Annotated in this window: 58 protein-coding genes and 2 tRNA genes; 29 read left to right on the top strand and 31 right to left on the bottom strand. The window is 54.5% G+C overall.

What is annotated here, in order from left to right:
* Window positions 1-196: 196 nt before the first annotated feature.
* Window positions 197-1114 (bottom strand): AraC family transcriptional regulator, encoded by a 918-nt coding sequence (locus tag T363_RS0106565; RefSeq protein ID WP_031474401.1) that lies wholly within the window; start codon window positions 1112-1114, stop codon window positions 197-199.
* Between the two features lie 706 nt (window positions 1115-1820).
* Here T363_RS0106565 and iolE point away from each other — a divergent pair.
* Both iolE and T363_RS0106545 read left to right on the top strand, forming a co-directional pair.
* The gene (gene iolE, locus T363_RS0106550; RefSeq protein ID WP_031474397.1) at window positions 1821-2720 is read left to right on the top strand and encodes a myo-inosose-2 dehydratase; all 900 of its coding nucleotides are present in this window, start codon (window positions 1821-1823) and stop codon (window positions 2718-2720) included.
* 46 nt (window positions 2721-2766) lie between these two features.
* Window positions 2767-3783: a Gfo/Idh/MocA family oxidoreductase gene (locus T363_RS0106545; RefSeq protein ID WP_031474396.1), complete on the top strand. Its 1017-nt coding sequence runs from the start codon at window positions 2767-2769 to the stop codon at window positions 3781-3783.
* Between the two features lie 152 nt (window positions 3784-3935).
* Here the strand turns inward: T363_RS0106545 and T363_RS0106540 are convergent, their stop codons facing one another.
* The 17 genes from T363_RS0106540 to T363_RS0106460 form a co-directional block, all read right to left on the bottom strand.
* On the bottom strand, window positions 3936-4544 hold the full coding sequence (locus tag T363_RS0106540; protein ID WP_031474394.1) for an alpha/beta hydrolase: 609 nt from the start codon (window positions 4542-4544) through the stop codon (window positions 3936-3938).
* A gap of 245 nt (window positions 4545-4789) precedes the next feature.
* The gene (locus T363_RS0106535; protein WP_031474392.1) at window positions 4790-6724 is read right to left on the bottom strand and encodes a bifunctional 4-hydroxy-3-methylbut-2-enyl diphosphate reductase/30S ribosomal protein S1; all 1935 of its coding nucleotides are present in this window, start codon (window positions 6722-6724) and stop codon (window positions 4790-4792) included.
* Window positions 6721-7305 carry a lysophospholipid acyltransferase family protein gene (locus T363_RS0106530; protein ID WP_051643142.1) on the bottom strand — a complete coding sequence of 195 codons (585 nt, stop codon included), beginning with the start codon at window positions 7303-7305 and terminating at the stop codon, window positions 6721-6723. Before T363_RS0106530 ends, T363_RS0106535 begins: the two co-directional genes overlap by 4 nt.
* A gap of 4 nt (window positions 7306-7309) precedes the next feature.
* The gene (cmk, locus tag T363_RS0106525; protein ID WP_031474388.1) at window positions 7310-7984 is read right to left on the bottom strand and encodes a (d)CMP kinase; all 675 of its coding nucleotides are present in this window, start codon (window positions 7982-7984) and stop codon (window positions 7310-7312) included.
* Window positions 7966-9213, bottom strand: a complete 1248-nt coding sequence (locus T363_RS0106520) for a BaiN/RdsA family NAD(P)/FAD-dependent oxidoreductase (protein ID WP_031474386.1) — start codon at window positions 9211-9213, stop codon at window positions 7966-7968. The genes cmk and T363_RS0106520 overlap by 19 nt, the downstream gene beginning before the upstream one ends.
* Window positions 9210-10079, bottom strand: coding sequence for a MurR/RpiR family transcriptional regulator (locus T363_RS0106515; RefSeq protein ID WP_031474384.1), 870 nt, complete (start codon window positions 10077-10079; stop codon window positions 9210-9212). The genes T363_RS0106520 and T363_RS0106515 overlap by 4 nt, the downstream gene beginning before the upstream one ends.
* A 72-nt stretch (window positions 10080-10151) precedes the next feature.
* Complete coding sequence (locus T363_RS0106510; protein ID WP_031474382.1) at window positions 10152-10877, bottom strand: pseudouridine synthase; 726 nt, start codon at window positions 10875-10877, stop codon at window positions 10152-10154.
* On the bottom strand, window positions 10874-12001 hold the full coding sequence (locus tag T363_RS0106505) for a D-alanyl-D-alanine carboxypeptidase family protein (protein WP_031474380.1): 1128 nt from the start codon (window positions 11999-12001) through the stop codon (window positions 10874-10876). Before T363_RS0106505 ends, T363_RS0106510 begins: the two co-directional genes overlap by 4 nt.
* Before the next feature lie 72 nt (window positions 12002-12073).
* Window positions 12074-12505, bottom strand: a complete 432-nt coding sequence (gene ytfJ, locus T363_RS0106500) for a GerW family sporulation protein (protein WP_031474378.1) — start codon at window positions 12503-12505, stop codon at window positions 12074-12076.
* Window positions 12498-13139: a DUF2953 domain-containing protein gene (locus T363_RS0106495; protein ID WP_031474376.1), complete on the bottom strand. Its 642-nt coding sequence runs from the start codon at window positions 13137-13139 to the stop codon at window positions 12498-12500. Before T363_RS0106495 ends, ytfJ begins: the two co-directional genes overlap by 8 nt.
* A gap of 7 nt (window positions 13140-13146) precedes the next feature.
* Window positions 13147-13716 carry an SMC-Scp complex subunit ScpB gene (gene scpB, locus T363_RS0106490; RefSeq protein ID WP_031474374.1) on the bottom strand — a complete coding sequence of 190 codons (570 nt, stop codon included), beginning with the start codon at window positions 13714-13716 and terminating at the stop codon, window positions 13147-13149.
* Between the two features lie 6 nt (window positions 13717-13722).
* Window positions 13723-14433, bottom strand: coding sequence for a segregation and condensation protein A (locus tag T363_RS0106485; protein WP_034971876.1), 711 nt, complete (start codon window positions 14431-14433; stop codon window positions 13723-13725).
* A gap of 9 nt (window positions 14434-14442) precedes the next feature.
* Window positions 14443-15099: a site-2 protease family protein gene (locus tag T363_RS0106480; protein ID WP_051643141.1), complete on the bottom strand. Its 657-nt coding sequence runs from the start codon at window positions 15097-15099 to the stop codon at window positions 14443-14445.
* A gap of 241 nt (window positions 15100-15340) precedes the next feature.
* Window positions 15341-16048 (bottom strand): response regulator, encoded by a 708-nt coding sequence (locus tag T363_RS0106475; protein WP_031474368.1) that lies wholly within the window; start codon window positions 16046-16048, stop codon window positions 15341-15343.
* Window positions 16045-17127 carry a sensor histidine kinase gene (locus T363_RS0106470; RefSeq protein WP_242840241.1) on the bottom strand — a complete coding sequence of 361 codons (1083 nt, stop codon included), beginning with the start codon at window positions 17125-17127 and terminating at the stop codon, window positions 16045-16047. Before T363_RS0106470 ends, T363_RS0106475 begins: the two co-directional genes overlap by 4 nt.
* Before the next feature lie 336 nt (window positions 17128-17463).
* Entirely contained in the window at window positions 17464-17886 is a 423-nt protein-coding gene (locus T363_RS0106465) for an HIT family protein (protein ID WP_031474364.1), read from the bottom strand.
* 67 nt (window positions 17887-17953) lie between these two features.
* Complete coding sequence (locus T363_RS0106460) at window positions 17954-19024, bottom strand: FkbM family methyltransferase (protein ID WP_031474362.1); 1071 nt, start codon at window positions 19022-19024, stop codon at window positions 17954-17956.
* A gap of 147 nt (window positions 19025-19171) precedes the next feature.
* Between T363_RS0106460 and T363_RS0106455 the strand changes: the two genes are divergently transcribed.
* Window positions 19172-19771 (top strand): hypothetical protein, encoded by a 600-nt coding sequence (locus T363_RS0106455; RefSeq protein ID WP_031474360.1) that lies wholly within the window; start codon window positions 19172-19174, stop codon window positions 19769-19771.
* Window positions 19771-20634: a hypothetical protein gene (locus tag T363_RS0106450; protein ID WP_051643140.1), complete on the top strand. Its 864-nt coding sequence runs from the start codon at window positions 19771-19773 to the stop codon at window positions 20632-20634. The genes T363_RS0106455 and T363_RS0106450 overlap by 1 nt, the downstream gene beginning before the upstream one ends.
* A gap of 267 nt (window positions 20635-20901) precedes the next feature.
* Here T363_RS0106450 and T363_RS0106445 read toward each other — a convergent pair whose 3' ends face one another.
* The 3 genes from T363_RS0106445 to T363_RS0106435 are packed head-to-tail and all read right to left on the bottom strand — an operon-like array spanning window position 20902 to window position 23364.
* Window positions 20902-21879, bottom strand: coding sequence for a carbohydrate kinase family protein (locus tag T363_RS0106445; protein WP_031474356.1), 978 nt, complete (start codon window positions 21877-21879; stop codon window positions 20902-20904).
* A gap of 20 nt (window positions 21880-21899) precedes the next feature.
* On the bottom strand, window positions 21900-22424 hold the full coding sequence (locus T363_RS0106440) for a M48 family metallopeptidase (RefSeq protein WP_031474354.1): 525 nt from the start codon (window positions 22422-22424) through the stop codon (window positions 21900-21902).
* Complete coding sequence (locus T363_RS0106435) at window positions 22417-23364, bottom strand: DMT family transporter (RefSeq protein ID WP_078096938.1); 948 nt, start codon at window positions 23362-23364, stop codon at window positions 22417-22419. The genes T363_RS0106440 and T363_RS0106435 overlap by 8 nt, the downstream gene beginning before the upstream one ends.
* A gap of 86 nt (window positions 23365-23450) precedes the next feature.
* Between T363_RS0106435 and selD the strand changes: the two genes are divergently transcribed.
* Entirely contained in the window at window positions 23451-24491 is a 1041-nt protein-coding gene (selD, locus tag T363_RS0106430) for a selenide, water dikinase SelD (RefSeq protein WP_031474350.1), read from the top strand.
* Here the strand turns inward: selD and T363_RS0106425 are convergent.
* Window positions 24478-25629: an aminotransferase class V-fold PLP-dependent enzyme gene (locus T363_RS0106425; RefSeq protein ID WP_031474348.1), complete on the bottom strand. Its 1152-nt coding sequence runs from the start codon at window positions 25627-25629 to the stop codon at window positions 24478-24480. The genes selD and T363_RS0106425 overlap by 14 nt on opposite strands.
* 113 nt (window positions 25630-25742) lie before the next feature.
* Between T363_RS0106425 and yedE the strand changes: the two genes are divergently transcribed.
* From yedE to yqeC, 4 genes are read left to right on the top strand one after another with little or no spacing between them, the layout of a single operon-like run.
* Window positions 25743-26834 carry a YedE family putative selenium transporter gene (gene yedE / locus T363_RS0106420; RefSeq protein WP_031474346.1) on the top strand — a complete coding sequence of 364 codons (1092 nt, stop codon included), beginning with the start codon at window positions 25743-25745 and terminating at the stop codon, window positions 26832-26834.
* Window positions 26831-27043, top strand: a complete 213-nt coding sequence (locus tag T363_RS0106415; protein ID WP_031474345.1) for a sulfurtransferase TusA family protein — start codon at window positions 26831-26833, stop codon at window positions 27041-27043. The genes yedE and T363_RS0106415 overlap by 4 nt, the downstream gene beginning before the upstream one ends.
* The gene (locus T363_RS0106410) at window positions 27040-27267 is read left to right on the top strand and encodes a putative Se/S carrier protein (protein WP_031474344.1); all 228 of its coding nucleotides are present in this window, start codon (window positions 27040-27042) and stop codon (window positions 27265-27267) included. Before T363_RS0106415 ends, T363_RS0106410 begins: the two co-directional genes overlap by 4 nt.
* Window positions 27268-27285: 18 nt before the next feature.
* Window positions 27286-27996 (top strand): selenium cofactor biosynthesis protein YqeC, encoded by a 711-nt coding sequence (gene yqeC / locus T363_RS15080; RefSeq protein ID WP_051643139.1) that lies wholly within the window; start codon window positions 27286-27288, stop codon window positions 27994-27996.
* 347 nt (window positions 27997-28343) lie between these two features.
* Here yqeC and yqeB read toward each other — a convergent pair whose 3' ends face one another.
* Window positions 28344-29192 (bottom strand): selenium-dependent molybdenum cofactor biosynthesis protein YqeB, encoded by an 849-nt coding sequence (yqeB, locus tag T363_RS0106395; protein ID WP_034971873.1) that lies wholly within the window; start codon window positions 29190-29192, stop codon window positions 28344-28346.
* 11 nt (window positions 29193-29203) lie between these two features.
* Window positions 29204-29554 (bottom strand): winged helix-turn-helix domain-containing protein, encoded by a 351-nt coding sequence (locus T363_RS0106390; protein WP_051643138.1) that lies wholly within the window; start codon window positions 29552-29554, stop codon window positions 29204-29206.
* Between the two features lie 256 nt (window positions 29555-29810).
* Between T363_RS0106390 and T363_RS0106380 the strand changes: the two genes are divergently transcribed.
* The 14 genes from T363_RS0106380 (at window position 29811) to T363_RS0106315 (ending at window position 39272) form a co-directional block, all read left to right on the top strand.
* Window positions 29811-30836, top strand: coding sequence for a molybdopterin-binding protein (locus tag T363_RS0106380; RefSeq protein ID WP_031474334.1), 1026 nt, complete (start codon window positions 29811-29813; stop codon window positions 30834-30836).
* 17 nt (window positions 30837-30853) lie between these two features.
* On the top strand, window positions 30854-31105 hold the full coding sequence (locus T363_RS0106375) for a hypothetical protein (protein WP_031474332.1): 252 nt from the start codon (window positions 30854-30856) through the stop codon (window positions 31103-31105).
* Entirely contained in the window at window positions 31098-32075 is a 978-nt protein-coding gene (gene moaA, locus T363_RS0106370) for a GTP 3',8-cyclase MoaA (protein WP_031474330.1), read from the top strand. Before T363_RS0106375 ends, moaA begins: the two co-directional genes overlap by 8 nt.
* 2 nt (window positions 32076-32077) lie before the next feature.
* On the top strand, window positions 32078-33010 hold the full coding sequence (locus T363_RS0106365) for an MOSC domain-containing protein (protein ID WP_031474328.1): 933 nt from the start codon (window positions 32078-32080) through the stop codon (window positions 33008-33010).
* Between the two features lie 12 nt (window positions 33011-33022).
* The gene (gene modA, locus T363_RS0106360) at window positions 33023-33817 is read left to right on the top strand and encodes a molybdate ABC transporter substrate-binding protein (RefSeq protein WP_031474326.1); all 795 of its coding nucleotides are present in this window, start codon (window positions 33023-33025) and stop codon (window positions 33815-33817) included.
* 24 nt (window positions 33818-33841) lie between these two features.
* Complete coding sequence (modB, locus tag T363_RS0106355) at window positions 33842-34510, top strand: molybdate ABC transporter permease subunit (protein ID WP_031474324.1); 669 nt, start codon at window positions 33842-33844, stop codon at window positions 34508-34510.
* Window positions 34507-35571, top strand: a complete 1065-nt coding sequence (locus T363_RS0106350; RefSeq protein WP_031474322.1) for a sulfate/molybdate ABC transporter ATP-binding protein — start codon at window positions 34507-34509, stop codon at window positions 35569-35571. The genes modB and T363_RS0106350 overlap by 4 nt, the downstream gene beginning before the upstream one ends.
* Window positions 35568-36557, top strand: coding sequence for an XdhC family protein (locus T363_RS0106345; RefSeq protein WP_051643137.1), 990 nt, complete (start codon window positions 35568-35570; stop codon window positions 36555-36557). Before T363_RS0106350 ends, T363_RS0106345 begins: the two co-directional genes overlap by 4 nt.
* A gap of 91 nt (window positions 36558-36648) precedes the next feature.
* Window positions 36649-36733 (top strand) — tRNA-Leu (locus T363_RS0106340).
* Window positions 36734-36761: 28 nt separating this feature from the next.
* Window positions 36762-36847 (top strand) — tRNA-Leu (locus T363_RS0106335).
* Between the two features lie 526 nt (window positions 36848-37373).
* Window positions 37374-38003: a hypothetical protein gene (locus tag T363_RS0106330; RefSeq protein ID WP_154658757.1), complete on the top strand. Its 630-nt coding sequence runs from the start codon at window positions 37374-37376 to the stop codon at window positions 38001-38003.
* 21 nt (window positions 38004-38024) lie between these two features.
* A complete protein-coding gene (locus T363_RS0106325; protein WP_051643136.1) occupies window positions 38025-38840 on the top strand; it encodes a hypothetical protein in 816 nt (271 codons plus the stop codon).
* The gene (locus tag T363_RS0106320; protein ID WP_031474314.1) at window positions 38813-39001 is read left to right on the top strand and encodes a hypothetical protein; all 189 of its coding nucleotides are present in this window, start codon (window positions 38813-38815) and stop codon (window positions 38999-39001) included. Before T363_RS0106325 ends, T363_RS0106320 begins: the two co-directional genes overlap by 28 nt.
* Before the next feature lie 13 nt (window positions 39002-39014).
* Window positions 39015-39272 carry a helix-turn-helix domain-containing protein gene (locus T363_RS0106315; RefSeq protein WP_031474312.1) on the top strand — a complete coding sequence of 86 codons (258 nt, stop codon included), beginning with the start codon at window positions 39015-39017 and terminating at the stop codon, window positions 39270-39272.
* Window positions 39273-39450: 178 nt separating this feature from the next.
* Here T363_RS0106315 and T363_RS0106310 read toward each other — a convergent pair whose 3' ends face one another.
* From T363_RS0106310 to T363_RS0106290, 5 genes are all read right to left on the bottom strand, one after another.
* Window positions 39451-40119: a hypothetical protein gene (locus tag T363_RS0106310; RefSeq protein ID WP_031474310.1), complete on the bottom strand. Its 669-nt coding sequence runs from the start codon at window positions 40117-40119 to the stop codon at window positions 39451-39453.
* Window positions 40116-40676 carry an RNA polymerase sigma factor gene (locus T363_RS0106305; RefSeq protein ID WP_031474308.1) on the bottom strand — a complete coding sequence of 187 codons (561 nt, stop codon included), beginning with the start codon at window positions 40674-40676 and terminating at the stop codon, window positions 40116-40118. Before T363_RS0106305 ends, T363_RS0106310 begins: the two co-directional genes overlap by 4 nt.
* A gap of 232 nt (window positions 40677-40908) precedes the next feature.
* Window positions 40909-41118: a helix-turn-helix transcriptional regulator gene (locus T363_RS15520; protein ID WP_031474306.1), complete on the bottom strand. Its 210-nt coding sequence runs from the start codon at window positions 41116-41118 to the stop codon at window positions 40909-40911.
* Complete coding sequence (locus T363_RS0106295) at window positions 41115-41447, bottom strand: DUF6442 family protein (protein WP_031474304.1); 333 nt, start codon at window positions 41445-41447, stop codon at window positions 41115-41117. Before T363_RS0106295 ends, T363_RS15520 begins: the two co-directional genes overlap by 4 nt.
* Before the next feature lie 329 nt (window positions 41448-41776).
* Window positions 41777-42532: a hypothetical protein gene (locus tag T363_RS0106290; protein ID WP_031474302.1), complete on the bottom strand. Its 756-nt coding sequence runs from the start codon at window positions 42530-42532 to the stop codon at window positions 41777-41779.
* Window positions 42533-42785: 253 nt separating this feature from the next.
* Here T363_RS0106290 and T363_RS0106285 point away from each other — a divergent pair, with 253 nt between their 5' ends.
* The 5 genes from T363_RS0106285 to T363_RS16710 all read left to right on the top strand — a co-directional run bounded on the left by T363_RS0106285 (window position 42786) and on the right by T363_RS16710 (window position 44868).
* Window positions 42786-43250, top strand: a complete 465-nt coding sequence (locus tag T363_RS0106285) for a DUF3879 family protein (RefSeq protein WP_031474300.1) — start codon at window positions 42786-42788, stop codon at window positions 43248-43250.
* Window positions 43251-43286: 36 nt separating this feature from the next.
* Window positions 43287-43757, top strand: coding sequence for a DUF3879 family protein (locus tag T363_RS0106280; protein WP_031474298.1), 471 nt, complete (start codon window positions 43287-43289; stop codon window positions 43755-43757).
* 28 nt (window positions 43758-43785) lie between these two features.
* Window positions 43786-44283, top strand: coding sequence for a hypothetical protein (locus T363_RS0106275; protein ID WP_031474296.1), 498 nt, complete (start codon window positions 43786-43788; stop codon window positions 44281-44283).
* 170 nt (window positions 44284-44453) lie between these two features.
* A complete protein-coding gene (locus T363_RS0106270) occupies window positions 44454-44654 on the top strand; it encodes a hypothetical protein (protein ID WP_031474294.1) in 201 nt (66 codons plus the stop codon).
* A gap of 91 nt (window positions 44655-44745) precedes the next feature.
* On the top strand, window positions 44746-44868 hold the full coding sequence (locus T363_RS16710; RefSeq protein WP_278246996.1) for a hypothetical protein: 123 nt from the start codon (window positions 44746-44748) through the stop codon (window positions 44866-44868).
* Window positions 44869-45104: 236 nt separating this feature from the next.
* On the opposite strand, the gene T363_RS0106260 is transcribed toward T363_RS16710, so the two are convergent.
* The gene (locus tag T363_RS0106260; RefSeq protein ID WP_031474292.1) at window positions 45105-45758 is read right to left on the bottom strand and encodes a hypothetical protein; all 654 of its coding nucleotides are present in this window, start codon (window positions 45756-45758) and stop codon (window positions 45105-45107) included.
* 445 nt (window positions 45759-46203) lie between these two features.
* Window positions 46204-46644: an SLOG family protein gene (locus T363_RS0106255; RefSeq protein ID WP_031474290.1), complete on the bottom strand. Its 441-nt coding sequence runs from the start codon at window positions 46642-46644 to the stop codon at window positions 46204-46206.
* A gap of 146 nt (window positions 46645-46790) precedes the next feature.
* On the opposite strand from T363_RS0106255, the gene T363_RS0106250 reads away from it, so the two are divergent.
* Window positions 46791-47123, top strand: a complete 333-nt coding sequence (locus T363_RS0106250; RefSeq protein ID WP_031474288.1) for a helix-turn-helix domain-containing protein — start codon at window positions 46791-46793, stop codon at window positions 47121-47123.
* The last annotated feature ends 116 nt before the right edge of the window (window positions 47124-47239 follow it).

Genomic DNA, 47239 nt, shown 5'->3' with positions numbered 1-47239 from the left:
TTATTTTGCCCATAAAAAATCCTCCTAAAGTAGATTTTGGTTTTTTCCATGGTCTACTTTAGGAGGATCATATCACAATGCCTGACTTTTTATATATTTACACCGCAGTTGTGCTTCGATACGAGCTGCCGCGTGGATCGCCTATCCTTACCGCTTAAACGTTTTTCTCTCTCCATCCGCGCAGAATACACCTCTGTTATTTCTTTCGGCGGCTGCTTTTTTCGTTTTTCTGGGCAACAATATAGTTCTGTCGAAATTTATTAGGCGGCAGTCCGACATTTTTTGTGAACTGCAAATTAAAGTAGCTCTGGGTATCATAACCAACCATTTCCGCAATGCGGGTGATCGAAAGATCCGTGGTGATCAGCAGTGTCTGTGCCTCCCCGATCCGCCGCCGCAGCAGATACTGCACCGGCGAATAGCCGCTCATCTGCTTAAACACATGTGACAGATAATACGGGCTGATGTGCAGCGCCTCTCCCATCGTCTGCAAAGTAATCGGCTCCATGTAGTGCCGGTCTATATAATCCTTGATCCGCCGTCCCAAAACCGGCGGATCCTCCACCGGTTTTTCATCCGCAGCCCGCGCCCCATCGGTAACAGCCAATACCTTGACCAGCAGTGCATGCATCAGGCTGTGGCAAAAGGCTTCCGCACGCGGCTCGTCCCCCGCCAAATTACGGAACATCATTTCAAACAGGATGCGCAGATCTCCAAAGCTCTGCCCAGAGGGAAACACATAACCCGCATCGTCCGGCAACAGCGCATTCTCCCGCAGCCCCGGCATATGCAGTCCGCCGATTGCAACACAATAGCTGCCGACTTCAATATCCGGCCCCGATATCTCATCATGCACCACCCCGGCATTATAGATCAGCAAATCCCCCGGACGGATGAAATACTTTTTATCATGGATCAGATATTCACTCGAACCGCTGCAAATCAAAATGATCTCCACGAAATCCTCATGTGCGTGCATCACCCGTGGATGTGCACTTGCATCCGGCCGAATATCACTGACATACAGCAGCTTGGGATTGTTTTCTCCTGTAAAGATGGATTGAAAATCCTTTTTTACAAAACACTGTACATTCAAAGGATTCTGCTGTGCCATTTTCGCTCTCCTTTTCTGTATCCCGATACCGTTTTTTCCGTGCAGCGGCCACGCTGCCGCCACTGCAGCTCCGCAGATTCCACGCCGGCCAGTCTCACACTGTATGAACGAAGCTGCCATACCTGCACCGGATCTTCCACGTGCACCATACTCTATCTTACCTCAAGAACACGTTCACACGCTTTTCACCATATAATCATTGCAGATACAGCGAAAATCACACAGAAAACGTTATATGATGTGCAATAGGTTTCTTTCTTCTCAGATATCGCCATATTTATCATACCATATCCGCATATCAAAAACTACTAACTTCTTGCTTTTCTGCGGCAACCGCAAAGCGCTTGACTTGATAAAAAGAAAGCGAGTGTATGAAAATAAAAGCAAGTTATATATCAGCTTGTTAGGCGCAGGCACATCTGCAATCTGCATGATGACCATTTGGCACGCGCTGTGCCGGAAACAGTGTAACAGCAGGATTTTCAAAAAAACCAATCAAAAGACCTCCGGCCACAATAAGCGATCCGCGCTGCATCCCCTAAATTCATGCATAAAATTCGGTATTTATCTGCGGTTTCGGCTTCTTATTGCCGCTCCCAGTTTTTTTGCAGCAATCTCAAGAAGTTGAAAGAAAATCCGCCCGTAAACTGCTAAACTGTAAGCACAGAAAACGAAACGGCTACCATCAGAAAGGAAGGAACCCGTCATGTTAGATCCGAACAAGGTCAAAATCGGTATTGCGCCGATCGCATGGACTGAAGACGATATGCCTGAAATGGGTGCGGAGAATAGCTTTCTCCAGACCATCAGCGAGATCGCACTGACCGGCTACACCGGCACAGAGATCGGCTGCCAGTACCCCCGCGACCCCGCCATTCTCAACCGGGAGTTTGCACGCCGCGGCATCTCTGCCGTTACCGCGTGGATCAGCACCTACTTAAACGAACAACCCCTATGGTGGAACGAGCGCGCTTTTGTCGATCACATGAACTTCCTAAAAGCAATCGGCGCGGAAGTCATCAACGTATCCGACCAGTCCTTCTCCATCCAGCACCAATGGAACACACCGCTCTCCCGCAAAAAGGTGCTGAATGATGACGAATGGGACGTGCTCACTGAGGGACTGGATCACCTCGGCAAAATTGCATACGACAGCGGCATGAAGATCGTTTACCACCACCATATGACCACCACCGTGCAGACCACTGCCGAAATCGACCGTATGCTGGCAATGACCGACCCAAAATTTGTCAGCATGATCTACGATACCGGCCACCTCACCTTCTCCGGAGAGGATCCGATCGAGATCCTCAAAAAGCACCACGACCGCATCGGGCATGTGCATCTGAAAAACGTCCGCAAACCCGCTATGGACAAGTGCTATGCAGAAAACAAGAGCTTCCTGCGCTCCATCCCGGAAGGCGTTTTCACTGTACCGGGCGATCCGGAGGGCTGCGTAGACTTCCCGACCGTGTTCAAACTGCTTGACGAGTATCAGTACGAAGGCTGGCTGATCGTGGAAGCCGAACAAGACCCCGCCAAGGCCAATCCGCTGGAATATGCCCGCATGGCACGCGCATACGTCAAGGAACACACCGGCATCTGACCGGAACCCACCGCCTGAAAATATTTTGATAAAGGAGAGCATCCCTATGAAAAAGCTGAAAATCGGTATCATCGGCGTCGGCCGTCTGGGCTATGAGCATGCCTGCAATATTGCCAACCGCGTGCCCGGTTCTGAACTGGTTGCCATCGCGGACGCAAACTTCGACCGCGCCAAGCAGGTTGCTGCCGAGCTGGGCGTGACCGCCGTTTACAGCGATCCCAAAGCGCTGTGTGAGGATCCCAACGTGGAAGCTGTTGCGATCATCACCAACACCGCATCCCATGTTGAAATGATCCGCCTTGCTATGGATGCCGGCAAGCATGTATTCTGCGAAAAGCCGCTGGCAGATACCGTAGAAAAGTGCAAAGAAGCCGAAGCCATTATTGCGGCACATCCCGATCTGACCTTTATGCTGGGCTTTATGCGCCGCTACGATCATTCCTATCAGGTCGCCAAAAAGAAGATGGACAACGGCGATATCGGCGATGTGATCCTCGTTCGCTGCTACTCGCAGGACCCGATTTCGATCATTGAAGGCACGCTGGAATACGCGCCCCGTTCGGGCGGTCAGTTCATTGACATGTCCATCCATGACTTTGACCTGATCCGCTGGCTGACCGGCTCCGAGCCGAAGAAGCTGTGGGCGATCGGCGGCTGCTATGAATTCAAGCAGTACAAGGATTGGGACGACGGCGACAACGTCAGCGGCCTGATGCAGATGGAAAACGACGCCATGGCATTCTTCTTCGCCGGCCGCGCTGCGGCGCACGGCTCGCACGTGGAGACCGAGATCGTCGGCACCCGTGGCACCCTGCGCATCGCATCCGTACCGACCGATTCGCTGGTAGAGGTCATGAGCGAGCACGGTGTCTGCCGTGAATGCTATCAGGACTTCATCACCCGCTGGCATGACGCTTACATCACTGAAATCGAAGAGTTCTGCGATTGCGTAGCGACCGGACGGAAGGCCACACCGGGCGTGATCGACGGCACCCAATCTACCAAGATTGCCTTCCGCTGCAAGGAATCTTTCCTCAAAAACGAACTTTTACCGTTGGAATAAACCTCCGCTACTCTCTCTATTGATATCACTTTTCACATGCCGGAAAAACCGCAGGGGGACAGAGCATTCCGCTCTGTCCCCCGCAGTTTTTTATGTCCGAATGCTTTCATAATGATCTCTGTGACAAAAAGGATGACGCTTTCTCGCATTGATCACACGATCTTTGCAGCGTTTTTCAGCCAATCATCCAAAAAACACATCTGTTCCTCCGCGTGGAACCAATGCTCGCCGCCCGGCATGACCGTCAGCGGAGCGGTATGTTTTTCGGCAAAAGCGGAAATCGTTTCCCAAGAAGTCAAGTGATCCTTTTCCCCATACAAGATGCAGGTCGGCACATCCCACCCAATCGGATGCGACCGTACATAGCACAAGTAATCCCACGAGAGTGTTTCGCCAAAATCGGTCGTGATTTCCCGCTGTTCTTGCAGCTTTTCTTCACTCACGTCAGCCCAACACATCATATCACCGATCAGCCGTTCCATATCCACCACCGGTGAAATCAAAAACGCCCTGTCTATGCGCTTTTGATCCAGTGCGGACAACGCGAAAAATGCCCCGATGCTGTTGGCGATCAGCCAAACGGCATCGTAGAATTGCCGGTATGTATCCACAAAACGTGGGAACTCTTCCGCTGCTTCCCACGGGTTTTGCGCCTGATACGCAAAGCCGATCACATCCGCATCCGGAAAAAGCGGCTGATACCGCGCGGCCTCAGCCGCGCTGCCACCCCTGCCATGTATATAAATCACCAGTTTTTTCATACTTCCAATCCCTCCGGCCGCTGCGCCTGTGTCATGTCGAAGCGATGGCTTTTATGCAGTCAGCGTTCCTCAACGAGCAGCAGCATACCGAATAAAATCAGCCCAATGCCTTGCAGTTGTTTTTTCATCGTGCATCCTTCTTTCTATCCTCTATCTCTATATTCGATGCCTTATTATACCATAGCAGCTGGCATTTTACCACAAAAAAGAAGCACCCAGCTGGGTGCTTCTTCGTTATACGGGAATTATTCGTCGTCGTACTCGTCGTCGCCGAGGAGCAGCGCACGGATCGACAGGGAAACCTTCTTCTTTTCATCGTTGATATCGATGATCTTAGCCTCCACCTGCTGGCCAACCTTGAGTACATCCTCGGGCTTGGCGATGCGGTGATCCGCGATCTGAGAAATATGGATCAGGCCGTCCACGCCCGGAACGATCTCAGCGAACGCGCCGAACGGCATGAACTTGAGGATCTTGACCTCAGCCACAGAGCCGATGTCGTACTTGGACTTGAACACGTTCCACGGATTGTCCTCCTCGCGCTTGTAGCCGAGGGATATCTTCTTGTTTTCCTTGTCCAGACCGATCACAAACACCTTGACCTTGTCGCCAACAGCAACAACCTCGGACGGGTGCTTGATGCGGCCCCAGCTCAGCTCAGAGATGTGAACCATGCCGTCCACGCCGCCGATGTCAACAAACGCGCCGTAGGAGGTCAGCGACTTGACCGTGCCCTCGTACTCGTTGCCGATCTCGATGGTGCCCCAGATCTGCTCTGCAGCAGCCTTGCGGGCCTCCTGCTGGATCTGGCGGATAGAGCCGACTACGCGCTTGCGCTGACGGTTGATCTCGGTGATATAGAAGGACTGCTTGGTCTTGACCAGCTGGTTCATCGGCTGATCCTTCGGCACGCCGGTCTGGCTGGCCGGGATGAAAACGCGCACGCCGAACGCAGTTGCAACCACGCCGCCGCGGTTCTCTTCCACGATCGTGCCTTCCACAACCGTATGCTCCTCGTAGGCCTTCTCGATGGTCTCCCAGCCCTTGAGCTGATCGACGCGCTTCTTGGACAGGGTAACCGTGCCCTCGCCGTCGTTTACGCGAACAACAACCGCTTCGATCTCATCGCCCGGGTGAACGTTCGCCGCTACGTCGTAGTTCGGGTCATCGGAAAGCTCGCTCAGCGGAATATACGCAGTGTGCTTTACGCCAAGGTCGACCTGAACATCGGTCGAGGATACTGCGACTACGGTGCCGGTGACTTTCTCTCCTGTATTCAAAGTTTTGAAAGACTCTTCGAGCATTGCCGCAAAGTCTTCGCCATTTTCAATTTTAATTTCTTCGCTCATCATGTTACTGACCTCCTTAATTATCCATGCCGGTGTCGATGCCCCTGCTGTGATCCCGACGCGCCCATCCCGGCAGAGCTCCTGCGTAGTAAGCTCTGTGGCGTCCTCGATATAAAGCACATTGCTGCACAGCGACCGGCTGATTTCATACAGCCGCTTGGTGTTGGAGCTTTTTTTGTCGCCGATCACGATCATTTGATCCGACGCACCGGCAAGCAGACGAGCCTCCGACTGACGCTCATCCGTCGCTTTACATATTGTATCAAAAATTTTGAGGTTTGTACACCTTTTTTTTATCAGACCAACGGAAATATTCCAAATCGCCCGGTTGATCGTTGTTTGTGCGACGACTGAAATCGGACGATCCGGGTCTGTCAGCTGTGCAGCAAAGGCGCGTGCCTGCTCCTCGCCATCCAGCACGACCGATGCACCGCACCACCCTTCGATCCCGACCACCTCAGGATGGCCTGCACTGCCGAGAATAACCACCAGCCGGCCTGCCCGGCTTTCCTCGTCCACGATGCGGTGTATCTTCTGCACAAAGGGGCAGGTCGCATCGAACACACGGCAGGATTTGCGCTCGAGTTCTTCGTAAACCGTGCGCGGCACGCCGTGGGCGCGGATCAGCACCGCTGCCCCCTCCGGGATCTCCTCCAGTGTGTACGCGGTGCGCACACCACAGCGCTCCAGCCGTCGGATCTCATGCATATTGTGGATGATCTCACCGAAAGCGTAGATCGTCCCCTGCTTTCCGGCCTGCTGTTCCGCCAAATCGACCGCACGGCGCACGCCAAAGCAGAACCCGGCAGTATCCGCTACTGTAACGCTCATACCTGCTCCTTCAGGGCATAAATACGGTGTAGGATGTCATCCGCGATCACCGCATAATCCTTTTCCGCCGGATCAGGCCGGAACGGCTCACCGATTACGATCGTTGCCTTGCAGCGGAAGCCCTTGTTCTCCGTGATGTACATCGGCAGGATGGGCGCACGGGTCTTGACTGCCAGCATCGCTGCCCCCTTCTTGGTCTCCCCTTCGGCTGCGCCGCGCGTGCCCTGCGGGAAAATGATCAGCTTCTGCCCTGCCCTTACGCTGCCCAGTGCGGTTTTGATCGCTGTGATATCCGCACCTTCGCGGTCGATCGGGAACGCGCCAAGCGCCGCGATCAGCCAGGCAAAAGCTTTTTTATGGAACAGCTCTTTTTTCGCCATCAGGCGCAGCGGTGTGCGGTGGGTCAGCGCGACCGCCGCAAACGGCGGATCGGAAAGCTGCACATGATTCGGGCAGACCACACAGCCGCCTTCCGGGATGTTTTCCCGTCCGATGACCTTGTAACCAAAATAAATGTGAAACGCCAACGCCACAAACGGCACGGCGATCCACTGAAACCAGCGGTGATATTTGAACTTCATTTGTTTACTCCTCTGTTTTTTCCTGTATGATGCGCAGCACGGCCTGAATGCTTTCCTCCAGCGTCAGTGCGCTTGTATCCAGCAGCACCGCGTCCTCCGCCTGCCGCAGCGGAGCGATGGCGCGGGTCATATCCTGCCGATCCCGCTCGGCAATATCAGCCGCTACCTGCTCCCGCGTCACAGCCTGTCCTTTTTCACACAGCTCCAGATAGCGCCGCTCTGCACGTGCCTCCACCGAGGCGGTCAAAAAAATCTTGACCTGTGCCTGCGGCAGGATCACCGTACCGATATCGCGGCCATCCATCAGGATATTGCCGTTTTCCGCCATGCCGCGCTGCACATCAAGCAAAAACTGCCGCACAGCCGGCACAGCCGACACCTTGGACGCATACCGCGCGATCTCCGGAGTACGGATCGCTTCCGATACATCCTCGCCGTTCAGCACAACATGCTGCGTACCGTTCTGATATGTAATGGCAAGGCGGATCTCCGGCAAAACCGCAATGATCCCCGCCGTATCCTCCTCCGCAATACCCCGGCGGCAAACTGCCAGCCCGATTGCCCGGTACATGGCGCCGGTATCCACATATACATAGCCCAGCCGTGCTGCTGCCGCACGCGCCACCGTGGATTTTCCCGCGCCCGAAGGCCCATCTATCGCTACTGCAATATAGCCCATCGTTCTTCCTCCCGCTGCGCTGCCGACAAGCCGGCCAAACGGCCGGTCGACCACGCGATCTGTAAATTAAAGCCGCCCGTGTAAGCATCCACGTCCAGCACTTCACCCGCAAAATACAGGCCCGCACATTTTTTCGACTCCATCGTTTTGGGGCTGACCTCACGCACATTGACCCCGCCAGTGGTTACGATCGCCTCTGCAATCGGACGCTTGCCCGAAACAACCACCAAAAAGTGCTTGAGCGTGTGCAGCAGCGCCGCCCGCTGCGCCTTGGTGATCCCATTGACCTTGGCATGCGGGTCGATCTCGGAATACCGCACCACCACGGGGATAAGCTTACGCGGCAGCAGATCGCCCAGCGCATTGATAAAATCGCTGTTTTTGTGCTTGTCAAAATCCGACAGCAGCCGCTTATCCAGCGTTTTTTCATCCAATGCAGGCTTGAGGTCGATCTCCAGATGGTACGCCCGGCTTCCGAAATGCCGCATGTGCGCAGATGCGGACAGAATCAGCGGCCCGGACACGCCGAAATGCGTAAACAGCATTTCACCAAAATCCGACCACAGCTTTTTATTGTCCTCAAACACGGTGACCTGCACATTGCGCAGGCTCAGCCCCATCAGCTCTTCACAGCCGCCGGGCGTGACCAGCGGCACAAGCGAGGGGTTGGGCGGTACGACCGTATGCCCCACCGTTTTGGCAAAGCGGTAGCCATCCCCGGTGGAGCCGGTTTGCGGATAGGAGGCGCCGCCCGTTGCTACAATAACGCGATCTGCAGAGAAAACTGTTCCGCCTGCCTGCACGCCGCAAACGTGACCATCCCGTATCACCAGCTCCTGCACCGTCTCCCGTTTTATGATAACGCCGCTGCGTTTGATCCATGTAAAAAGTGCGTCAATGATATCCGCAGCATGATCCGACACCGGAAATACACGGTTGCCGCGCTCGGTTTTAAGGGGTACACCGTGGCTCTCAAAAAACGCCATCACATCGGCCGGTGCAAAGCAGCCCAGCGCAGAATACAAAAAACGCGGATTGACCGGCACGTTCTGAAGCACCGTCGGTGTATCGCAATGATTGCACACATTGCACCGGCCCTTGCCTGTGATAAACAGCTTGCGCCCTACCTTTTCGTTTGTTTCAAACAGAGTCACATGCGCGCCGTTTTCCGCCGCTGTTCCCGCTGCCATCAGCCCGGCCGCGCCGCCGCCGATCACAATGATGTTCAATTCGTGTCGTCCTCCAGCTTTTCGTATACGTCGTATTCCTCCCAGATGCGCTCGAGCTTGTTAAACGTCTGCTCGATCTCATCCCGGCGGCTCATCCCTACCGCAGCGATCAGTGCGTTGACCACCGACAGGGGCGCCACCAGCGAATCCACAAAACTTGCCATATCACTGCGGGCCAGCAGCAGGTGATCCGCCACCCGCGCCAGCGGCGACAGCCGAGAATCGGTCAGCGCGATCACGCGGGCGCCCCGGTCACGGGCATACTGCATCGCGCTGAGCGTGCGTTTGGAATAACGCGGAAAGCTCACGCCGAATACCACATCCCCCGGCCCGATCCGCAGCATCTGTTCAAAAATCTCGCTGACACTGTTGGTATGTACCAGCCGTACATTTTCAAACAGCAGGTTAAAATAAAACCCAAGAAAATTCGACAGCGCACTCGAGGAACGCACTCCCAGAATGTAAATGCGCTTTGCGCCGATCAGTGCGTCCACCGCACCCTGAAACGCATCCCGATCCAGCTCATCCAGCGTTTGGCGGATCATATCCATATCCGCATGCAGCACGGTCTGCAGCACATCGCGCCCGCCCATGCGGTCGCTTGATACCTCCATGCGCTGCACCGATGTCAGCTTATTGCGGATCATCTCCTGCAAGGCGCGCTGCAAATGCGGATAACCGTCATATCCCAGCTCGGTTGCAAACCGCACCACGGTGGATTCACTGACGCCCACCGTCGTTCCCAGTCGGCTGGCCGTCATAAACGCGGCTTTGTCGTAATGCTCCAATATGTAACGCGCGATCTGCTTCTGTCCCTTGGAAAACCCGGGCAGCTCGCTTTGGATTTTATTGATCAGGTCGTTCATGGCCAGTCTCTCCCCGCAATATTATCCCTTTTATTGTACGCGGTGCAGCAAAAAAATGCAAGATGTTTTGCATCAATCCTGCAAATTTGCAGCAATCTCCTGCAAATATGCTACCTCATCCCCGGTCAGTTCGCGCCATGCGCCGGCACGCAGTCCAGGATCGAGCGGCAGCGTGCCGATCGCCACCCGCTTAAGGCGGCGCACCTCCAAACCGCACTGCTCACACATTTTGCGGATCTGTCGATTGCGTCCCTCATGGATGGTCAGACGCAGCTTGGCGCTCTGCTCATCCTGCTGTAAAATGAAAACTTCCGCCGGACGAATTGCATAACCGTCAATCGTCATCGGTTCACCGAGCTGCGGGATGCGGTTCAGCCGACCACGCACACGCACCTCATAATGCTTCGCTACTTCATGCCGCGGATGGGTCAGCGCGTGCACCAGCTCACCATCGTTGGTCAGCAGCAGCAGTCCCTCGGAATTATAGTCCAGCCGTCCAACCGGCACAACACGTGCGCCGCAGCCCCGCACCAGATCGGCAACCGTTTTACGTCCGCGCTCATCCTTCATCGTCGTCACATAGCCGCGCGGCTTGTACAGCATCAGATATCTTTTCTCTTCCGAGCTGCCGGCCGGCTTGCCGTCTACCAGAATTTTATCACGCTGTGCGTCCGCCTGATCGCCGAGCGAAATCCTGCGTCCGTTCACCGTTACACGCCCGTCCGCGATCCACCGCTCCGCCTCCCGGCGGGAGCACAGACCCGCCTGCGCGAGCAGCTTTTGTACTCTTTCCTTCACTGTTCTCCTCCTGCATCCTGTTTTTCAATCGTCTGCGCCTGTTCGCCGCCAAATAAACGGTCGAGCAGGCGCTCTCCGATGCTTTTCTCCTCCGGCGGCAGCAGTGCCGCGCCGCCGTAAACCAGCGTGTCCTGCCCCAACACCCGCTCACCTAACCGGTATTCGATCCGTCCGGCATTGGCCGTGCGCACGACCGGCGCATAACATATTTTTTCGCCGTAACGGACAGTCTTTAACTTATCGCGTTCCCCGGGACGCAAATAGGCAGTTACCGTATGCTGTGCCGTCAGCGGCACCTGCTCCACATCCCCGCCGAACACACGTTGGGTAACCACAGTCTCTCCCGCCCCGTGCAGTGTTACCGGCTCGTATTGTGCAAATCCCGCATCCAGCAGCGCAATATGATCGTTCCAATCATCCGGATCATTCAGGGTCACTGCGATCAAGGTTCTGCCGCTGCGCTCCGCCGCCGATACCAGACACCGCCCCGCCGCGCGGGTAAATCCGGTCTTTACGCCGATCGCACCGTCATACATCCGCAGCAGACGGTTATGATTGGTCAGGACATGGCCGCCCGCCGTGCAGCTTTGTGTCGCCACGATCTGCCGGAACACCGGGTCTCGCAATGCTGCTGCCGTGATCATCGCCAGTTCATGCGCCGTGGTATAATGTGATGCATCCGGCAAACCGTTGGGATTGACAAAATGCGTATCTTTCAGGCCGAGAGCTGCCGCCTTCGCGTTCATCTTTTCCACAAACGCATCATAACCGCCGCATTCCTCCGCGATCGCCACCGCCGCGTCATTGCCCGAGGCCAGCATCAGCCCATACAGCGTATCCCGCAGGGTGATTCGCTCCCCCTCCTGTAAATACATGGAAGAGCCCTCCACCGCGGCATATTCTTTTTTGACCGTGTACATCCGCTCCAGCCCACCGGTCTCCAGCGCGACAAGCGCCGTCATGATCTTGGTGGTAGAAGCCATCGGCAGCCGTGTATCCGCATTGTGCTCAAACAGCACATCCCCGGTATCCGCATCGATCACCACTGCGCTTTGCGCACTCAGCGCATCCGACACCGGGATGCACAGCATCATCAGCAGCAAGCAGCACACTGTTTTTTTCACTTCGGCACCTCTTCCCCGCATAACAAAACCTACTCATTCCTGCATGAGTAGGTTTTGCGGAGAAAAGCGCCCTTATACGTCCGACTCCGGTTCCGCCGCCGTCTTCGGCTCTGCCTTTCCCTTGTAGCCTTCCATAAAACTGGAAACCCTGTTGATCGCACCCGGAATCATTTCGACCAGACGGTCCACCGTGGTGGAGGCCTGCGCATTCACACCGAGGATATTGGCGCTGCCGTCCCGGCTGATGATCAAAAAGCACACGGGCGAAACCGTTACCCCTGCGCCACCGCCGCCGCCAAACGCCAGCGGCGCCTGCCCGGATGCGTGTTTGGGCGCAAAATCGCTGCCGCCCGAACCAAATCCAAACGTCACCTTGGAAACCGGGATCACGGTGGTTCCGTCCGCCGTGGTGATCGGCGTGCCGATGATGGTATTGACATCCACCATCTCCTTGATCTTGGTCATGGTTTGTGTCATCAATTCACTGATAGGATGTTCACTCATGTTCTATCGCCTCTTCTTTCCTGATCAATCGTTTATACAAACGGTACAGCTCCCTGCCATGCCGCAGCAGCACCCAAAGCAGCCGCAGCGGGCGCAGCGAACAGGATACCGTAAATGCCCAATGGGTCTGTTCTTCCTCGAAATCCGCATCCACATCCACATGGTAGTCCCGCATTTCAAAAGTATTCTCCAAAAACGGTACCAGCATACCGGTCAGCGCGGATGCTCCGCCAAGCAGCATGCCGGTACGGGCCGCATCCGCCGTCGCAATGCGCACCCGCACCCGCAGACGGCTGATCCGCAGTTCGTCTGCCAATTCGCTCAGCATGGTCAACGCCAAATCGGCAATTTCACCAATATCCAATGCTTCCCGGTTTAGCACATAATGGTATTTTCGCTTTTTTTCGTTTTTTTTCGGCTGTTCCTCTGCTGCGCTCTGCTGCGGCTCTTTTGGCTCCGGTGCAGGCGGTGGCCAGACCGGAATGCGCAGTGAACCGTAACGCGCCTCCACACTGACCTCGCCGTCTATCCCGACAGCGTCCACGCCGGTGCGGATGCTGAGCAGACATACAGCCACCAGCAGCAGCAGCGCCAGCCCCAGCAGGATCGCAATGATCCACAGGATCATGGACATATGCGCTTCACTCCGTTCCCGTCTGTTCGGCGGTTTTGCCGCTCATATCCAGCTCCATCTGCTCATTTTCCTCCAATGCAGGCAGCGCGGGCAGTTCGTGCAGACTGCTGATGGAAAAGACACGCAAAAACGCCTCGGTCGTCCGGTACAGAATGGGACGGCCGGGCACATCCATGCGTCCCGCCTCTTCAATCAGCCCTTTTTCCACCAGTCCTGCCACCGTGCCGCCCGAGTCCACACCGCGCAGTTGGTCAATAAAGGCGCGTGTCACCGGCTGGCGATATGCCACAATGGTCAACACCTCCAGCGCTGCCGGAGAAAGCGAAGGCGGCCGGCGCGACTCGGTCGCCCGCCGTACTGCGGCGGCATACAACGGCCGCGAAGCAAGCTGCAGCTTATCTTCCAGCCGCAGCAGCATGATGCCGCGCTTCTCAAAATCATACAGGCTTTGCAAGGCTTCCGCCGCATGAAACACCTCCTCCGGCGAGGTTTCCAATGCAGCAGCCAGCCGCTCTGCCGGCACCGCGTCCCCCGCGGCAAACAGCACGGCCTCCAAACCTGCTTCCAGTTCGGTCATGCAGCGTTACTCTCCTTTATCCCCTGTCAGGGTCAGTTCCATATCCTCGCCCTCGCCTTCCAGATAGATCCGCCGTGTTTTGGACAGCTCCAGCACCGCCAAAAAGGTCGCTACGATCTCCGAACGGCTGGAAGCATCCTCAAACAAACGGCGAAACGGCAGGCGTACCTGATGCAAAAACCGGCGCAGGATCGCAGTGATCCTGCCCTCGACCGGCACCGGCTCATGCCCGACGATCCCGGTAAAGGCGCTCGCCGGGGGCGGTACCCGCCGTTTGGTCTTGCGCAGCATATTTTCCGCTGCACGAACCAGATCCCGTACCGTGTGATGATACTCCTGCGGTGTATCCTGCTGTGGCTCGGGCTGTTTTACAAAGATATCCCGCCCCAGTTCGCCGCGTTCTTGAAAATACGGTGCTGCCAGCTTGAGCCGCTGGTATTCGAGCAGCATCTCGACCAGGCCGGCGCGCGGATCCTCGTCTTCCTCCTCCTCACGGCGGGGCAGCAGCATTTTGGACTTGATATAGACAAGCTGCGCCGCCATAGCCACAAAATCCCCCGCCACATCCAGATCCATCGCCTGCTCTGCGTGCAGCACTTCCATATATTGATCAAGGATCTCCGAAATCGGGATATCATAAATGCTGACCTTGTTTTTGGCGATCAGATGCAGCAGCAGATCCAAAGGGCCTTCGAAATGTTCCAAATGAAAATCCATACCGCTGCCTTACAAAAACAGACCGATAAAGCGTGCCGCCCAGCGGAAGATCACCACGCCCACACGGGACATCAGAATATCCAACCAGCCGCGCCACAGCGCCAGAATAAATACCAGCAGGATGACCGGCTGATACTTTTGAATCTTCAGCGACCAGGAAAACGGCAGATAAGCATCCAATACGCGCGATCCATCCAACGGATGGATCGGGATCAGATTGAATACCCCCAAGCCGACCGACATGCTTGCTACGGTTAGCAGGAACTGCCCCAGCACCTGCATAAATACACTGCCGTCAACCATTCCCACCAGAAAATACAGACAATAAGCAAAGAAAGCCGTGACAAAATTTGCCGCCGGTCCTGCCAGTGCAGTGATCGCCATACCTGAACGACGGTTTTTGAAATTCGAAATGTTGACCGGTACCGGCCTTGCCCAACCGAAGCCGAACAACAGCAGGCACAAAAAACCCACCGGATCGATATGTGCCAACGGCGACAAGGTCATGCGTCCAGAATCCCGGGCCGTGCGGTCGCCCAGCAGATAGGCTGCGCCGCCGTGCGCCGCTTCATGCACGGACAGGCACAGAACGATCGCCGGCAGTGACAGCGCCAGCATAATCAGCGCCGAGCGCAGATCCCCGCTCAGCAAGGTTCGTAACAGCAAGGTTTCATTCCTCCATCACTTGTACGGCCGGATGCGTATCGTTTACCCGTTTTTGCACACAAATGCCGTACCACTTTGTATTTCTGAAATTATACCACGATTGCTGCAAAATGTCACCTTTTTCTTTCCTCTGCGGTTCAACAGAAAGCCGAACCGGCATCATACCGATCCGGTCCGGCTGCTGATCTTTGGTTGTGCCGCCCCCTTCTCCCCGCCATACGGCAGGCTGATAGGCCGGCGGTCACTCGTTTTCCGCTAACCGATAGCCTACTCCCACTTCGGTAAACAGATACTCGGGTTCTGCCGGATTTTTTTCGATCTTCCGGCGTATATTGGCCATATTTACCCGCAGAATTTGATTATCTCCTCCTGCGCGCGGCCCCCACAGCTCCTTGATAATATAATCATAAGTCAGCACCTTGCCCGCAAACTTGCCGAGCAGTGCCACAATGCGGAACTCGCTGAGCGTCAGATGTACATTTTCCCCGCGCACGATCACCTGATGTTTGTTGTAATCAATCGTCAGTTCCCCAACCGTATACGTACCCTGTCGGGCGATCTCACTGCTGGGTGATGTGGTGCGCGTATGCCGGATCGCGGTACGCACCCGAGCCAGCAATTCCGCCGTACCGAACGGCTTGGTCAAATAATCATCCGCACCGAGATCCAGCGCCTCCACCTTATCGTGCTCATGCGTGCGGGCCGATACCACCACGACCGGCAGGCTGGACCAGGTGCGCAGGCTGTTCAGCACCTCCAGCCCGTCCATATCCGGCAAACCCAGATCCAGAATCACCAGATCCGGGCAGTGAGAAGAAAGCATGGTCATCGCCTCTGCTCCGGTGCGTGCGCGGATCGTTTCATATCCGTTAGATGTAAGGATCGCGGAGATAAAATGCGCAATGCTCTTCTCATCCTCCACAATCAGCACTTTTTCCCGTATCGTCATACTTCCTGCCACTCCTTTTCGGAAAGCGGCAGCCTGAAACTGAACTCCGCTCCCTCTGATCGATTTTTCGCATCCATCGTGCCGCCGTGCACCCGTACAATCGCCATGCAGACAGACAGGCCAAGTCCCATATTACGCTTTCCGTCTCCCGAAGCAGTTTCACTGCGCTTCAGCGTGCCGTCGAACAGTTTTGGCAGTTCCCCTGCTGGAATGCCCGCGCCGTTATCCTGCACTACAAAACGAGCATATGCACCGTCCCGCTCTACCGATAGACGAATCTCCGTTGTGGTTTCACCATGTATTACAGCATTTTCCAACAGATTGCTCAATACCTGCTCGATTAGGATCGCGTCCATAGGTACGATCAGCACCTCATCCGGTACAACCACTGTAAGATGTACATCCGGAATCCGCTTACGGAACTTACGCGCCACTTCACCGATAATTTCCTCCGCTGCCTCGGACTGCTTGGATATCTGTGCCTGCGCATCCCCAATGCGTGTGATGGACAGCAGATTCTCCACCACACGGATAAGCCACTGTGCCTCGTCCCGCGCATCCTGAATCAGTTCGCACTTATCAGCTTCAGACAGTTCAGGATTTTCCAGCACGGCCGAAGTCGCACCGACAATCGATGTCAGCGGCGTACGAATATCATGCGAAACTGACCGCAGAAGATTCGCCCGCATTTTCTCTTTTTCTCCTTCTGTCCGCAGCCGTTCCTGCTTTTTAATCTTGGTTGTCATTGTGCAGGTGACCAGCGAAACGCCCAGCATCGTCAAAAACGTAAGCGGATAACCTGACAGCGTAAAATTGAACTCCCAATATGGATAGGTGAAAATGTAATTGATACCGATTACGCTCAATACCGCTGCGATCGTTCCAAACAGATAACCGTTGGTAAAACGTGAAATCAGGAGCACCGCCAGCACAAACACCGGCGAGGCAAAACCGTCCGTGCTATCCGCCATGCGCAGCAGGATGCAAAGCTCTACAGCACAAGCAAAGATACCTAAAAAAATCAGAAAGTCCCGAAACGTAAAGGTAAACAGATTCTCTTTGGCTTTTTTCTTCTGCAAGCAAGCTCCCTCCCCTGCCATCGGCAATATTACACGATATAGTATAGCATAAAAACCGTTAAAATACCGTTAAAGACCGTTTAACAGTTTCTGAACGCTCCGGGCATTCATCTTGTCAGCCTTTTTACAAAAAGCACCTGTTGCTTAACAGCGGGCAAATTGCTGCCTCAATCTGCCGCGTTTACCGAATATCAGTACCTTCAGTCGCTCTGCCTGTTGTTTTTCTGCATAGCCGGAGCTGATCTCTCCCAACAGCACAAAAGCTGAGGATGTATACCCCAGCTTTTGTATTTTGTTCTGTGTATCGCCGCGTTTTACAGCAGCGCATGGACGCTGTCAGATATGCAGTTCGTTCTTAAGCGCTGCGATCATCTGCTCGTATTCCTCGTCCTTCAGGTATACAGGCTCCGGATTGGTGATGGCAAAGCTGCCGCCGAATTCAAAGCCGCCCTCATACTTGGGCACGATATGGAAATGCAGATGCGGGTTGCTGTCGCCATACGAACCGAGGTTGAGCTTGGTGCAGCCCCACAGCTTTTTGATCGCGCCCGAAGCCGCCGCCAAGTCAGCACAGAAATCCGTGCGCTCCTGCGCATCGCACTCGCACAGTTCCTTTTTGTGCGTACCCAGCGCCAGCACACAGCGGCCCTTGTGCGCTTGATCCTTAAACAGATACAGCGTACCCGCCTTCATATCGCCGACCTTGAACATAATCGCCTCGCGGCCCTCATGATGCTCATCGCAGTAAAAACATCCCATTGTTATCCTCTCCTTACATAATGGTACCTTTATTATACCGCTGTATCGCGGGTATTTCCAGCATTTTTTACCGAGGGACTGCATATAAATTCGTGTCCCATGCCGGCACATACGGATGATGCCGCAGATACAGCCGGTACGCCGGACACATGGCATGCACAAGCAGCGGCAGCTCAAAAAAGTCTGCGCTGCGATGATAGGCCGCGATATTGAGCTTAGGCTGCCATATCCGGATGGTCTGCGCCGCTCCGCGGAGCGCTTCACGCTCCGCCCCCTCCACATCCATCTTCAAATAGGTACATGGACGGCCGTGCAGCACGCTGTCGAGCGCACGCATCTGCGTTTCCCGTCCCTGCGCCGCTACGCGCGACTGCCGCCCCGCCCGGTCGGTAAAGTGCTGTATCGTATCCGATGACCACGCACCCGCCTGCACCAGCTCCACCGCACCGGACAGGTGCGCCTCTGCCCATGCAGACAGCTTGCGGAAGCTGCGCCGATCCGGCTCGAGCGCCGTAACCGAGGCAAATCTGCCATCCGTATAGTGCAGCAGCTCACGAATGGTATCTCCGTTGTATGCACCCAGATCGGCAAAATGCTCTTGCTCCCCCAGATGCAGCACCGTGCGGAAAATCTCATCCTTCCCGGTTTCGCTGCCGCGCAGATACCGCAGTCGCCCGGACAGCTTGAACTGTACCGTATCCGCAAACACCCGGCGGGACTGCTCATCCGCCAAAAGCGCATACGCCTGCCCGATCGCATCCCGGTTTGTCCGCACAAAGTCCGCATCAAATATTGGTCCGGGCACGACCGGCACATCCGGCGCAACCACATCGAACCGCGCATCCAACGCATACATTTTCTCCAATACCTCGGGGCGCTGGCTCGCAAAACACAGGACGATCACAATATCCTCCCCAAACCGTTCCAGCACCTCAACCAGACGCATCACGCGAAATCCGTGAAAGCTGTGGCCGCGCACAAACTCATCGCTGGCAAATACTCCGGAGGCACGGATCCCGCACCGATCAAACTGTTCCAGCATTTTATCCGCACCATCCCCCATGCCGTACAGCACGATCGGACGTGTTTCCTGCTGCAGCCGTTCCCATACCGGCTGCTCCATTTTTGTATACTCCATCGTTCATTCTCCCTTTTTACTGTAACGTCAGGCTGATACTGCCGCCCGGCAGCGCCGAAAAATCTTTTCCGCCGTGTGTTTTTCCCTTGCGGTTTACACCGCCTTACAGTATAATCAAATTATCATGAGAAAAGGAGGCATTTGCCCATGTCCAAACCAAACGGAATCCTCGCAATGTCTCCCGACCAGTATCGTGAAATCGACGGCGTTGTGTTCGATCTGGACAGCTTTGCCAAGCACTGCGGCCCGGCAGAAACCTCGCAGCCGGATACCGTCCCACCGTCGGAAGCGGATGCCATTCCAGCTCCCGCAGGCATTCTTGCGCTGGATCCCGCGCACTACCGCGCACTCGACGGTGTCGTGATGGATCAGGACAGCTACGAACGGCACTGCTGTCCCCCGCCCGCACCCAAACCCGCCGCAGCAGAACCGGAAACAGCTGCCCCGCATGGTGTATTCGCCTGCGATCCTTTCCCGGCGGGCTGGTATCCCACAGAAAACGGCCAGCCCCCTGTCCCGCGGATGGGCGGCGCACTGCCCCCCGCCGAAGTGATCGAACAGGACGGGCATACCGTTACCGTGATCCGCACCGTAATAGTGCGCAGCGGATCCGGGTCAGGCTCCGGTTCCTACCTGACTTCATACACCACCTCTTACCGGACGAGCCGCACCGGCTCCGGATCAGGGTCTTATCGATACGGTTCCTGCACTTGCATGGCCGGCGGCTACGGATTGGAGCTGGTTTGATGCTGCATGCCTTTCATTCCAACTGGACCCGTCCCTTCTTTGTCCGCAACCCGCGGGGGAGCTATGCGATTGAACCGTTTGAACTGCTGACGACCGCACTTTCCGCCCTCACTTGGCGGCGGGAAAACGGTACCATCCGTATGATCTGTGATTCCGAGGCCCGGCGCTACTACCAGTCGCTCGGCCTCTCTTTTTTATGGGATGGCGGTATCCATCCCCTGCTGGATGCGATCCCGGATGATGTAAATGCCATGGCCTTCTGGGCAGCAGGCAAATTATATGCGCTTTCCGCCATGCCGAGCCCCTGCGTGATGATCGACACCGATCTGATCTGCTGGAAGCCGCTCGCACCCCTGCTCAACGGACTGGATGCCGCCGCCGTCCACCGGGAGGACATCATGCCGGACATTTATCCCGGCCCGGCTGCCTTCCGCTGCACGCAGGGATTTGACTTTGACCGATTTGACTGGTCGGTGCAGCCCTTCAACACAGCACTGGCCTATTTCGGTGAGGACAGCTTCCGCCGATATTACACGGATACCGCGATCGACTTCATCCGCCGCTCCCCGCAGGCAGACGATGTGCTTACGTATATGGTTTTTGCCGAGCAGCGGCTGCTGGCCATGTGTGCCCGGCAGCGAAGCATCCGCTCCGCCGCGCTCAGCGATCTGCCGTCGCTGTTCGGCGGGGAACAACAGGGTTATTTTACCCATGTTTGGGGATTCAAACAGCAGATGCGCGATGACCCCCTCCTGTATGAAGATTTTTGCCGGCGCTGCGCCGCCCGGCTGTCGCGGGATTTTCCCGAAGCCGCCGCACAAATCGCCGCGATCCCCACGCTGTCCCCTTATTTTACCGCATAGCGTTCTGCCGGCATATACCGACAAGCTGCACCCCATCAGGTGCAGCGACAGTCTCTCGATCGAAACCACGCTTTCGATTGAATTTGCGACTGCGAATCGCGCCCTTCGGGCACAATTCTCCGTCGTCTTGTATAAAAACCCACGCACATGTCGCGGGTTTTTATGAAAACTGCAGCAGGCTGCAATTTTCTATTTGATGCGCGCTGCCGCGCGTGTTGCTCACGCTCAATAACAAAATACTTTTTCGACAGACTGAGCTGCACCCCGTCAGGTGCAGTTTTTTTCATCCGGATACGCCGCCCGCAATTCCTCCATCGCCGCCATAACAGCGCCCTTTTTCTGCACCGTCAGCGAGGCGTACCGTGCAGAAAAGGTCAGGTATGCCGTCAGCTGCGCCGCGGACAATGCCGTGAGCATATCCGCCGTCACACCATCCCGCGCAAGCTGATAGAGGAACGCGCCCGCAAAGGCATCCCCCGCACCGGTGGTATCCGCCACCGGTACGGGAACCGCCGGGATGCACGCCTGCGTCTGCGGCGTGTAAGCTGCCGCTCCCGCCGCCCCGCGCGTGACCAGCAGCAGGCGGCAGCCCTCGGCAAACAACCGTTCCGCTGCGGCGCACTCTTCTGTGCACCCGGTCACAAATTCCAGTTCTTCATCCGACAGTTTGACCAGATCGGCACAGGGTAAAAAGGCGCGTATCGCCGCCTGACAATCCGCCGCGCTGCCCCACAGCGGCAGCCGCACATTGGGATCGAACGAAACCAGCGCCCCGGCCTGCTTTGCCAGTCCGATCGCGCGCCGGTGCGCCTGCCGCACCGGCCAGTCTACCAGATCGACCGAACCGAAATGCAGTGCGGCGCTGTCCGCAAACATCGCAGGGGTGATCTGACTTTCCTCCAAATACAAATCAGCCGAAGGATTCCGGTAAAAAGAAAACGAACGGTTGCCCGCTGCATCCAACGAGACAAACGCGAGTCCGGTATTCGCCTGCGCCGTGCGGAACACACCGGCAGTATCCACCCCGGCCTGACGCAGTGTTTTAATGATATGGGTGCCGAACGCATCCTCCCCCACCTGCGAGAGCATGGCCGACCGGCCGCCCAGCCGGGCGACTGCCATTGCTACGTTGGCTGGTGCGCCGCCCGCCACCCGCTCGAAATGCGTCACCTCATCCAACGCGCAGCCCTTCTGCTGCGGTACGAAATCGATCAGCAGTTCACCGATTGCAATTACTTTTTTCATCTTGCCGCCCCACTTCCGTCTTAACTCTCCCCGTCCCGCAGCAGTGCACGGCGCTGCCGCCAATCCGGCAGATACCGCTCTACCAACGCCCAAAACTGCGGGCCGTGGTTTTTGTGTACGATATGCGCCAGCTCATGCACCACAACGTAATCCACCGCAGCATCGGGATATGCCATCAGCCGCCAGGAAAAGCACAGGCTGTTCTTTCCGCTGCATGAGCCGAACCGCGTCCGCGCCGCCGTGATCCGCACCCCGGTGGGCGATACCCCCATAATCCGGGCATACCGCGCAACCTTGGGCGGCAGCTCCTCCCGCGCACGGCGCTGCCATGCGGCGCACTGTGCCGCATCCGGCTCAGGATGCGCCTCTCGTCGAAGACGCTGCCGTTCCTGCGCACGGGCGATCCATGTGCTGTGTGCCTGTACGAACCGGTCGATCTGCGCCTGCGGCAGGTGCGCCGGCGCACGCACCACTACCTGTCCGTCGCGCTGCACCTCGACCGCTAACGTCCGCCGCGCCGACCGCTTCACAACATAATTATCCACGCGCCTGCTCCCGGCTCTCCAATGTGCGGTTGTAGAAAAACATCCCAACCGATACGCCGCAGATCACCAGATAGCCCAACACACTCCACCCGTCCGGGATCTGCCGGAACAGGAAATAGCCCAGCAGCGCAGAAAATAACACCTGCGTATAGTCAAACACCGAAATTTCCTTTGCCGGGGCATGCGCATACGCCAGCGTGACCCCGAACTGACCCAGCGCTGCCGCGCCGCCCGCCCCCAACAGACAGGCAACCTGCCCCGCCGTCATCGGATGAAAATCCAGCAGCATGAACGGCAGGCAGGCCAATGTGGAAAACGCCGAGAAAAAGAATACGATCCGCGCGCTCTTCTCTCCCTTTTTCGTCAGCGCACGCACCGCCGTGTACGCCGCACCCGCGCCCATGCCGCCCAGCAGCCCAATTAGCGCCGGAAAAGCCGCAGAGGAAAAACCCGGCTTGACGATCAGCATACTGCCGCCGAACGCCGCCAGAACCGCCAGATACTGTACTGCATTGGCACGTTCCTTCAGCAGGATTAAGGAAAATAAAATTGCAAAAAACGGCGACATTTTATTCAGGATATTCGCATCCGCCAGCACCAGATGATCGATCGCATAAAAATTGCAGAAGATTCCCAGTGTGCCGCAGACAGACCGCAGCAGCAACAGCGGCAGACTGCCCTTTTCCCACCGAAAGCCAACCCCCTCGCGCAGCAGCACGACCGCCGCGACCGCCATCGCTACCACATTGCGGAAAAACGACTTTTGAAAAACCGGCAGATCGCCCGCCAGCCGTACAAACGTACTCATCATGGCAAAACCGAATGCCGAAAGCAGAATAAAACCGATTGCCTTGCTCTTATTGGACAGCACCGTCCGTCCCCTCCTTATTTTTCGTTCCGCTTTATTGTAGCACAGCCGTCCCCTGCTGTAAAATCCCATTTCTTGACGTTTCCCGGCGAACATGTTATCTTTTTAGAAGTATAACGGGCGGCCGCCGCCGACAGAGCCGCCGGGGGAGGAATGCTATGGAACCCGATATCAAACTGACCAAACTCGCCGACTGTGCCGGCTGCGGCGCCAAGGTAGGTGCAGGCGTACTGGCACAACTGCTCGAGGGACTGCCCGTCCACCGCGATCCCGCGCTGCTGATCGGCTTTGACAAAAGCGATGACGCTGCCGTCTACCGCCTGTCGGACAACCTTGCATTGGTGCAGACCGTGGACTTTTTCCCGCCCATCGCAGACGATCCCTATCTGTTCGGGCAGATTGCCGCTGCCAACGCCCTATCGGATATCTATGCCATGGGCGGTGATCCCAAGCTGGCGCTCAATCTGCTTTGCGTACCAAAAGACATGCCGGACAGCGCCGTGCACGACATTCTGCGCGGCGGCTATGACAAGGTGTACGAGGCCGGCGCTGTCATCGCCGGCGGTCACAGCATCCACGATGCCGAACCCAAATACGGCCTGTGCGTGACCGGCCTGATCCATCCCGACCGCGTACTTTCCAATGCCGGGGCGCAGGCGGGCGATGTGCTGTTTCTCACCAAACCGCTCGGCGCAGGGATTCTGACCACCGCCGCCAAAGCCGATCTCTGCCCGGCCGATGCGCTGGCTGCCGCCTATTCCCGCATGACGGTGCTCAACAAAGGCGCACGGGATGCCATGCAGGGACTGCGCGTGCACGCCTGCACGGATGTGACCGGCTTCGGCCTGCTGGGTCATGCGCTTGAACTGGCACAGACCAGCGGCGTGCAGCTCACCCTGCATACCTCTGCCATCGCCATCCCGCCCGAAGCGCTCGCACTTGCCCGCATGGGCCTGCTGCCCGAAGGGATGTACCGCAACCGCCGGTTCGCAGAGCACGCCGTTGCGGCGGAGCAGATCGAGCTTGCCGTGCAGGACGCCTTGTATGATCCGCAAACCTCAGGCGGCCTGCTGATCGCCGTTGACCCCGCGGACGCCGATGCACTGGCTGCCGCGCTGGCACAAAACGCCGTTCCCTGCGCACAGCGCATCGGTACTGCACAGCAGTATGCGCAGGGCGCACATATCATCCTGCGCTGACCGCCGCAACCGCTTCCAGCGCCCGGTCGATTTCGGCTTCCGTTGTAAACCAACCGGCCGAAAGCCGCACGGTTCCGCGCGGAAACGTGCCGAGCGTGCGGTGCGCTCCCGGCGCACAGTGCAGCCCGCAGCGGGTCAGGATACCATAATCCTCTTCCAGCCGAACGGCAGCAGCGGCGTTATCCTGCCCCCCAAAATCCAGACTGAACACCGCTACGCGCTGCTCCGCTGTATCCGGGCCGAGCAGCGTCACACCGGGTATCGCACGCAGCCCCTCCAACAGACGAACGGACAAGGCGCGCTCATGCGCGTGGGCCGCGGGGATCGTGACCTGCTCCAGATAGTGCAGCGCCGCCTCCCACCCGAACACGCCGGGCAGGTTAGGGGTTCCCGGCTCCAAACGGTCGGGCATATAGGCGGGAATTTCCTCGCTGTCCGACATGCTGCCCGTCCCCCCACTGACGATCGGCTCCAGCTCCGCCGCCAAGGCCGGACGCAGCAGCAGTGCGCCGATCCCCTGCGGCCCAAGCAGGCCTTTGTGCGCGGGAACAGACAGCGCGCTCAGCCCCAGCGTATCAAAATCGACCGGCAGATGCCCCGCGGTCTGGGCGGCATCCAGCGCAAACGGAACGCCGTGCGCCGCACAGATCCGTCCCACAGCCTGCGCATCCTGCACCGTTCCGGATACATTGGAAGCATGCGCCAGCAGTACGAGACGGGTATTCGGACGGAACAAATTTTCGATCTGCTCCATGCACAGGCGGCCTGCCGCATCGCAGGGGATACGGTCAAACGCTACGCCGCACTGCGCCAGTTGTGTCAGCGGCCGCATCACCGCATTATGCTCCATAGCAGATACGATGCAGTGATCGCCCGGGCGCAGCAGCCCGCGCAGCAGCATATTCAGCCCCCATGTATTGCCCGGCGTCAAAACGACATGGGTCGGATCTCCCAAGCCAAACAACCGCGCCAGGCGCTGCCGCAATAGCAGTGCCGTCATACCAGCCTGCTGTGCCGCGTCATAGGAGCCGCGATTGATATTCGCGCCGATCCGATCCACATACTGCCGCATCCGTTCTCCCACGCACGGGGGCTTGGGGAATGAAGTTGCGGCATAGTCCAAATACACTGTCTGCATACTGGCGCCTCCCAAAAAGTAGTGTGTTCAGTGTAACATACCGACAGGAAAATGTAAAACAGCATCCCCTTCCGCCAACATGGCGGCCATCACAAAACAAAGGAAGATACACAATGGATAAAACGAAATACTGGGTGGTCGGCGCCGGCATTGCCACCGGCCTTGCAGCGCTGCTGCTCACCGCGGCAGGCAATCCTGCCAACATGGGCTTTTGCATCGCGTGCTTTATCCGCGATATTGCCGGCGGATTCGGACTGCACAGCGCAGATAAGGTGCAGTACCTGCGTCCCGAGATCGTCGGTCTGGTGCTCGGCGCCATGGCAGCCGCACTCGCCGGGCGGGAATTCCGCGCCCGCGCCGGATCATCGCCCGCCGTGCGGTTTGTGCTCGGCATGATCGTGATGGTCGGCGCACTCGCCTTTCTCGGCTGCCCGCTGCGCATGGTCATCCGGCTGGGCGGCGGCGATCTGACCGCGGTCAGCGCCCTGCTCGGCTTTGCCGCAGGGATCGGCGTGGGGGTCGTGTTCCTGAGGCGCGGCTTTTCGCTCGGCCGCGCCTATCCCGCCAAACGGGCGGACGGTTTTGCCCTGCCGGGCTTTGTGATCGCCGTGCTGGCGCTGCTGCTCACTGCCCCGGCTTTTATTCACTTTTCGCAGACCGGCCCGGGAGCCAGCCATGCCTATTGGCTGATTTCACTCGGCGGCGGCCTGTTGGTCGGCATTCTGGCGCAAAAAAGCCGTCTGTGCATGGCAGGCGGGCTGCGTGATGTGTTTCTGTTCCGCGATTTTCACCTGCTGCGCGGGTTTATCGCCATTTTCCTCACCGTGCTGCTCGGCAACCTGCTCATGGGTCAGTTTCAGCCCGATCTTGCGGTGCAGCCGGTCGCCCATCACGATTATGTATGGAGCTTCCTCGGCATGGCACTTGCCGGTTGGGGCTCGATCCTGCTCGGCGGCTGCCCGCTGCGTCAGCTCATTCTGGCCGGGGAAGGCAACGGCGACAGCGCCGTAACCGTTTTCGGCATGCTGACCGGTGCGGCAATCGCCCACAACTTCGGCATGGCCGGCAGCGCCGACGCCATGAAAGACGGCGTATTCACCGCAGGCGGCGTACCGTCCGCCGGCCGGGCCGGCATTCTGATCGGACTGGCTCTGCTGCTGCTCATCTCACTGACCAATCTGCATAAGGAGGATCCCACAAAATGATCGATGCAAGAGGATATTCCTGCCCCATGCCTGTTGTCATGGTGCAGAAAGCCGTACAGAAAGACGCGCCTGCTTCGCTGGAAGTGCTGGTAGACGATCCCTGTGCCGTGGAAAACATCACCCGCTTCGCCCACAACCATGGCTATCAGGCCGCCGCACAGGAACGGGACGGCGGTGCCTTCTCCCTGACCCTGACCAAACAGCCATGAACGAATATCTCGCCACTTTCCACACCCATCTGAGCGCGATGCTTAGCTATCAAGCGCTGCGGCAGGCCGGACACACCGCAAAAATGCAGCCCGTCCCACGGGTGCTCAGCTCTTCCTGCGGTACCTGTGTGCGCTTCCGCGCGGACAGCGACTGCCGTTCGCTCCTTGACGCGGATGCGGAAGCCCTGTATGCCGTGCAGGAGGAGCAATTCTGTCTGCTCTGACGGGAGGAGGTATAGCATATGGCTCCCCTGCTGGCCGTCATCGGCGCAGGCGGAAAAACCACCGCGCTGCGCTGTCTGCTGCCTCACCTGACCGGGCAGCATGTTCTGCTCACAACCACCACGCATATTTATCCGCTTGCGCCGCCGCACACCCGTCTTTTGCTCACCGACCCGACCGAACCCGCACTGCTGGACGCGCTGCGTGTGCCCGGGGCGGTCTGCGCCGGCAGACAAGCGGAAGACGGCAAGCTGTCCGCCCTGCCGACGGCTCTGCTGGAAGCAGCCCGCCGCACCGCCGACCTTGTGCTGTGCGAAGCGGACGGCGCACACCACCTGCCGCTCAAGCTGCACCGGGCCGATGAGCCGGTACTGCCCCCGCAAACCGACCGCTGCCTGATCGTTGCAGGGCTTTCCGCATGGGGGCAGCCTGTGGCACAGGCCGTGCACCGGTATGCGCTGCATCCGCGCTGGGCACATGACCCGGTACTGCCGGTCGGCGCGGAAGAAATCCTGTTTTGCATCCATGAAACGGCTGCCGCCTGCGGACTGCCGCCCCGGCAGGTTCGCATCCTGCTCAATCAAGCGGACACCCTGCTGTCTGCCGCACAGGGCGCAGCCCTTGCCGAACGGCTGACCGCCGAAGGCTTTTCCTGCCGCGCGGGCAGTTTGCAGCAGGAGGCGGATGCTCTCGCCGCGTGGATCTTGGCAGGCATATCTGCAAAAGACTGAACAGGTCAAAACAACTGCATCGCCAACCTGTTTGTTAGGGATGCTCCAAACAGAAGCAAAAAAGTCAGGCCATATGCCTGACTTGAGACTGTCGAAAAACTTTGTTTTTCCGACAATCTATGTTTGGATTTCGCCAAACATGGACGAGAAAAAGTTTCTGTACAGAAACTTTTTCTCTCTCAAAGTATAAAAGCTGAGGTACACGCCCTCAGCTTTTATGCATTTGCGCTGCAAATGCTGTTTGATGCGCGCTGCCGCGCGTATTGGTGAAACGCATCAACAAAATGCTTTTTCTGTATATATGCTGCATCTATCCTTTTATGCACGCTACCGCTTGTCTGCTGCCTTCACAGCAGCTTCACGTCCTTTTCCTGCGCAAGCGTAAGCAGGGCCTCCACTACGCCGCCGGCGATCGCACGCGCCTTATCCGATATGGTATCGCAATATGCTGCCTGCTCGGGGCGGGGATCAATATCCGCGATCTTCAGCCCCTTCGTCACCGGATAGCCTGCACGGATCAAACCACGCAGTACGCCGCTGATCGTCGCATATACCGGCATATCTCCCACCCGTGCGATCACCTGCCCTTTGGTCACCCGCGCGCCGATCTCCACAGGTTTGCCCGCCGCATCCGTCACAAAGGTCATGGTGCCGCCCGCCGGGGCGTGGATGACCCGCTCAGCCGCTGCGCCTGCGATCACGCCGGGTACCCCGGTATTGGGAATCGCGCTGCCCGCCCGGATCACACGCCCCAGATGATGCCCGCGCATGGTTTCGATCACCGCGTCCACATCCTGCCCGGCGGTGAAGCCCGGTCCAAGCCCCACCGTCACCGGCGCCATATCCCGCCCGGTCCCGAGGTTGCGCTTTGCAAGGATCGCATCCACAACCGCTGCCGGCCGCAGCGCCGCTACGCATGCCGCCTGCGGATCGATCAGCAGCGGGATCACGCCCGCCTGCGCGGCTGCCGCAGCCGCATCCGGTCGGTCGATCCGGCGGCAGCGCACGCCTTCTACCTGTGTTTCCCCCTGCCAAACCGCTTCACACAGGGCCGCACGGCGGCGGATCGCCGATGGATCGGCACATTCCGTCACCACAACCCGAAAGCCGCAGCGATGCAGCCGAACGATCGTCCCCGTCGCCAGATCTCCCGCCCCGCGCACCAGCACCCAAGGGCGTTCTGCCTGTTGTTTCATATTCATCCCACCTATCCCAAAAGATCGGAAAACTGTTCTGCTGCAAGGCGATCCAGCAAATCATGCGCCTGCCGTTCAAAGGACAGATACCGCCGCAGCAGCGCACGCCCCTTTTCCGTCAGCTCTGCACCGCCGCCGCCCGCGCCGCCGATGCGCCGCTCCAACAGCGCAAAGCCGAGCTGCTCCTCACAGGCATGCACAATACCCCACGCTTTATTATAACTCATCTGCATACGGGCTGCACTGCGGCGCAGGGAGCCAAGCTCTTCTACACCGGACAGCAGCCGCGCCACCCCCGGCCCAAACAGCTTATCCCCACGTACCAGACGCAGGCTTGCCGCTACCCGGATCTGCTCCGCCATCCTCATCGCCTCCGTTTCTGTTTACTATCATACCATAGCATCCCATCTGCTGTAAGCCCCTGCTGCACATTTCTCTGTCGGCCGCACCGTGCAATAAATGAAAAGATAACGAAAGCTTTTTCTTTTCCCTTTTTCCCCTGTTCTTTTCCTCTTTCGCGGAGAAAGAAGTTATGGTATGCTATAAGCAAACAAAACTGCACCGGCTCCGCCTGCGCCCGCTGCCACGGTTCGCCGGTCATCACAGGGAGGCACGACCATGAAACTGCTGCGCGTACAGGATGCCGTTGGGCAGGTGCTATGTCACGATATTACCCGGATCGTTCCGGGTGTGACCAAGGATGCGGTGTTCCGCAAGGGACACATCATCCGTGAAGAAGATATCCCCATGCTGCTCAGCGTGGGAAAAGAGCATGTCTACATTTGGGAAAACCATGCCGGTATGCTGCACGAAAACGAGGCGGCTGACATTCTGCGCGGGCTTTGCCAAGGCGCGCATATGCACGCCTCTTCCCCGAAGGAGGGCAAAATTGAACTGACCGCCGAAACCGACGGTCTGCTGCTCGTCGACACCGAACGCCTGCGCGCGGTCAACGCGCTGGGCGATATGATGATCGCCACCCGCGCCTCGGGCTTTCCGGTGCGGGCGGGCGACAAGCTCTGCGGCACGCGCGTGATCCCGCTCGTGATCGAAAAAGAAAAAATGGAACGCGCTGTGCAGACGGCGGGTTCTGAACCGCTGCTGCGTCTGCTGCCGTTCCGCGCCCGTCCCTTTGGCGTGGTCACGACCGGCAGCGAAGTATATCACGGCCGGATCGAGGACGCATTCACCCCTGTTCTGGTGCGCAAAATGGCAGAGTATGGCTGTCAGATGTGCGCCCACACGGTTTGTGATGATGATCCTGCGCAGATCACGGATGCCATCCGCCGCATGGCGGCGGACGGCGCCGAACTCATCCTGTGCACGGGCGGCATGAGCGTCGACCCGGATGACCGCACCCCGCTGGCGATCCGCAATGCCGGCGCGAACATCATCAGCTACGGCGCGCCCGTACTGCCGGGCGCTATGTTCCTGATGGCCTACCTGCCGGACGGCCGCCCGGTCTGCGGTCTGCCCGGCTGCGTGATGTATGCCGGACGCACGGTATTTGATCTGGTGCTGCCCCGGCTGCTGGCCGATGTTCCGGTTACTGCCGCATGGCTTTCAGGACTGGGGCACGGCGGGCTTTGTCTGAACTGCCCGGTCTGCCATTTCCCTAACTGCGGTTTTGGCAAGGGCATTTGAACGGAGGACTGTCATACATGGAATTTACCCCTACCGATCCCAACGGAAATGCCGTTATGGCAGATGTCTGCGGCGCTGCCATGAAAAGCGATACGCGCAGCGCCGTTCTGCAAATGAAGCCCCTGACCGCGGTACCTGCCGCCTTGCACACCATCTGCAATATATGCAAAGCGATCGACCGCTGCATGGTGCCTTCGGATATCCACCTGCCGGAAATGCACAGCGGCCAAAGCGTGGATTTTTGTTTTAAGGAGCACCGTCATGCGTGATGAATACGGCCGCACGATCGATTATATGCGCCTCTCCCTCACCGACCGGTGCAACCTGCGCTGCCGCTACTGTATGCCTGCCGAAGGATGCACCCTGACCACGCACACCGATCTGCTGCGCTATGAAGAGCTGCTGCGCGTTGCACAGGCCGCAGTTTCGCTCGGCATCACGCGTTTCAAGCTCACCGGCGGTGAACCGCTTGTGCGTCGGGATGCCGCAGCCTTCGTGCAGGCGCTCAAATCCCTGCCCGGGGTACAACAGGTCACGCTGACGACCAACGGCCTGCTGCTGCCTCCGCTGCTGGAGCCCCTGCTGCAAGCCGGGCTGGATGCCGTCAACATCAGTCTGGATACACGGGATAACGCGCAGTATCAGGCCATCACCCGCAGCAGGTACACCGCCGATGAGGTGCTGGACGCTGTACGCCTGTGCGCTGGACGTCTGCCGACCAAAATCAACGCCGTACTGCTGCCGGAAACCGCGACGCAGCTCATCCCGCTGGCGCGATTGGCGCAGGAACTGCCGGTTGACGTGCGTTTCATCGAGCAAATGCCGCTCGGCAGCGCGGCAGCAGCCATTCCACCGAACGAGCCGTGCACCGCTTCGATCCTCGACCGGCTGCGTACCGTCTGGCCGCAGCTTGCCCCGGTGCACCAAGCCCGCGGCAATGGCCCGGCACAGTATTTTTCCGCCCCTGAACTGCAAGGCTGCATCGGACTGATCCAAGCAGTCAGCCACAGCTTTTGCAGCCACTGCAACCGGGTGCGGCTGACCTGCACCGGCCTGCTCAAGCCCTGCCTGTGCTATGCGGAGGGTGTGCCGCTGCTGCCGCTGCTGCGCAGCGGGGCAGCCGATAACCGGCTGCGCGAGCAGATGCGGCAGGCGATCGCGCACAAGCCCGCCGCGCACTGCTTTGCCCGCCGGGAAGCCATCACCGAATATCACAACATGAATCAGATCGGAGGATAACCATGGGAACCATCATCGCCGTGTGTATCAGCAAAACACGCGGCACACAAAAACAGGCGTGCGCAAGTGCACAGCTCATCGCAGACTGGGGCATACAGGGCGATGCACACGCGGGTTGTTGGCACCGGCAGGTCAGCCTGCTTGCCGCCGAAGAGATCGACGCCTTCAATGCGCAGGGCGCAGGTGTACAGCCCGGCGCGTTCGGAGAAAACCTGATCGTCCGCGGGATCGGTCTGCGCACGCTTCCGGTCGGCACACGGCTGCGCTGCGGCAGTGCCCTGCTTGAACTGACGCAGATCGGCAAGGAATGTCATACCCACTGCGCGATCTATCAAAAAATGGGCGACTGCATCATGCCGCGCGAGGGGGTCTTTGCCCGCGTGCTCACCGGCGGCGCCGTGCAGCCGGGCGATGCCGTTGATATTGTGCTGTGCACCGCCCCCCTGCCTTTGCAGGCAGCCGTGATCACCCTGTCCGACCGCTGCGCTGCCGGCGAACGTACCGACCACAGCGGTCCCGCTGTGGCTGCACGCCTTGCCGATGCCGGTTTTACCGTTGCCGTACAGTGCATCCTGCCGGATGACCGCGCCGCACTCGAACGCACCCTGATCGACCTGTGCGACCGGCGGCAGCTCGACCTGATCCTGACCACAGGCGGCACCGGCTTTGCCCCACGGGATATCACACCCGAGGCCACGCGCGCCGTGGCCGAACGGGACGCCCCCGGCATCGCCGAGGCGATCCGCGCTGCCAGCATGCGCATCACCCCGCGCGCCATGCTCAGCCGCGCCGTATCCGTGATCCGCGGCAAAACGCTCATCATCAACCTGCCCGGCAGCCCCAAAGCCTGTCAGGAAAGCATGGATGTGTTTCTTGATCAGCTTCCCCACGCGCTCGAACTGCTGCGTGGCATCCCGCAGGACTGCGGCCGGTAAAGGAGCCTTATGATGAAAAAAACATTTTGTATCCTATTGGCTGCGGTTCTGCTTAATCTGACCGCCTGTGGCGCCCCCACTGCCGGCCACACGGCAGCACAGACCGAACTGACCGTGTTTGCCGCCGCCAGTTTGACCGAAGCCCTCACACAGATTGCAGAAAATTACCGCTCCGCCGCACCGGAGGTAACACTGCGCTTCAATTTTGACTCCTCCGGCACGCTGCAAACGCAGATCGAACAGGGCGCAGTGTGCGACCTGTTTTTCTCCGCCGGGCAAAAGCAGATGAACGCCCTTGCAGATGCCAGTCTGATCGATCCGAACAGCCGCACCGATCTGCTGGAAAACAAGGTCGTGCTTGCCGTCCCGGATGGCAACCCCGCCGGGCTGGACAGCTTAGATGCCTTGGCGAACCGTCTGCGTCAGGGCGATATCCTGCTCGCAATGGGCAACAGCGATGTGCCGGTCGGCCAGTATACGCAAAAAATCCTGCGTTATTTTACGCTGGATGAGGCCGCGCTTGCCGCCTCCGGCTGCCTGACCTATGGCACCAACGTCAAGGAAGTCACCACACAGGTGCGGGAGGGCAGCGTAGACGCCGGCATCATCTACGCCACAGATGCGTTCAGCGCCAACCTGACGGTCATAGATCAGGCTACACCCGCCATGTGCGGACAGGTCATCTATCCCGCGGCGGTCACATCTTCTTCCGCGCAGCCGGAAGCCGCACAGGCCTTTCTCACGTATCTTACCGGGGAAGCTGCAGCGGCAGAATTTGAAGCGGTCGGCTTTTCCCGCGCAGAATAAGCCGCCCATACCAGAGGTGACACGATGGACTGGTTTCCATTATGGAATTCGCTGCGCATCGCCGCAGTAAGCAGTGTACTTGTATTTTTTACCGGCATTGCCGCCGCCTACTATGCGGCGCGCCTGCCGCGGTTGGTCAAGGGCGTGCTGGATGTGGCGCTTACCCTGCCGCTTGTCCTGCCCCCCACGGTGGTGGGCTACTTTCTGCTGCTGCTGTTCGGCAGCCGCAAACCGCTTGGCGAAATGCTGGAGCAGCTCGGTTTTCCCCTTGTCATGCACTGGTACGGCGGGATCGCAGCCGCTTTCATCGTTTCCTTTCCCCTGCTGTACCGCACTGCGCGCGGCGCATTTGAAAGCTTTGACCGCACGCTTGCACAGGCCGGACAGACGCTGGGGCTTTCCAACACTTATATTTTCTGGCGCATCCGGATGCCTGCCTGCCGGCAGGGGATTTTTGCCGGTGTGGTGCTCGCCTTCGCGCGGGCACTGGGGGAATACGGCGCAACCAGTATGCTGATCGGCTACACCCCCGGCCGAACCGCAACCATTTCTACCACGGTATATCAACTCTGGCGCATCGGAGAGGACGGGCAGGCCATGCTTTGGGTGCTGGTCAATCTGGCGATCTCGGCAGCGGTGCTGCTGACCGTTAACCTGCTGGAGCGCCGCCAGAAGCAGGAGGGCAGGACATGAGCCTTTCCGTGCATATCCGCAAACAGGTGGGCAGTTTTGCACTGAATGTACATTTTGATACCGAAGATGCAGTGACCGGTCTGCTCGGCGCTTCCGGCTGCGGCAAAAGCATGACGCTGCAATGCATTGCCGGGGTTCTGCGGCCGGATGCGGGGCGGATCATTCTGGACGGTCAGCCGTTGTTTGACAGCGCACGCGGCATCGACCTGCCGCCGCAGCAGCGCGGTGTCGGCCTGCTGTTTCAGCAGTACGCGCTGTTCCCGCACATGACCGTGCGGCAGAATATTCTGTGCGGTCTGCGCCGCTTTCGGGACAAGGCCGAGCGGGAGCGCCGCCTGCATGCGCTGTGCCAAACGCTTGCGCTGTCCGGTCTGGAAGACCACCGCCCGGCGCAGCTTTCGGGCGGGCAGGCACAGCGCGCCGCACTGGCACGCATGCTCGCCGCCGAACCCCGCCTGCTGCTGCTCGACGAGCCGTTCTCCGCACTGGACAGCCATCTGCGCGACCGGCTGCAGCCGCAGCTCCTTTCCCTGCTGCGCAGCTATGGACGGCAGGCACTTCTGGTCACGCACAGCCGTGACGAAGCCTACCGCCTGTGCAGCCGTTTGTGCGTAATGGAGCACGGCTGCATCACGCGCTGCGGCGATACCCGCGCGGTGTTCTCCGACCCCCGCACGGAAAGTGCCGCCCGGCTGACCGGCTGCAAAAACATTTTCTGTGCAGTCAAAGCCGCACCGCACACAGTCCGTCTGCCGTCATTGGGATTATGTCTGACCACCTCCCGACCTGTCCCGGATACGCTTTGTGCCGTCGGTCTGCATGCCCACGCCTTTGACCCGTCACAGCCGCATAACCGTTTTCCCGTGCACTGGGTCGAACGGGTCGAGGAACCATTTGAAACCATCCTGCTGTTCCGCTCTGCCGGGCAGGATCCCCACGCGCCGCCGCTGTGGTGGCGCGTTCCCCGCGACCGCCTGCCCCACCCGCTGCCCGAAGCGCTCGGCATCGATCCGCAGGACATCCTTTTGCTCACAAACGACCCCAAGGAGGTTTCCTTATGATCGAACAACTGCTCACCGCCGCACTGGAAACCCTGCACAGCGGCCGAACTCCTGTTCTGATTTCGATCGTGCGGTCCAGCGGCTCCACCCCACGAAAGATCGGCGCATGCATGCTGGCAGATCATAATGGCCTGCTGTGCGGCACAATCGGCGGCGGTCTGCTGGAGCATCGCTGCCTGCAGCTTGCTGCCGCCGCACCCGCAGTCCCCCGGTGCGAACAGTTCGTTCTGGATAACCGGCAGGCGGGCAGTCTCGGCATGGTCTGCGGCGGCACTGCCGATGTGCTGTTCACGCCGCTGACCGATCCTTTACCGCTCACGCAGCTGCTGCAGCTTCACCACAGCGGCACGGATGCCTGCCTTGCGCTGCCGCTGCACGGCGGCGCCCCCTTTTGCCGGCAGGATTCCGTACTGCCGGATCGCCCTGTCCTTGCCTTCCTCTGCGGGCAGGAATGCCTGTTGCTCCCGCTGCGGCAGTCCGAGCGCGTTTATCTGTTCGGCGGCGGTCATGTTTCATGTGCGCTGGCTGAGCTGCTGCACCGGCTGGACTTCCGCTGTCTGGTGGTAGACGACCGGACAGCATTCTGCTCCCCCGACCGCTTTCCTCATGCAGAGCATACGGTCACCACATCATACGAACAGTTGGATCAGGTATTGACCGGCCCGCTGGCGCCCACGGACAGTGACGCGCTCTGCATCATGACCCGCGGACATGAGGGCGATACCCATGCGATCCGGTTTGCTCTGCGCACCCCTGCGTCTTATATCGGATTGATGGGCAGCCGCCGCAAGCGTGATGCGCTGTTCGCCCGTTTGAAGGAAGAGGGCTTTCCGCAGGCATCCTCCCGCATCATTACCCCGATCGGCCTTGCGATTGGAGCAGAAACACCAGAGGAGATCGCCGTTTCGATTGCCGCACAGCTCATCGCATGGCGGGCATCAGAAATCCCTTCCAAGGACATTTTTTCGGCTTTTGAAAAAAAATAAAAAAAATGAAAAAAGATGTTGACATTATGCCCCTCATCCGATATAATACATATTGTCGCTGACAGTGAAGCGACTCGATACCAAAGGAAATGCGAGTGTGCTGGAACTGGTAGACAGGCACGTTTGAGGGGCGTGTGTCAATCGACGTACGGGTTCAAGTCCCGTCACTCGCACCACCTTCTCAAGTGCGAGACAAACAAATATGCGGATGTGGCGGAATGGCAGACGCGCTAGCTTCAGGTGCTAGTGTTCGCAAGGACGTGGGGGTTCAAGTCCCCCCATCCGCACCAGAAAACCGAAACACTTTTGATGCCAAGGCGTAAAGCCTTAGAGAATCAAGGTGTTTCGGCTTTTTTTATGCCAAAAAATAAGCTCTGTTTCCAAAGATGCCAACGAGCCTTTTCCACCAACTGGAGGGGTTTGAACTCGCATATTTCGGAGTTTGGGAGCATAAACGCAGGTGGCGCCCTTTTTGAAGCTGAGTTTTTCAAAAAGGGCGCTACTTTTTCTCAAAATAAAATAGACAATCTTTAGGGCGTCAATTTGTTGGTCGTGAACAGATCATCAGACTGGCGCCCTTTTTCATTTTCCCCACATTTCAAAAAGGGCGCTACCCCTAAGACAGTGAAATCCCCCCTAAAAATGCAGAAATTCGAAATCACGAAAACAACGGTGGAGCTTAAAAATCAGAACAATTAAAAAAGGGCGCCACCTAAAATCGAAGGAAATGACAATGGAATAGAAAATGGTTTAAGGCCGGAGTTTTAGAAATAAGACTCCGGCCTTTTTTATTATCAAGTAAAGGAGTTTTTTATCATGTCGCAATGTTTCTTCAGAGGCACACCCCTTTGGGAGCTGGAAAGAGAGATGATGCTCGTCCCCGGCTTTGATCACAGAAAAGAAAACACAGTCACGGATTGCAGGCTGTGCAATAAACGCAACCGAAAGCAGCCATGCCGCCTGACGCAATGCACTTACCTCAATGACCGGATCACCAGCGGAAAACTTTCTCTGGACGATTTGGCATGGACAATGTATCGCAGATATCCCAGCCTGCTGAAACGGCTGGATGTGTTCCTGCTGGATCACGAACTTTGTTTCTTCCGGAACGAACCCCACCGTCAGCGTTGGCAGCGGTGGCACGACCGCTTTTATCGGATGTCTAAAGAAAACAAAGCGGCCCTCTATCTGCTTACCGCCTACGATGCCGTCTGGGAAAAGGTCATTTGGCACATGGATGGTAAAGGTTTTGATTTCGACCATGTAAAGCTGAGAAATCTGACCACAGAGCAGTATTCAGTTTATCAGGCAGCCAAGGCCATTGCAGATGGCGGGCGAAACATTACTACTGGCGATCTCACATCCCCGGAACTGGTTACAGATGAGGCGTTCCAACTGATTACAGGCGCTCTGCTTCTGGCCAGCTTTGGGGATGTGATTTTGTAAAATAAGCAAAGGAGTGATGCAATGAAAACCATGCAGGCAGAATTGAGCAATCCCAAGCATTCGGAATACGGAGTAGCAACCATTCCGTTTCCCATCCCGGATGAGGAATATGACCATGTGCTGGAACTCTTAGAGCCGCTGGAAATCGGTGACTATGTAGAGCGAGATTGTCAGGTGGATCGTTTGATTGGCGTTCCGCCTATCCTCCACAGGCTGGAGCAGACCTTGGTCAATCTGGATGAGCTGGATTTTCTGATTCAGCGACTGGATAGCTTTGATTATTATGAAATGGAGCAGTTTCAGGCTCTGGCCTACGCCAAGGGAGTCAGCAATGTTCTGGAGTTGATCAATCTGACCTTCAACTGTCAGCAGGTCACTGTGGTCGGTAATTTTGCCGACTTGGACGCTGCTGGAAAACAGCACTATCTCACCATCCACGGCGGCTCTGCAAGTGTCGAGGAATACAACCGAGTGGATGGCAGACAGGAAAGTCTGAACCTGCTGTGCAATCAGGAAGGGAAAGTGACCCCTTATGGTGTCCTCTATGAAAACGCACTGAAGATGGAACAGTTCTACGATGGCCGGAACTTCCCGCTCTATGCCTACAAGCCCCCTGTTTTAGAGGTCACCTTGTCATCGAATGCAGGACAGGAATTGGAGCTGCTGCTCCCGATGCCGGAGACGCGGCTGGAGCGTATGCTGTGTCGTGCCGGAATGGATACAGCGCACGTGAATCTGGTTTCCTATGAAAGCCAGCTGCCCGATGAACTGGATGCAGCCATCGACTTTGAGACGGATGACCTTATGCTGTGCCGGAACGAGCCAACCGCACGGTAGCCTATGCGGATAGGAAGGCGCTGGAAGCCAACCTGCCCAGACAAAAAGCGGCACAAGATGAAGAAAGCACTGGCTATGCGGTTTCCAACCGTGGTGGACTTGCACAAGCGCAATCCTTGCATGACAAGCACGAAGGTCATAAGCCGCAGATCCGGACATAAGGAAGGAATATCTATGAGTTATTTCGGAACCATATATGCAGATACGGAACTGCCCTCCAGAGCGAGGGCAGTCTATATGTATCTCCGGGATCGCTCCAATAAGAAAGGGGAGTGCTGGCCCGGTATCAAGACCATTGCCAAAGAGCTGCATCTGTCCCGCTCTACGGTCAAGCGGGCGCTGGCAGATCTGGAGAAGAGTGGCTATCTGCAAAAGGTCGCTCGCCATCGTGAGAATGGCAGTAATACATCCAACCTCTATACAGTACGGTGAGCCGAAAAAACGCAGTCATCCCGCCAAGGGATGACTGCGCCTTTTTGCTGGACCGAGCCTGGGTTCAACATGGTCCCCCCAGAAGGGAACACTCTAAGATAATTTAATTCAGAGAAAGAACAAAAGACTCTCTACAGCAAATATAAAGTGAAGCTGTTTCGACCGTCTCCGATCTGTATCAATTAGAGCTATTTGCATCTGCCTCTGATGTTCCTGAGCCATCATAGGTGTTTAAGTCGGCGGGGATTGAGCTAACGGCAAGTTGCTCCTCTGGTGATAACGAATTATACCATTTGAGCCATTCAAGAGTTTCTTCGGACAAGTCAGATTTGCTGAATAGCTGTCCATCAAATTCAACAGTTTCATTTGAAGTATTTTCTCGATTCTTGTATAGATATAGATAATACTTGCCGTTAAATAGAACTACAATATCACGATTATATTGGTATACCTCGGCTCCCACAATGTCATCATTTGTTTGGAAATTTTCTTTCGGCTCCTGTGATGAAGGAACCCTGCTTTCAATTTCCCCTAAAAAAATCAAATTGCTATCTGTAAGGTCGGTTGGATCATCAACAATCTGATAAAGCTTATCATTTACATAGACCATAGGAGCTACATCTCCAGAAATCGGTGTCACAGCTTTTAGCAAATCTTCTCCATATTGAATAATATCAACGACGAATGCGGTTAGCGGCAAAACAAGCAGCAAGCAGGCACAAGCAGCTATTTTCGTCCACTTGAACCCAATAAGTTTTTTCTTTGCCTCTTTTTTAGGTGCAGCTTCTTCAATGTACTTTTCATCTACTTGACCAATGACATTCATGATTCTCTTTTCTTTTTTCATAGTGCAATATCCTCCTTCTCTAAAATTTGTTTTAGTTTATTTCTTGATCGCAGCAGTATCATTTTTACTTTGCTCTCGCTAAAATTGTAATCATCTGCAATCTCTTTAATGGGACTTAAATACCAGTATCGACGCATGAAAATTTTTCGTGTATCTGCTGGCAAATCTGCAAGGAAGCGATTGATAACTTCTACTAATGCTGCATCCTCTATGGTCTGTTCAACGCTGTTAGCGGAAGGGATACAATCTTGTAATTCTTCAAGAGCTAACGGCATTTGCCCATAGCCTCGTTTTGCGGCGGAGTATTGATCATATCTGTTTAGGGCAAGGTTGCGTGTGATTTTTCCTAAAAATGTTGATAAGCGATTGGGGCACTGAGGAGGGATTGCCGCCCATGCTCTCATATATGTATCATTGACACATTCCTCCGAATCCTCGTTATTATGCAGAATATTGAAAGCAATACTATTGCAATATTTGCTATACTTATTCGCAGTTTCTGATATGGCAGATTCAGAGCGATCCCAATATAGATCAATAATCTGTTTATCGTCCATGCGTGTTCTCCTTTCCTCTGGTGCTAATTCCTTTCACCTATATACACCGAAAAATTTCTGTTGCGTCACAAGTTTTTCAAAACATTTTTAGAGATAGCAGCAGCAGTGACTCGATCTGTTTATAATATAGCATACAACTGCTACACTTTCTAAGTGTGTTGGGTTATAAAAAAGCAGGAAACCATTTCTGATTTCCTGCTTGGTGGTTTTGTAAGTTGATAGGTATATTTGGTTAATCAAAGTAAAATAATTCTTCAAATTTCTTATCAAGAGCTATGCACAAAATCAATGCCAACTTTGCTGTAGGATTAAATTGTCCTGTTTCAATAGAACTGATAGTATTTCTTGATACACCTACTAAATCTGCCAACTCTGTCTGTGACATTTTCTTTTCATTGCGAGTTTCCTTCAAGTGATTTTTAAGTACTAATTCGTTGTTCATGGTGTCACACCAAACATAGTACAGGCAACATAAATTAAAGTGAAAATTGTAGTTATAACACCTACTATTGATAGAAAAAGGAATGCTTTGCTTTTTTTGAATTTCCACTGAGCATATGCTTCTCCTGAAATATAGGCAAGAAACATAGCTTGAACACCATAATCAATCTCATGCTTCGTTGCAATAGATAAGAGTGCAACAATGATAAATACAGCAAAGAACAACAATTTACCAACCAAACGCCCATAATCTTTCATATGTTTTGAACCATCATCAACTCCAAGGATTCCTTCCTGTTTTGCCTTAGCCAAGATTTCTTCTTTATTCATTATTATAGCCTCCTTTCAGGCTTTGCATAGTTTACTTGGTAATCACATTATAGCAATGCACAGTTTACTTGTCAATTCATTTTTTAATCTTTATATCAAAATTTAATAAGAGGTATCTGTAGACGATCTCTTATGTCGAACAGAGAACAGAAAACACACTAATGCTGTTTTGGTCGGCTACCACCTAAGTGTGTTGGGGTATATAAAAAAGCAGGAAACCATTTCTGATTTCCTGCTTCGTTGTCTTGTGAAAAGACAGTAGTATTCAATGTGTGTTGGAATGGCTTGCTGGAGATCTATGAACCGAGGTATTGTTTATATAATACCTCTTAAATATTCCAGCTCTTAGGCGGCTGCATACCCAGCATATAGTTTTCAAGATACTGCTGCTGGAAAGCCTGCTGGTTGATTGCTTGATGCTGTTCCTGTTGAGCGATGCTCTTATCCAGCAGCATCTTCTGCATAAGCTCCCGCTTCATGCGTTCACTTGCCACATACTCGCTGTCCCTCTTACGCTGTACAGCTTTGCGGTCAGCGTAGTCACGGTCGGCACGGTCAGAACGGCTGGAATGGAAGAAAGAATCCTTCGCTTTTTGGTCAAACATTGTTTTTGTTGCAGGGTCTTTGCGGTAGAGGTCATCACTCACTACACGAGTTCTTGCTTCAACTTCATTGATTACTGTTGTTGAATGTGTACTATATGGCAGTCCATGAGAAGCCCTTGCATCCGCACGAAGCCAATCCATGATTTCCTTGCGGTAGGCAGGATCTTCTTTCATTCGTTTAAAGCCCCCCTCTGTGATATGCACAGAGTTGGACAGAACCGCAGAGGAGTTCATTTTGTCGATTTCAGCCAGCTCCTCATAGATTTCTTGCTTGAAGGCTGCCATTTCCTCCTCTGGAGTCAGAGGGGCGGCAGTGGCAGTCTTGTCTGTCTGCTCGGCTTTGTTCGGCTGCTCGTTTCGCACCATCAGGTCAAAACTCATGCCATGGGTCTGAGAAGTCTTTTTGGCTGCACTGGCTGTTTTTGCACCTGTTCGGTATGCACCCAGCATAGCAGGATTTGGAAAACCGTTGATTTGCATAGATTAGATCCGTCCTTTCTTTTATTTGTGAATTTATAAATAGGTATATATTCTTTTATTATATTATCGCCTGATTTTTGGAAAACTTAAGTAATTTCATGTGCAACCCACATATTTTCGTCTATTTTGACATATATTTTCTCCAATTTTTCTGTACTGTTATCCGATGTCCTTTATTTTTTTGAAAATATGTCGATATATAATTAAAAGACAATGTTTCCGTTTCCATAAATTTATATAAGGAGGAAGAACGATGACAATCAATGACATTGCAAGAATGATGGCAAGTAGAGATCGGTATCAGCATCGTGGGTTAGAGCAGTTCGCCAACCACAGCAACACCCCTCCTGCTGGTCACAAATACTATGAGGACGGGATGGATATTACAGGGATGAAGGCATCAGACTTTAAGACAATCCCTGTATCCAAAGAGATGGAACAGAAAATGAAAGATATTGCATTTAACCAGATGAAAAATTATTATGGAATGACGGGTGAAGGCAGCGGCGAAATGGCAGAAGCAATCAAGTCATATTACCCGCAGATCCCAAAGGGAGATAGAATCCATGCAGCAAGAACACTTGACAAAATCCATCGTGCAGAAGCCAACAGATTGAATGACTTTGTAAGATCCCGTGTTTCTGGATGGGAACCGGGTAAACCTTTTGATACCAGCATCCTTGATGAATACAAGCAGGGAATTGATATGAAAGCATAGGTTTCATTCAATAGCTTACCGCAAGGAGGAAGAACGATGACAATCAATGATATTGCAAGAATGATGGCAAACAGACAGCGGTATGAGCGTCAAAGTACCGAACCCAAGCTGCCCAACGGCTCTACCCCGCCTCCGGGTTATGTCAATCCATATTGTCCAGAAGGATTAGACATTACAGGAATGAAAGAGTCCGATTATAAAATCATCCCTGTTGATAAAAATGTGGAGCAAAAGATGAAAGATATTACGCTGGAGGAAATCAAACGGGGTTACGGAATGTCTGATCCAAATCGTGATCCTGTGTCCGATTTAATCAAATCTTATGATAAACAAATCCCAGCAAAAGATCGCATCAACGCTGGATGGACATTAGAGAAGGTTCATCAAAGAGAGGTTCGCAGAATCTTTGACTTTATTAAATCTCGTGTTCCCGGATGGGAACCGGGTAAACCTTTCGATACCAGCATCCTTGATGAATACCAGCAAGGAATTGATATGAAAGCATAAAATAGCCTAAATATAAGGAGATGATAACATGATAATTTCAGAGCCGCATCTTTCCTCTATTTACTTGAATCAGGTGCGGGCAAGCAATGCGTTAATTGCAGGCAAAGTACCCACTTCGAGCTTTTCTGCTATGTTAGACAGTGCTATTGTCAATCAAAGCATTCTGACACAAGAAGTTGCGGCACAAAATTCATCTGATACCTCATGTGATGATGAGGAAGTGAAAAAATGCAAGTGTGAGCGGGATGATGAAGTAACTGAAAATAAAAAAACAGGATTGGCAGCATGTATGGACTGTGTGGGCAGAAAGGCTGGAACCTGTGCCCTTTGGAATGGCAAGGAAGATATGTTTGATCTGCTTGTGTCACTTTCTCAAAATACCTCAAAAGATATGAGCATTTCTTTACCACATAATCAGTCGTACTCGCAAACGGATTTTGTTTTAATGACGCAGGCGTTATTAGATTACACCAATGCGTATGCGTATGCTGGCGGTTTTGTAAATAGACGAAATTTAGGGATTTAAGAGACTGATATAAAAGCATAAATTAATAAATTTTTAACTTTATTCGAGAAGTTTTATGGTAAAATACAACATATATCAAGTATCATACCACACAAAGAAAAAGCTGCTTAACTCTTAGCTATATCCAAAGCAAATTCAACAGATAATATTTCAGGAAGGAGTAGTTCACAATGAAGAAAACTTCAAGAATCTGTGCCAGCATTATGTTAGTAGTAGCCATTGGTTTTGTTTTGTACGCACTGAATCATCCTGAGAGCAGTTTGCCTTGGAGCAATACAATTTCCTATATCCTTTTTGGTGTTTATATTCTTATCATGGTCATTTTGTTCGTAGCACCATTCAAAGGAAAAAGAATGAATAAAATGAAGTAGGCGTTAGACATACATCAAGGGCAGTTATAGACGAAATTAGGGGATTTGATGTGAATAATGCAATAAACCGGATTTGAAAGAGGTGTTATTTATGGAGTGGTATGAAAATATGACTGAACGGCAAAAGAAAGATTTTAAGAAAGTCATACTTGTATTTGCAGCAGGAGCAGTTATGGTTTTATTAGTCCCTATGATTTTTCGTTTGCTCTTTTAATGAATAACGGACTACGATTGGTAGGACAGTCCCAACAATCAAATACTTCCCAAAAGACCGCTGATCTTCACCCCAATGTGTGAAGGTCAGCGGTCTTTTTATTTGCTCCATCCATATATTCTTCAGTTCCTGCAAAGAAAAATCAAAAACTATTTGCAGATGGCAAGTTTATAAGAATAGACAGTGCAAGAACGGATCGTTCTCATGTGCAAGTAAAGCAAGAAATAAAAGCCTCTTTATGAAATCCACCATACTCCATCTGTCCCTTGACATAAGGAACCCACTTCTTCCGAAAGAATCGTTCCATGATAATCTCTGATGACAATCTTATCGTAATATTTATAATGCTCTGTTGCACAGTGCTTTTCATCGTCCCAGCCTTCTTCAATCCAGACCTCACAATAGACTTTTCCATCCTCGATCAATACAACGGATTCATGTTGACCCAATGGAAATGAGAATTTTTCAGGGTAATAGCACTGGAAGGTATCATCCTGACTGATGATGTGAATGTCTGTTCCAATAATATTCAGATTATACAGGTTTACTTCCTCCAAGCCGAGTTCCGTGACCGCTTCCAGCAGATCCTCCGGGAAATAGCGATACAGTACGATCTTCTGTGCATCATAATTCCCTTGTAGGAAGTAGTAGAAGCCATTCAAATAGCGAGGCTTACTATAAACTACATTTTTTTGTTTCGTAAACGGTGTATATACATTTCCATTGCTGAAATCATAGAACGAAATAACAGAACCCTGGTATCCCCCCTGTTCGGCCCATTCGATCAGATCATAAAAATCAGTCGTATCAGAAAGGGAAAATGCCAGTCTGTCCTGTCCTTCTATTTTCTCAATATATACGCCTTCAATATGTTTGAATCGCTGAATCATAAACAGACCTCCTTATGTTTGTTGGTTTTATTTTGACCGGAGATAAAAATTGTTGTGCAGGTTATTATCAAAAACGGGAAATTGGTGTTCCGTCAATCCTTGCTTTCCTCCATAGAACACCTCTCGTTTCAAGGATGTATCCATTGCACTTGCATTGATTTGGTGCACGATTTTATAAAACTATATCATAAATCTGTAAACAAATCTATCCTATCTCAACCCTTTGACAACATTCTTTCACTGGTCGAACGTCTGTACTCTATTTTCCATATTTTCCTTTCCAGTCTTAGATAGCATTTTTAATCTACGAATTTTTGATAGTGAAGTTAAAATAGAGAAATTTCATTTGGAATGTTATGTAGATATCCTCTGTGCAATGATTTCTATTTTTCTAATTTGGTGTAATAGAGTAAGAAAATAAAAAACTCTTAGACATATTCAAGTTTTATAAAGAAATAGATTTTACACCCAAATTGATGACTTCTAACCTTTTTTTGATAGCTCGTGTATAAGTTTTGGCAGCACCACCCCAATCATGGGTCACATAACAGACAGCAATCTGGGCATGATCGACCATATAACGATTTCTGGCAGGGATTGCTGCTTTGAAATGGTATTTTTCAAAGTCTTCTGGATAGATAATGTTATCAAAGTATTTCTTCTCTTGAATATTGAATGTGAGGTATGGAATCACCAGATTGTTCTGGATATGCGGATACTCCTTCTTGAGGGTGTAAACTGCTCTGGCCGCCATCCAATCAAAGCTTCCCATACCTCCAGAGAGAAATTCTGTGGCGCCATCTTCAATCAAGCGGCGAATTACATTCTCAAGTTCTTGATATTTTACACTATAGCAATCACTGTGGCCGATAAAGGTTACCGTCATAGTATTCACCTCCTGCCTGTATAGTAGCATTTTTCTCCATACAAACCACACTAATAGTTATTTTATAAAACGTATAGTTTGTGTATTGTGTGGAGCAAGATACCTATACTATTAGTATCAAAAATACACTAACAGGAGGTGTCACAATGGAGCTTGATTCCATCGGGAAATACATCCGCAAATTTCGCTTGGCGAGAAAGCTCCGGCAGGAAGAACTGGCAGAGCAGACAGGGCTGAGTACAAACTACATTGGAATGATAGAACGAGGCGAAAAAGTTCCTTCTCTTGAATCATTTATTGCAATCGCAAATGTATTGGATGTATCTGCGGATATGCTTCTCTGTGATGTGATCCACACCGGATATGAAGTTAAAAACTCATTACTCGCAGAGAAAATGAAAAATTTGCAGCCAGAAGATCGTTCCAGAATTTATGATGTCATTGATACAATGCTGAAACATTCAACGCCTTTGTATTAAGTGAAAAAGAGCAGCTCTGTAAATGAAGTGACCCCAAAAAGTTAGACAATATTTTCAAATAAATACTGTTCAAGCTACTGAAAGGGCTTGTTGTCTGTGTAAGACAGGCGGCAAGC

This window comes from Agathobaculum desmolans ATCC 43058, from assembly GCF_000701665.1.
Lineage (GTDB): Bacteria > Bacillota > Clostridia > Oscillospirales > Butyricicoccaceae > Agathobaculum > Agathobaculum desmolans.
The sequence above is the reverse complement of the archived record's forward strand: the minus strand, read 5'-3'. Positions and strand labels throughout refer to the sequence as shown.

What these genes read in the sequence shown, in the direction of transcription:
- T363_RS0106565 (WP_031474401.1), bottom strand. Translation starts at nt 1,114, where the DNA reads ATGGCACAGCAGAATCCTTTGAATGTACAGTGTTTTGTAAAAAAGGAT.
- iolE (WP_031474397.1), top strand. Translation starts at nt 1,821, where the DNA reads ATGTTAGATCCGAACAAGGTCAAAATCGGTATTGCGCCGATCGCATGG.
- T363_RS0106545 (WP_031474396.1), top strand. Translation starts at nt 2,767, where the DNA reads ATGAAAAAGCTGAAAATCGGTATCATCGGCGTCGGCCGTCTGGGCTAT.
- T363_RS0106540 (WP_031474394.1), bottom strand. Translation starts at nt 4,544, where the DNA reads ATGAAAAAACTGGTGATTTATATACATGGCAGGGGTGGCAGCGCGGCT.
- T363_RS0106535 (WP_031474392.1), bottom strand. Translation starts at nt 6,724, where the DNA reads ATGAGCGTTACAGTAGCGGATACTGCCGGGTTCTGCTTTGGCGTGCGC.
- T363_RS0106530 (WP_051643142.1), bottom strand. Translation starts at nt 7,305, where the DNA reads ATGAAGTTCAAATATCACCGCTGGTTTCAGTGGATCGCCGTGCCGTTT.
- cmk (WP_031474388.1), bottom strand. Translation starts at nt 7,984, where the DNA reads ATGGGCTATATTGCAGTAGCGATAGATGGGCCTTCGGGCGCGGGAAAA.
- T363_RS0106515 (WP_031474384.1), bottom strand. Translation starts at nt 10,079, where the DNA reads ATGAACGACCTGATCAATAAAATCCAAAGCGAGCTGCCCGGGTTTTCC.
- ytfJ (WP_031474378.1), bottom strand. Translation starts at nt 12,505, where the DNA reads ATGAGTGAACATCCTATCAGTGAATTGATGACACAAACCATGACCAAG.
- T363_RS0106495 (WP_031474376.1), bottom strand. Translation starts at nt 13,139, where the DNA reads ATGTCCATGATCCTGTGGATCATTGCGATCCTGCTGGGGCTGGCGCTG.
- scpB (WP_031474374.1), bottom strand. Translation starts at nt 13,716, where the DNA reads ATGACCGAACTGGAAGCAGGTTTGGAGGCCGTGCTGTTTGCCGCGGGG.
- T363_RS0106485 (WP_034971876.1), bottom strand. Translation starts at nt 14,433, where the DNA reads ATGGATTTTCATTTGGAACATTTCGAAGGCCCTTTGGATCTGCTGCTG.
- T363_RS0106475 (WP_031474368.1), bottom strand. Translation starts at nt 16,048, where the DNA reads ATGACGATACGGGAAAAAGTGCTGATTGTGGAGGATGAGAAGAGCATT.
- T363_RS0106465 (WP_031474364.1), bottom strand. Translation starts at nt 17,886, where the DNA reads ATGGGATGTTTTTACTGCGATGAGCATCATGAGGGCCGCGAGGCGATT.
- T363_RS0106460 (WP_031474362.1), bottom strand. Translation starts at nt 19,024, where the DNA reads ATGGAGTATACAAAAATGGAGCAGCCGGTATGGGAACGGCTGCAGCAG.
- T363_RS0106455 (WP_031474360.1), top strand. Translation starts at nt 19,172, where the DNA reads ATGTCCAAACCAAACGGAATCCTCGCAATGTCTCCCGACCAGTATCGT.
- T363_RS0106450 (WP_051643140.1), top strand. Translation starts at nt 19,771, where the DNA reads ATGCTGCATGCCTTTCATTCCAACTGGACCCGTCCCTTCTTTGTCCGC.
- T363_RS0106445 (WP_031474356.1), bottom strand. Translation starts at nt 21,879, where the DNA reads ATGAAAAAAGTAATTGCAATCGGTGAACTGCTGATCGATTTCGTACCG.
- T363_RS0106435 (WP_078096938.1), bottom strand. Translation starts at nt 23,364, where the DNA reads ATGGGATTTTACAGCAGGGGACGGCTGTGCTACAATAAAGCGGAACGA.
- selD (WP_031474350.1), top strand. Translation starts at nt 23,451, where the DNA reads ATGGAACCCGATATCAAACTGACCAAACTCGCCGACTGTGCCGGCTGC.
- T363_RS0106425 (WP_031474348.1), bottom strand. Translation starts at nt 25,629, where the DNA reads ATGCAGACAGTGTATTTGGACTATGCCGCAACTTCATTCCCCAAGCCC.
- yedE (WP_031474346.1), top strand. Translation starts at nt 25,743, where the DNA reads ATGGATAAAACGAAATACTGGGTGGTCGGCGCCGGCATTGCCACCGGC.
- T363_RS0106415 (WP_031474345.1), top strand. Translation starts at nt 26,831, where the DNA reads ATGATCGATGCAAGAGGATATTCCTGCCCCATGCCTGTTGTCATGGTG.
- T363_RS0106410 (WP_031474344.1), top strand. Translation starts at nt 27,040, where the DNA reads ATGAACGAATATCTCGCCACTTTCCACACCCATCTGAGCGCGATGCTT.
- yqeC (WP_051643139.1), top strand. Translation starts at nt 27,286, where the DNA reads ATGGCTCCCCTGCTGGCCGTCATCGGCGCAGGCGGAAAAACCACCGCG.
- yqeB (WP_034971873.1), bottom strand. Translation starts at nt 29,192, where the DNA reads ATGAAACAACAGGCAGAACGCCCTTGGGTGCTGGTGCGCGGGGCGGGA.
- T363_RS0106390 (WP_051643138.1), bottom strand. Translation starts at nt 29,554, where the DNA reads ATGGCGGAGCAGATCCGGGTAGCGGCAAGCCTGCGTCTGGTACGTGGG.
- T363_RS0106380 (WP_031474334.1), top strand. Translation starts at nt 29,811, where the DNA reads ATGAAACTGCTGCGCGTACAGGATGCCGTTGGGCAGGTGCTATGTCAC.
- T363_RS0106375 (WP_031474332.1), top strand. Translation starts at nt 30,854, where the DNA reads ATGGAATTTACCCCTACCGATCCCAACGGAAATGCCGTTATGGCAGAT.
- moaA (WP_031474330.1), top strand. Translation starts at nt 31,098, where the DNA reads ATGCGTGATGAATACGGCCGCACGATCGATTATATGCGCCTCTCCCTC.
- T363_RS0106365 (WP_031474328.1), top strand. Translation starts at nt 32,078, where the DNA reads ATGGGAACCATCATCGCCGTGTGTATCAGCAAAACACGCGGCACACAA.
- modA (WP_031474326.1), top strand. Translation starts at nt 33,023, where the DNA reads ATGAAAAAAACATTTTGTATCCTATTGGCTGCGGTTCTGCTTAATCTG.
- modB (WP_031474324.1), top strand. Translation starts at nt 33,842, where the DNA reads ATGGACTGGTTTCCATTATGGAATTCGCTGCGCATCGCCGCAGTAAGC.
- T363_RS0106350 (WP_031474322.1), top strand. Translation starts at nt 34,507, where the DNA reads ATGAGCCTTTCCGTGCATATCCGCAAACAGGTGGGCAGTTTTGCACTG.
- T363_RS0106345 (WP_051643137.1), top strand. Translation starts at nt 35,568, where the DNA reads ATGATCGAACAACTGCTCACCGCCGCACTGGAAACCCTGCACAGCGGC.
- T363_RS0106330 (WP_154658757.1), top strand. Translation starts at nt 37,374, where the DNA reads ATGTCGCAATGTTTCTTCAGAGGCACACCCCTTTGGGAGCTGGAAAGA.
- T363_RS0106325 (WP_051643136.1), top strand. Translation starts at nt 38,025, where the DNA reads ATGAAAACCATGCAGGCAGAATTGAGCAATCCCAAGCATTCGGAATAC.
- T363_RS0106315 (WP_031474312.1), top strand. Translation starts at nt 39,015, where the DNA reads ATGAGTTATTTCGGAACCATATATGCAGATACGGAACTGCCCTCCAGA.
- T363_RS0106310 (WP_031474310.1), bottom strand. Translation starts at nt 40,119, where the DNA reads ATGAAAAAAGAAAAGAGAATCATGAATGTCATTGGTCAAGTAGATGAA.
- T363_RS0106305 (WP_031474308.1), bottom strand. Translation starts at nt 40,676, where the DNA reads ATGGACGATAAACAGATTATTGATCTATATTGGGATCGCTCTGAATCT.
- T363_RS15520 (WP_031474306.1), bottom strand. Translation starts at nt 41,118, where the DNA reads ATGAACAACGAATTAGTACTTAAAAATCACTTGAAGGAAACTCGCAAT.
- T363_RS0106295 (WP_031474304.1), bottom strand. Translation starts at nt 41,447, where the DNA reads ATGAATAAAGAAGAAATCTTGGCTAAGGCAAAACAGGAAGGAATCCTT.
- T363_RS0106290 (WP_031474302.1), bottom strand. Translation starts at nt 42,532, where the DNA reads ATGCAAATCAACGGTTTTCCAAATCCTGCTATGCTGGGTGCATACCGA.
- T363_RS0106285 (WP_031474300.1), top strand. Translation starts at nt 42,786, where the DNA reads ATGACAATCAATGACATTGCAAGAATGATGGCAAGTAGAGATCGGTAT.
- T363_RS0106280 (WP_031474298.1), top strand. Translation starts at nt 43,287, where the DNA reads ATGACAATCAATGATATTGCAAGAATGATGGCAAACAGACAGCGGTAT.
- T363_RS0106275 (WP_031474296.1), top strand. Translation starts at nt 43,786, where the DNA reads ATGATAATTTCAGAGCCGCATCTTTCCTCTATTTACTTGAATCAGGTG.
- T363_RS0106270 (WP_031474294.1), top strand. Translation starts at nt 44,454, where the DNA reads ATGAAGAAAACTTCAAGAATCTGTGCCAGCATTATGTTAGTAGTAGCC.
- T363_RS16710 (WP_278246996.1), top strand. Translation starts at nt 44,746, where the DNA reads ATGGAGTGGTATGAAAATATGACTGAACGGCAAAAGAAAGATTTTAAG.
- T363_RS0106260 (WP_031474292.1), bottom strand. Translation starts at nt 45,758, where the DNA reads ATGATTCAGCGATTCAAACATATTGAAGGCGTATATATTGAGAAAATA.
- T363_RS0106255 (WP_031474290.1), bottom strand. Translation starts at nt 46,644, where the DNA reads ATGACGGTAACCTTTATCGGCCACAGTGATTGCTATAGTGTAAAATAT.
- T363_RS0106250 (WP_031474288.1), top strand. Translation starts at nt 46,791, where the DNA reads ATGGAGCTTGATTCCATCGGGAAATACATCCGCAAATTTCGCTTGGCG.